Annotated in this window: 50 protein-coding genes (1 of these 50 running past the window's edge); 28 read left to right on the top strand and 22 right to left on the bottom strand. The window is 68.3% G+C overall.

What is annotated here, in order from left to right:
* Together xdhA and uraH are read right to left on the bottom strand one after the other, a co-directional pair.
* Positions 1-305: the beginning of a xanthine dehydrogenase small subunit gene (gene xdhA, locus ACJMK0_RS00250; protein WP_405234813.1), read on the bottom strand. It extends 1,192 nt beyond the left edge of the window; the window shows 305 of its 1,497 coding nt (coding positions 1-305); it begins with the start codon at positions 303-305; the stop codon falls past the left edge of the window.
* Positions 305-631, bottom strand: a complete 327-nt coding sequence (uraH, locus tag ACJMK0_RS00245; RefSeq protein WP_405234812.1) for a hydroxyisourate hydrolase — start codon at positions 629-631, stop codon at positions 305-307. The genes xdhA and uraH overlap by 1 nt, the downstream gene beginning before the upstream one ends.
* 204 nt (positions 632-835) lie before the next feature.
* Between uraH and ACJMK0_RS00240 the strand changes: the two genes are divergently transcribed.
* Both ACJMK0_RS00240 and ACJMK0_RS00235 read left to right on the top strand, forming a co-directional pair.
* A complete protein-coding gene (locus ACJMK0_RS00240; protein ID WP_405234811.1) occupies positions 836-1,819 on the top strand; it encodes an adenosine kinase in 984 nt (327 codons plus the stop codon).
* 8 nt (positions 1,820-1,827) lie between these two features.
* Positions 1,828-3,078 carry a cytochrome P450 gene (locus ACJMK0_RS00235; protein WP_405234810.1) on the top strand — a complete coding sequence of 417 codons (1,251 nt, stop codon included), beginning with the start codon at positions 1,828-1,830 and terminating at the stop codon, positions 3,076-3,078.
* A gap of 16 nt (positions 3,079-3,094) precedes the next feature.
* Here the strand turns inward: ACJMK0_RS00235 and ACJMK0_RS00230 are convergent, their stop codons facing one another.
* Positions 3,095-3,679: a tetratricopeptide repeat protein gene (locus ACJMK0_RS00230; protein WP_405234809.1), complete on the bottom strand. Its 585-nt coding sequence runs from the start codon at positions 3,677-3,679 to the stop codon at positions 3,095-3,097.
* 118 nt (positions 3,680-3,797) lie between these two features.
* On the opposite strand from ACJMK0_RS00230, the gene ACJMK0_RS00225 reads away from it, so the two are divergent.
* Genes ACJMK0_RS00225 through ACJMK0_RS00215 form a run of 3 tightly spaced genes read left to right on the top strand, consistent with a single transcriptional unit; the run spans position 3,798 to position 6,009 of the window.
* Positions 3,798-4,247: a hypothetical protein gene (locus tag ACJMK0_RS00225; RefSeq protein WP_405234808.1), complete on the top strand. Its 450-nt coding sequence runs from the start codon at positions 3,798-3,800 to the stop codon at positions 4,245-4,247.
* 45 nt (positions 4,248-4,292) lie between these two features.
* Positions 4,293-4,718: an MAPEG family protein gene (locus ACJMK0_RS00220; RefSeq protein ID WP_405234807.1), complete on the top strand. Its 426-nt coding sequence runs from the start codon at positions 4,293-4,295 to the stop codon at positions 4,716-4,718.
* A gap of 55 nt (positions 4,719-4,773) precedes the next feature.
* Positions 4,774-6,009 carry an FAD-dependent oxidoreductase gene (locus tag ACJMK0_RS00215; RefSeq protein ID WP_405234806.1) on the top strand — a complete coding sequence of 412 codons (1,236 nt, stop codon included), beginning with the start codon at positions 4,774-4,776 and terminating at the stop codon, positions 6,007-6,009.
* 195 nt (positions 6,010-6,204) lie between these two features.
* Here the strand turns inward: ACJMK0_RS00215 and ACJMK0_RS00210 are convergent, their stop codons facing one another.
* Complete coding sequence (locus ACJMK0_RS00210) at positions 6,205-6,399, bottom strand: type II toxin-antitoxin system VapB family antitoxin (protein ID WP_405234805.1); 195 nt, start codon at positions 6,397-6,399, stop codon at positions 6,205-6,207.
* 28 nt (positions 6,400-6,427) lie between these two features.
* Here ACJMK0_RS00210 and ACJMK0_RS00205 point away from each other — a divergent pair, with 28 nt between their 5' ends.
* Together ACJMK0_RS00205 and ACJMK0_RS00200 are read left to right on the top strand one after the other, a co-directional pair.
* On the top strand, positions 6,428-7,153 hold the full coding sequence (locus ACJMK0_RS00205) for a hypothetical protein (protein ID WP_405234804.1): 726 nt from the start codon (positions 6,428-6,430) through the stop codon (positions 7,151-7,153).
* 45 nt (positions 7,154-7,198) lie between these two features.
* On the top strand, positions 7,199-9,898 hold the full coding sequence (locus ACJMK0_RS00200; RefSeq protein ID WP_405234803.1) for a cation-transporting P-type ATPase: 2,700 nt from the start codon (positions 7,199-7,201) through the stop codon (positions 9,896-9,898).
* Between the two features lie 49 nt (positions 9,899-9,947).
* On the opposite strand, the gene ACJMK0_RS00195 is transcribed toward ACJMK0_RS00200, so the two are convergent.
* The 8 genes from ACJMK0_RS00195 to deoD are packed head-to-tail and all read right to left on the bottom strand — an operon-like array spanning position 9,948 to position 17,658.
* Positions 9,948-10,817 (bottom strand): HAD family hydrolase, encoded by an 870-nt coding sequence (locus ACJMK0_RS00195; RefSeq protein ID WP_405234802.1) that lies wholly within the window; start codon positions 10,815-10,817, stop codon positions 9,948-9,950.
* 21 nt (positions 10,818-10,838) lie between these two features.
* A complete protein-coding gene (locus ACJMK0_RS00190) occupies positions 10,839-11,459 on the bottom strand; it encodes a c-type cytochrome (RefSeq protein ID WP_405234801.1) in 621 nt (206 codons plus the stop codon).
* A 13-nt stretch (positions 11,460-11,472) separates the two neighbouring features.
* Positions 11,473-11,997 (bottom strand): RidA family protein, encoded by a 525-nt coding sequence (locus tag ACJMK0_RS00185; protein WP_405234800.1) that lies wholly within the window; start codon positions 11,995-11,997, stop codon positions 11,473-11,475.
* 32 nt (positions 11,998-12,029) lie between these two features.
* Positions 12,030-13,607 (bottom strand): flavin monoamine oxidase family protein, encoded by a 1,578-nt coding sequence (locus tag ACJMK0_RS00180; RefSeq protein ID WP_405234799.1) that lies wholly within the window; start codon positions 13,605-13,607, stop codon positions 12,030-12,032.
* 15 nt (positions 13,608-13,622) lie between these two features.
* A complete protein-coding gene (locus ACJMK0_RS00175; RefSeq protein ID WP_405234798.1) occupies positions 13,623-14,537 on the bottom strand; it encodes an aldehyde dehydrogenase family protein in 915 nt (304 codons plus the stop codon).
* A gap of 3 nt (positions 14,538-14,540) precedes the next feature.
* The gene (locus ACJMK0_RS00170) at positions 14,541-16,010 is read right to left on the bottom strand and encodes an aldehyde dehydrogenase family protein (protein WP_405234797.1); all 1,470 of its coding nucleotides are present in this window, start codon (positions 16,008-16,010) and stop codon (positions 14,541-14,543) included.
* A 2-nt stretch (positions 16,011-16,012) separates the two neighbouring features.
* On the bottom strand, positions 16,013-16,942 hold the full coding sequence (gene deoC / locus ACJMK0_RS00165; protein ID WP_405234796.1) for a deoxyribose-phosphate aldolase: 930 nt from the start codon (positions 16,940-16,942) through the stop codon (positions 16,013-16,015).
* Positions 16,939-17,658, bottom strand: a complete 720-nt coding sequence (deoD, locus tag ACJMK0_RS00160; RefSeq protein ID WP_405234795.1) for a purine-nucleoside phosphorylase — start codon at positions 17,656-17,658, stop codon at positions 16,939-16,941. The genes deoC and deoD overlap by 4 nt, the downstream gene beginning before the upstream one ends.
* Positions 17,659-17,771: 113 nt before the next feature.
* Here deoD and ACJMK0_RS00155 point away from each other — a divergent pair, with 113 nt between their 5' ends.
* The 4 genes from ACJMK0_RS00155 (at position 17,772) to ACJMK0_RS00140 (ending at position 22,628) form a co-directional block, all read left to right on the top strand.
* Positions 17,772-18,110 carry a cupin domain-containing protein gene (locus tag ACJMK0_RS00155; protein WP_405234794.1) on the top strand — a complete coding sequence of 113 codons (339 nt, stop codon included), beginning with the start codon at positions 17,772-17,774 and terminating at the stop codon, positions 18,108-18,110.
* A 138-nt stretch (positions 18,111-18,248) separates the two neighbouring features.
* Complete coding sequence (locus ACJMK0_RS00150; protein WP_405234793.1) at positions 18,249-20,492, top strand: TonB-dependent receptor; 2,244 nt, start codon at positions 18,249-18,251, stop codon at positions 20,490-20,492.
* Between the two features lie 101 nt (positions 20,493-20,593).
* Positions 20,594-21,544, top strand: a complete 951-nt coding sequence (locus ACJMK0_RS00145) for a hypothetical protein (protein ID WP_405234792.1) — start codon at positions 20,594-20,596, stop codon at positions 21,542-21,544.
* Positions 21,501-22,628, top strand: coding sequence for an endonuclease/exonuclease/phosphatase family protein (locus ACJMK0_RS00140; RefSeq protein ID WP_405234791.1), 1,128 nt, complete (start codon positions 21,501-21,503; stop codon positions 22,626-22,628). The genes ACJMK0_RS00145 and ACJMK0_RS00140 overlap by 44 nt, the downstream gene beginning before the upstream one ends.
* A 324-nt stretch (positions 22,629-22,952) precedes the next feature.
* Here the strand turns inward: ACJMK0_RS00140 and ppa are convergent, their stop codons facing one another.
* Positions 22,953-23,498, bottom strand: coding sequence for an inorganic diphosphatase (ppa, locus tag ACJMK0_RS00135; RefSeq protein WP_405234790.1), 546 nt, complete (start codon positions 23,496-23,498; stop codon positions 22,953-22,955).
* 210 nt (positions 23,499-23,708) lie between these two features.
* On the opposite strand from ppa, the gene ACJMK0_RS00130 reads away from it, so the two are divergent.
* From ACJMK0_RS00130 to ACJMK0_RS00120, 3 genes are all read left to right on the top strand, one after another.
* Entirely contained in the window at positions 23,709-25,343 is a 1,635-nt protein-coding gene (locus ACJMK0_RS00130; protein WP_405237850.1) for a SulP family inorganic anion transporter, read from the top strand.
* Between the two features lie 86 nt (positions 25,344-25,429).
* The gene (locus tag ACJMK0_RS00125; protein WP_405234789.1) at positions 25,430-26,290 is read left to right on the top strand and encodes a 5'-nucleotidase, lipoprotein e(P4) family; all 861 of its coding nucleotides are present in this window, start codon (positions 25,430-25,432) and stop codon (positions 26,288-26,290) included.
* 29 nt (positions 26,291-26,319) lie between these two features.
* Entirely contained in the window at positions 26,320-26,721 is a 402-nt protein-coding gene (locus tag ACJMK0_RS00120) for a cytidine deaminase (RefSeq protein ID WP_405234788.1), read from the top strand.
* Here ACJMK0_RS00120 and ACJMK0_RS00115 read toward each other — a convergent pair.
* The 3 genes from ACJMK0_RS00115 to add are packed head-to-tail and all read right to left on the bottom strand — an operon-like array spanning position 26,707 to position 30,334.
* Positions 26,707-27,933, bottom strand: a complete 1,227-nt coding sequence (locus ACJMK0_RS00115) for a NupC/NupG family nucleoside CNT transporter (RefSeq protein WP_405234787.1) — start codon at positions 27,931-27,933, stop codon at positions 26,707-26,709. The two genes, ACJMK0_RS00120 and ACJMK0_RS00115, sit on opposite strands and share 15 nt — an antisense overlap.
* A 28-nt stretch (positions 27,934-27,961) precedes the next feature.
* Positions 27,962-29,281 carry a thymidine phosphorylase gene (deoA, locus tag ACJMK0_RS00110; RefSeq protein WP_405234786.1) on the bottom strand — a complete coding sequence of 440 codons (1,320 nt, stop codon included), beginning with the start codon at positions 29,279-29,281 and terminating at the stop codon, positions 27,962-27,964.
* Positions 29,282-29,317: 36 nt separating this feature from the next.
* On the bottom strand, positions 29,318-30,334 hold the full coding sequence (gene add, locus ACJMK0_RS00105; protein ID WP_405234785.1) for an adenosine deaminase: 1,017 nt from the start codon (positions 30,332-30,334) through the stop codon (positions 29,318-29,320).
* A gap of 81 nt (positions 30,335-30,415) precedes the next feature.
* Here add and ACJMK0_RS00100 point away from each other — a divergent pair, with 81 nt between their 5' ends.
* A complete protein-coding gene (locus ACJMK0_RS00100; RefSeq protein WP_405234784.1) occupies positions 30,416-31,885 on the top strand; it encodes an amidohydrolase family protein in 1,470 nt (489 codons plus the stop codon).
* Between the two features lie 398 nt (positions 31,886-32,283).
* On the opposite strand, the gene ACJMK0_RS00095 is transcribed toward ACJMK0_RS00100, so the two are convergent.
* The 3 genes from ACJMK0_RS00095 to ACJMK0_RS00085 are packed head-to-tail and all read right to left on the bottom strand — an operon-like array spanning position 32,284 to position 35,380.
* Positions 32,284-33,501, bottom strand: coding sequence for a phosphopentomutase (locus ACJMK0_RS00095; RefSeq protein ID WP_405234783.1), 1,218 nt, complete (start codon positions 33,499-33,501; stop codon positions 32,284-32,286).
* A gap of 46 nt (positions 33,502-33,547) precedes the next feature.
* Positions 33,548-34,774, bottom strand: a complete 1,227-nt coding sequence (locus tag ACJMK0_RS00090) for a NupC/NupG family nucleoside CNT transporter (RefSeq protein ID WP_405234782.1) — start codon at positions 34,772-34,774, stop codon at positions 33,548-33,550.
* An 18-nt stretch (positions 34,775-34,792) separates the two neighbouring features.
* Entirely contained in the window at positions 34,793-35,380 is a 588-nt protein-coding gene (locus tag ACJMK0_RS00085; RefSeq protein WP_405234781.1) for a thymidine kinase, read from the bottom strand.
* Between the two features lie 183 nt (positions 35,381-35,563).
* Here ACJMK0_RS00085 and upp point away from each other — a divergent pair, with 183 nt between their 5' ends.
* From upp to ACJMK0_RS00045, 8 genes are all read left to right on the top strand, one after another.
* Positions 35,564-36,184 (top strand): uracil phosphoribosyltransferase, encoded by a 621-nt coding sequence (gene upp, locus ACJMK0_RS00080; RefSeq protein WP_405234780.1) that lies wholly within the window; start codon positions 35,564-35,566, stop codon positions 36,182-36,184.
* Positions 36,185-36,366: 182 nt separating this feature from the next.
* On the top strand, positions 36,367-37,305 hold the full coding sequence (locus tag ACJMK0_RS00075; protein WP_405234779.1) for a hypothetical protein: 939 nt from the start codon (positions 36,367-36,369) through the stop codon (positions 37,303-37,305).
* 81 nt (positions 37,306-37,386) lie between these two features.
* Positions 37,387-38,124 carry a response regulator gene (locus ACJMK0_RS00070; protein WP_405234778.1) on the top strand — a complete coding sequence of 246 codons (738 nt, stop codon included), beginning with the start codon at positions 37,387-37,389 and terminating at the stop codon, positions 38,122-38,124.
* Positions 38,125-38,268: 144 nt separating this feature from the next.
* Entirely contained in the window at positions 38,269-41,352 is a 3,084-nt protein-coding gene (locus ACJMK0_RS00065) for a PAS domain S-box protein (RefSeq protein WP_405234777.1), read from the top strand.
* A gap of 233 nt (positions 41,353-41,585) precedes the next feature.
* Entirely contained in the window at positions 41,586-43,070 is a 1,485-nt protein-coding gene (locus ACJMK0_RS00060) for a pyridoxal-phosphate dependent enzyme (RefSeq protein WP_405234776.1), read from the top strand.
* Between the two features lie 109 nt (positions 43,071-43,179).
* Positions 43,180-45,534 (top strand): 1-acyl-sn-glycerol-3-phosphate acyltransferase, encoded by a 2,355-nt coding sequence (locus ACJMK0_RS00055; RefSeq protein WP_405234775.1) that lies wholly within the window; start codon positions 43,180-43,182, stop codon positions 45,532-45,534.
* Between the two features lie 112 nt (positions 45,535-45,646).
* Positions 45,647-47,341, top strand: a complete 1,695-nt coding sequence (gene paaN / locus ACJMK0_RS00050; RefSeq protein ID WP_405234774.1) for a phenylacetic acid degradation protein PaaN — start codon at positions 45,647-45,649, stop codon at positions 47,339-47,341.
* Positions 47,331-48,230 carry an SDR family NAD(P)-dependent oxidoreductase gene (locus ACJMK0_RS00045; RefSeq protein ID WP_405234773.1) on the top strand — a complete coding sequence of 300 codons (900 nt, stop codon included), beginning with the start codon at positions 47,331-47,333 and terminating at the stop codon, positions 48,228-48,230. The genes paaN and ACJMK0_RS00045 overlap by 11 nt, the downstream gene beginning before the upstream one ends.
* A 42-nt stretch (positions 48,231-48,272) precedes the next feature.
* On the opposite strand, the gene ACJMK0_RS00040 is transcribed toward ACJMK0_RS00045, so the two are convergent.
* Positions 48,273-49,226, bottom strand: coding sequence for an NAD(P)H-dependent flavin oxidoreductase (locus ACJMK0_RS00040; RefSeq protein WP_405234772.1), 954 nt, complete (start codon positions 49,224-49,226; stop codon positions 48,273-48,275).
* Positions 49,227-49,368: 142 nt separating this feature from the next.
* On the opposite strand from ACJMK0_RS00040, the gene ACJMK0_RS00035 reads away from it, so the two are divergent.
* Positions 49,369-50,202 carry a DUF1295 domain-containing protein gene (locus ACJMK0_RS00035; RefSeq protein ID WP_405234771.1) on the top strand — a complete coding sequence of 278 codons (834 nt, stop codon included), beginning with the start codon at positions 49,369-49,371 and terminating at the stop codon, positions 50,200-50,202.
* Entirely contained in the window at positions 50,189-51,178 is a 990-nt protein-coding gene (locus ACJMK0_RS00030; RefSeq protein ID WP_405234770.1) for a winged helix-turn-helix transcriptional regulator, read from the top strand. The genes ACJMK0_RS00035 and ACJMK0_RS00030 overlap by 14 nt, the downstream gene beginning before the upstream one ends.
* Here ACJMK0_RS00030 and ACJMK0_RS00025 read toward each other — a convergent pair whose 3' ends face one another.
* A complete protein-coding gene (locus ACJMK0_RS00025; protein ID WP_405234769.1) occupies positions 51,179-52,393 on the bottom strand; it encodes an acetyl-CoA C-acyltransferase in 1,215 nt (404 codons plus the stop codon).
* 138 nt (positions 52,394-52,531) lie between these two features.
* Here ACJMK0_RS00025 and ACJMK0_RS00020 point away from each other — a divergent pair, with 138 nt between their 5' ends.
* Together ACJMK0_RS00020 and ACJMK0_RS00015 are read left to right on the top strand one after the other, a co-directional pair.
* Positions 52,532-53,143 carry a 2-hydroxychromene-2-carboxylate isomerase gene (locus ACJMK0_RS00020; RefSeq protein ID WP_405234768.1) on the top strand — a complete coding sequence of 204 codons (612 nt, stop codon included), beginning with the start codon at positions 52,532-52,534 and terminating at the stop codon, positions 53,141-53,143.
* Positions 53,140-54,372 (top strand): acetyl-CoA acetyltransferase, encoded by a 1,233-nt coding sequence (locus ACJMK0_RS00015; protein WP_405234767.1) that lies wholly within the window; start codon positions 53,140-53,142, stop codon positions 54,370-54,372. The genes ACJMK0_RS00020 and ACJMK0_RS00015 overlap by 4 nt, the downstream gene beginning before the upstream one ends.
* Positions 54,373-54,440: 68 nt before the next feature.
* Here ACJMK0_RS00015 and ACJMK0_RS00010 read toward each other — a convergent pair whose 3' ends face one another.
* Positions 54,441-55,427 (bottom strand): SDR family NAD(P)-dependent oxidoreductase, encoded by a 987-nt coding sequence (locus ACJMK0_RS00010; RefSeq protein WP_405234766.1) that lies wholly within the window; start codon positions 55,425-55,427, stop codon positions 54,441-54,443.
* 148 nt (positions 55,428-55,575) lie between these two features.
* Here ACJMK0_RS00010 and ACJMK0_RS00005 point away from each other — a divergent pair.
* Positions 55,576-56,666, top strand: a 1,091-nt coding sequence (locus ACJMK0_RS00005) for an AMP-binding protein (protein WP_405234765.1), incomplete at its 3' end; no start/stop codon positions are given.

The following is a 56,666-nucleotide window of genomic DNA, read 5'->3' as shown; positions in this document are numbered from 1 at the left end:
CCGGTCTGCGGACTGCCCAGGCTCTCCACGGTGATGAGTTCCTGTCCGTCCAGGGTCGGCAGGAACTGAATGCAGGCATTGACGGAGCGGTAGCGCAGACGCTCGCCGTCGCCGTCGAGGTCCGCCAGCACCACGGTGCAGGCGCCGCAGTCGCCCTCGGCGCAGCCTTCCTTCGTGCCGGTGCGCCCGGCGTCCTCACGCAGCCACTGCAGCACCGTGCGGGTCGGGTCCACGTCGCGCAGCTCCACCGTCTCCCCGTCCAGGAGGAAACGCACGGCATCACGAGTCGGCTCGGGCGCGGCCATCAGCTGCCCCGGTAGGTGGAATAGCTCCAGGGGCTGACCAGGAGGGGTACGTGATAGTGCTGGTCGGCGTCGATGCGGAAACGCACCGGCACCACGTCGAGGAAGCCCTCATCCGGGAAGCAGTCGCGCACGTGGAAGAGGATCTCCCACTGGCCGGTGGCGAACGCGTCCGGGTCGAGCAGAGGATGGTCGGTGCGGCCGTCCCGGTTGGTCTCGGTGGCGTGTACGCGCTCGCGTCCGCCGTCCAGGCGGTACAGCTCCACGCGGACGCCGGCGGCCGGTCGGCCGCGGGCGGTATCCAGCACGTGGGTGGTCAGTCGGCCCATGGTTTCTCTCCCTGACGGACAGGATTCCCATATCCGTCCATGTCCGTCGGAAGGGCCATTATCCGGCCCGCGCGACGGCCGTCGCAAGCGCGGCGCGCGCCGCCTGGCTTTATATGGCGACGCCGAGTGGCTACTATCGCAACCCCGGCGGTGCCCCGGCCTCGCCACTGACGGGGCGACCCGCATATCCAGCAAGGAGACCAGATGAGTTCTGCCGTACAGTTGCTCGGCATCAGCAATGCCATCGTCGACATCCTGAGCCACGTCGATTACGGGTTCCTCGAGCGCGTGGACGCCGCGCCCGGCAGCATGACCCTGATCGACGAGAGCCGCGCCGACGAGGTGTACGGCATGATGGGACCCGCCACGGAGAAGTCCGGCGGTTCCGTCGCCAACACCGTGGCCGTCTTCGCCGGGCTGGGGGGCAAGGCCGCCTACGTCGGCCGGGTGGCCGACGACCAGTTCGGACGGGTATTCCAGCACGACATGAACTCGCTCGGCATCGACATGCGCGTGCCGCCGTCGCCCGCAGAGAAGTCCACGGCCCGCTGCTACGTGCTGATCACGCCGGACGGCCAGCGCACGATGCAGACCTATCTCGGCGCCTGCACCGAGCTCGGTCTCGGCGACGTGAACGAGGAGACCATCGGCGAACCCGGTATCGTGCTGCTGGAGGGCTACATCTTCGACCTGCCCGAGGGGCCGGACGTGGCGCGGCTCGCCATCGAGACCGTGCGCCGGCGCGGCGGCAAGGTCGCCCTGTCGCTGTCCGACGCACTCTGCGTGGAGCGTCATCGGGCAGCGTTCCGCGAACTCGTCGAGGAGCAGATCGATCTCGTCTTCGCCGACGAGGAGGAGATCTACCAGTTGTTCGCCACCGACTCGATCGAGGGCGTGATGTCCGAGGCCTCCATGCTCCAGGGCCTGTTCGTCGTCACCCGCTCGGAGAAGGGCTCGGTGGTGATCAATGGCGACGAGTTCATCCAACAGGCCGCCTTCCCCGTGGATAAGGTGGTGGACACCACCGGCGCCGGCGACACCTACACCGCCGCCTTCCTCGCTGCGCTGGTCAAGGGCGAGCCCCTGGACCGCTGTGCCCGTATCGCCTCCTGGTGCGGTGCGCGGGTGATCCAGCAGGTGGGCGCCCGCTACCAGGGCGACATCCTGGAAGGCTACCCGGAGAGCTGAGCGGCAGCATGCGCCGAACCGGTGTGAGCGGCGCGACGGACGCGGAGGCGAGCGCGGCGTTCAGGCCCTACGAACAGGGCTTCGCCCGGAATCCCTATCCGGTCTACGCCCGGTTGCGCCGCGAGTCGCCCGTATTCCACTCCGCCGAGTTCGGCATGACCTTCTTCACGCGCTACGCGGACGTGGAGCGCCTGCTGCAGGATCCCCGGCTGGGCCGCACGATGCGCCACCGGATGTCGCCGGCCGAGCGGGCGGCGGACGACGAGCCCTGGCAGCACCTGCCTAACTACGCCCGCTACGTGCGGGTGAACGTGCTGGAGACGGAGGGCGAGGAGCACACGCGGCTGCGCCGTGTGCTGATGCGGGTGATGAACCCGAACCGGATCCGGCGCCTTAAAGCACGCATCGAGGCCCTGGCGCGCGAGCGGGTGGCAACGCTGGCACCGCGCGGCCGCATGGAATTCGTCTCCGAGCTCGCGACGCCGCTGCCGGTGCACCTCATCGCCGAGCTGCTCGGCTGGCCCGGGGACGAGCGGGAGCGTCTGCGGCCCTGGTCCGCGGCGATCGTGCGGCTGTACGAGAAGGATGCCACCGAGGCGGACGAACAGGCGGCGGAGACGGCCGTGGCGGAGTTCGCCGCGCGCATCGGCGAACTGGTGGAGGAGCGGCTGGCACATCCCGACGACGGCGTCATCGGCGAGCTGGCCGCGCTGGCCCGCGACGAGGGGTTGCTGGACCGGGACGAACTCGTCGCGAGCTGCATGCTGCTGCTGAACGCCGGCCACGAGGCCACCGTGAATGCGGCGGGCAACGGTCTGCTGGCGCTGCTGCGTCACCCGGAGGCCTGCGCGAAGCTGCGCGCCGACCCGGCGCTGGTGGATACGGCCGTGGACGAGATGCTGCGCTACGACGCGCCGCTGCATCTCTTCCACCGCTACGTGCTGGAGGACATGGAGTACGCGGGGCGGCGCTTCCGGCCCGGGGATACGCTGGGCCTGCTGTACGGCTCGGCGAACCGGGACCCGGAGGCGTTCGCCGAGCCGGACCGCTTCGACATTGCCCGCAGCCCCAATCGCCACTTCGCCTTCGGCGCCGGCGCCCATTTCTGCGTGGGCGCCCCGCTGGCCCGGCTGGAACTCCGCGCGCTGTTCACCGCGCTGCTGGAAGGCCTGCCGGAGCTGCACCTGGCCGAGGAACCGGAATACCACACCGGCCTCGTCTTCCGCGGCCTGAAACGGTTGAAGATACGCTGGGCGTGAAGGCCCTCCTACCGTTCTATTGGGGCAGCGCGTCCAGCATCTGCTGCGCCGATTCCTTCACGCTCATATTGCCGCCCGTCTCGGTCGCCTTCGTCAGCGCGGCGCGCGCCTCTTCCACGTTGCCGAGCTGGCTCGAGACGAAGCCCAGCGTCAGCCAGATGCGCTGATGATCCGGATTCGCCTCGGCGCCCTCGCGCAGGTGACGGAGGGCCTCCTCGTGCCGCCCGAGGTAGTGCAGGGTGAGGCCGAGGTTGTTGCGGGCCTCCGCGTTGTCGGGGTCCAGTTCCATCAGGCGCGCATACAGTTCCGCCGCGCGGCCGTATTGTTTCTCCCGGAAGAGCATGTCGGCCTGTCGTCCCATCTCCGCGGGGTTGTCCGTGGGCATCGTCATCGCCGAGCTGAGCGCTATGTCGTTCGCGGAGATGCCGCCCGGCTGGGGCGCCGGGCGCTGACGGACGGCGGCCGGGTTCGTCGCGACACCGGCGGCGGGGGTCGCCGTCGCATCGTCCGCATAATAGGCGCGCGTCGCGCCGAAGACCGCCAGGCCGAAAGCAATCTGGAAGACCGCCATGCCCGCCCAGAATTTCCCGTTCGTTTCCATGTGCATTCCCGTCGATCGAACCAGCGGCGAGGATATCCGGACGGCGGCGGCACGCAAAGCCCCGGAAAACCACACCGGTCGTGGTAGGGTTGGTCCGCTGTCAATCAAGGAGAGATCGATGAGGATACCGACCCTGTTGCTGGCCATGCTGCTGCCCGTGGCCGTGGTGGCGCAGCCGGAACCCTGGATGCGCAGCGAGACGCCCGGCGAGCTGTCCATCGCGGCGGGCGCGGAGTCCGACTGCCCGGTGACTCCGGAAGACGTGAAGATCCACATGGAGAGCGTGCTGAAGCAGGCGGGCATCGAAGCGGTGCCATTCAGCGGCAAGCCGTCGGCATTGTTCCTGGCGGGCACCGTCGAATGCGAGAAGCACGGCGACGGGGTGTGGGTATTCCGGGCGGCGGTCGAGTTCGATTCGCCGGATCGGGAACTCAGCGACTGGATCGGCGGCAAGGCCTATGTCCAGCTCGGCATCGGCGGGCGCGGCGCCATCATCAGGGCGCTGATGGCGGACATGGAAGAGGCCATCGAGGACTACAAGGCCAGTAACCGGGATTACGATTTCTGAGCCGGCCGGCACCGGTTCGTCACAGACCCGGATGGGAGCAATCAGATGGAGCCAGCCACCTCGCTCGTTACCGCGTGTTGCGCGCTCGCACTGCTGACTTTCCTCGTGGGCGTCAGGATGCTGTACGTGCGCATCGGCGAGATGCGCAGGCGCGGCATCGGGCCGCAGGACGTCGCACTGTCGGGCCAGCGTGCCGAGAGACTCGAGGATACGCGGGCGTCCGACAACTACAATCACCTGTTCGAACTGCCGGTATTGTTCTACGCGCTGGCCGCCCTCGCCGTCGCCACCGGACACGTCCCCGGCTGGCTGGCCTGGGCCGCGTGGGTTTTCGTGGCGTTGCGGGTGGTGCACAGCCTGATCCAGTGCACCTACAACCGGGTCATGCACCGGTTTGCCGTCTTCCTGGCCGGCTACGGGTTGCTGCTCGTCATGTGGCTCGGGTTCGGCGGCTCGTATCTCGTCGGATGAGCGTCGCGCAGGCTGGTGCAACAGGGTCGCAACGGAGCCGACCGGAGAGACAAAGATGAACATCGGACGCCGCCAGTTACTGAAACTCCTCGCCGCGCTCGGCGTCTCCACGACGATGACGGCCGGGAGGTCCGCCGCGGCCACAGGCGAGCGGGCGAAGTTCGACGTCGTGGTAGTCGGCGCCGGCGTGTTCGGCATCTGGAGCGCCTGGCAGCTGCACCGGGCCGGTCGGCGCGTCGCCGTCATCGATGCCGTGGCACCGGCTCACAGCCGGGCCTCCTCTGGCGGCGAGAGCCGGGTCATACGGGCCGGCTACGGCGACCAGGAGATCTACTCGGAATGGGCCTGGCGCTCGCTCGGCGACTGGCAGGCGCTCTCGGCGCGTAGCGGGCTGCCTGTGTTCCATCCCATGGGCGTGCTGTGGCTGCACGAGGAGCGCGACGCGCTGGTGCGCGCGAGCGCCGACGTCCTGTCGCGCCTCGGCATCCCCCACGAGTTCCTCCCGGCCGCCGATCTTCGCAGCCGCTATCCGGTGCTCAGGGCGGACGACGGTGAGGCCGGTTTCCTCGAACCCCGGGCCGGAGCGCTGATGGCCCGCCGGGCCGTGCAGTTCATGGCGGCGGAGCTCATCGCCAACGATGTGCCGTTCTTCGGTGCCCGGGTGAACGCGATACGTGCCGATCAGGCGATCGGCGGCTCACTGCCCGCCGTCACTACCCACGCCGGCGGGACCATTGCCGCCGAGCAGTTCGTCTTTGCGTGCGGACCCTGGCTCGACCAGGTCTGTCCGGAGGCGATGGCCGGGCGGCTGTTCGTCACCCGGCAGGAGGTGTTCTATTTCGCCGTCCCGGCCGGCGCTACCGGGGCACTGCCGGTGTGGGCGGACCTGCCGTTCTACGGCTTTCCCGACCTCGAGGGCCGCGGCTTCAAGGTGGCCGATGACACCCATGGCGGGCCGATGGACCCCGACAGCGGCGACCGGCGTGCCAGTGAGGAGGGCGAACTGAGAGCGCGGGCGTTTCTGGCCCGGCGGTTCCCGGCTCTCGCGGAGGCCCCGCTCAGCGAGAGCCGGGTGTGTCAGTACGAGAACAGCTCCGACGGCCACCTGGTGATCGACCGGCATCCGGGTCTCGACAACGTCTGGGTCGTCGGCGGCGGCTCGGGTCACGGCTTCAAGCACGGGCCTGCAGTGGGCGCGCACGTGGCGGAACTGGTGGCGGGTAAGGCGAGTCCGAGTGCACCTTTCCTGCTCGGCGAGAAGGGGAGCCGCCAGCAGCGTGCGGTGCAGTGACGAGAATCGGGATTCGATTCCGCTCTGATGCGTGGGACCGGGCAGGGCCGAGTTCAGGGGTCAGGTGTACGAAAGGGGCGTCGCCAGCTTGAGATAGCGCACGAAGGGCAGGAAATCCCGGTCGCTGAAGAGCAGCGGCACACGATTCTTTATGCAGAAGGTCGCGCCAAAATCCTTGCAGGACTTCCGCCAGGATCATCTCGTCGTTCTCTGGTCAGGCAGATCGCCTTCCCAGCGCAGTTTGCCTCTGAACTTCCGTATCCTTTCCTGCTTCTTGAGGCGAACCAGTGTCTCCAGTCCCAATTCCACCGCTTCTTTCTTGGTCTTCGCGCCACTTGCCTTCAGCGCTTCTTCCATCAATTCATCGTCTATTACAATATTCGTCCGCACGGCGTTACCTCGCTAAACTTCTATACACATGATAAATAGAAATGATCCACATAATAATGACCTGACCACGACACTGGAGACCATCCGCGACAAGCGCGGCTACCTGCTGGCCCATCACGGGCTGATGGCGCTCGCCGGCAACGGCTTGCTGGAGGCCTACGACGCGCTGTACACCCGCCTGACGCTGACGCCCGGCTATCTCAGCCGCCATGAGCACGAGTTCGTGTGGATGGCGGTGCTGATGAGCCTGGACGAGCCCCTCGGCACCCACCACATCCCGCGTTATCTGGAGGCAGGCGGCAGCCGAGAGGAGTTCGACGGTATCCTCGCGATCACCGCGCTGGCCAAGGGCGTCTCCTGCTATCAGTTCGTCGAGGAGAACTGGCTCGATCATCTGCCCGACGTGTCGCCCCAGGCGGCGTATCGCGCGGCGTTCGAGCGCGCGGCCGGCGACATCCCGCTGTCTCGCGCACACCTGGCCGCCGCCGCCGTTCACACGTGTTTGGCCAATTTCCGAGCGCTGGCCTGGCAGATCCGCTCCGCGTATGCCGCCGGCACCCCGGAGCAGGGCCTGGCGGAGGCGCTGTCGCTGGCGATGTTCCCGGGCAGCGTGCCCTATTTCGCGAGGGCCGCCGAAGTTTGGCGGCGGCTGATCGCCGACGGCGAAGTGGAAGCTTCCGGTGCGTTCCGCGCGTGGGCGGAACTCGCCGGACAGGGCGGTTACGACGAGGCGTCCGGGTTGAGCGGCCACTAGCATTTTTGTGCGGCCGGGCTGCACCGGCTTTGTATACTGACGTCAATGGAGCCGCCGGGAAAGATCACGCTACGGGATTGGCATGCGCTGCCGCCCGATGTCGTGCTGGAGGCGCTGGGCACCCGCGCTGAGGGTCTCTCCACGGCTGAAGCGGCCGCGAGACTCGACAGATTCGGACCGAACCGGCTGCCGCGCACCGCGAAACGGGGCCCAATGCTCCGGTTACTCGTGCAATTCCACAACCTGTTGATCTACGTGCTGCTCGGGGCAGCAGGACTTGCAGTGCTGCTCGGTCATCCGATCGACGCAGGGGTGATTCTCACCGTCGTCCTGCTGAACGCCGTGATCGGGTTTGTCCAGGAAGGTCGTGCCGAGAGCGCGCTTGAAGCGATGCAGAGCATGATCGATCCGAAGGCATCGGTGCTTCGGGACGGGCACAGGGCGACAGTGCCGGCCGATTCGATCGTCCCCGGAGATATCGTGCTGATCGAAGCCGGCGATCGCGTACCGGCCGACCTTCGGCTGCTGCGCTGCCGGAACCTGCGCATGGAGGAGGCGATCCTGACCGGCGAATCGATCGCGGTCGAGAAGGACGCGGCTTCAGTCGCAGCCGATGCGGAGCTCGGGGATCGCACGTCGATGGCTTACTCCGGGACGTTGGTGGCGGCGGGCCAGGGCTTCGGCGTGGTGACGGGTACCGGTGCAGAGACTGAGCTCGGCCGAATCAGCGCCCTGATCGGCGCGGTAGAAAGCCTGAAGACGCCACTCATCCGGCAGATGGATCGTTTTGCGGCACAGCTGACGGTCGTGATCCTCGGGCTCTCTGTCCTGACGTTTCTGTTTGCACTGTTGGTTCGGGCTTACGCCCCCGCCGATGCATTCATGACCGTCGTCGGCCTGGCGGTCGCCGCGATCCCGGAGGGATTGCCCGCGATCATGACGATCACTCTCGCGATCGGGGTGCAGCGCATGGCGGCACGCAACGCGATCATCCGTCGTCTGCCGGCCGTGGAAACGCTCGGATCGGTTTCGGTGATCTGCTCGGACAAGACCGGCACGCTGACGCGCAATGAGATGATGGTGCAGGCCATTGCGACCGCCGAGGCGGAGTTCGGGATATCCGGTGTCGGTTACGACCCCCGCGGCACGATTGCATGCAATGGTGAGGACATCGACCCGACTGACGATGCTCAGCTGCTCGAACTGATCCGGGCGGCCTTGCTGTGCAATGATGCGGAGTTGCGACAAGTGGGCGGAGTCTGGCGTGTCGACGGCGACCCGATGGAGGGGGCTCTTGTGGCGCTCGCACTGAAGGCCGGCCTCGATGCGTCGCTCATCCGCAAGCAGTTGCCTCGCGCGGATGAAGTCCCATTCGATTCGGCACATCGCTTCATGGCGACGCTGCACCACAGCCACGACAACAACGCCTTCATACTGATGAAGGGCGCGCCTGAGCGACTGCTCGAGATGTGCAGCCGGCAGCGCCGGCGTACCGGCGACGAGCCCATCGATGCCGAGGCGTGGCGCAATCACGCCGAGCGGCTGGCGTCGAAAGGTCAGCGCGTACTGTCGTTCGCCTGGAAGCCCACCCCTTTCGGCCAGCAGACGCTGACGTTCGCCGACGTCGAGCGCGATGCCGTCATGCTTGGGCTCATCGGCTTCATCGACCCGCCTCGTGGCGAGGCGATCGACGCGGTCCTCGACTGTCGCTCGGCAGGGATCCGCGTCGTGATGATCACCGGCGATCACCCGGCCACCGCATGCGAGATCGCCCGCCAGCTGTGCATCGACGAGGCTCCGCAGACGCTGTCCGGCAGCGACATCGAGCAACTCGATGAAGCCGGATTACGCGCCGCAGCCGCCCGGACGGCCGTCTTTGCCCGAACGACGCCCGAACACAAACTCCGGCTCGTCGCCGCGCTTCAGGCTGAGGGCCTGATCGTCGCGATGACCGGTGACGGCGTGAACGATGCCCCGGCCCTGAAGCGGGCCGATGTCGGCATCGCGATGGGCGAAAAAGGCACCGAGGCGACCAAGGAGGCGGCCGAGATGGTGCTCGCCGACGATAACTTCGCGTCGATCGTCGCGGCCGTCCGCGAGGGCCGCACGGTCTACGATAACCTGATGAAAGTCATCGCGTGGACGCTGCCGACCAACGGTGGGGAAATGCTGACGATCCTCGCGGCAATCGGGTTCGGGCTCGCACTGCCGATTACTCCGGTGCAGATTCTGTGGGTCAATATGGTCACGGCCGTTACGCTCGGTTTAACGCTCGCCTTCGAGCCCACCGAGCGCGGCACGATGCACCGCCCACCGCGCCCGGCCAGCACGCCGATTCTCGATGGACGACTGGTGTGGCGCATCGTATTCGTCTCGCTGCTCTTCGTTGCCGGCACTTTCGGTATCTTCTTCTGGAGCGAGTCGCGCGGGCTGCCGATCGAGACGGGGCGTACGATGGTTGTGAATGCGCTCGTCGTCATGGAGATTTTTTACCTTTTCAGCGTCCGTTACGCACACGGCACTTCGCTGACGCTGACCGGCGCACTGGGAAACAGGATCGTGTGGACCGGTGTCGGCGTCGTCATCCTTGCGCAGTTCCTGTTCACTTATCTGCCATTCATGCAGCACGTCTTCGGGACCCGCGATCTTGCCCTGACGGACGGACTCGTCATCGTCGCGGTCGGTATCGCGATGCTGATCGTTGTCGAAATCGAAAAGCGCGCCACGCGCCAGTTTACGGTCTAAGGCGATGCCGCGACGGTAGCTGAACGCGCTGAACTCGCAGGCCAGGCGATTACGACGAGGCGTCCGTCTTGACAGGGTAGGGCGGTTCGGCGTCCCAGGGATGACCGACGTGGAGGCATTCCTCCACCAGCCAGCGGAATTCCCGGAAGCTGTCCACGATCGCGTCGGGCTGATGGGGGTGAGCTTCGGTGCCCGGGAAGATCTTCGCGATCCACTCGTGCTCCCAGCCCGTCCCGTTGAAGAACACCGACGTGATGCCCGCGCGTTTCGCGGCGACGACGTCGGTGGTGCTGTCGCCCAGATACCAGCAGTGCGGGCCGGGCTCCGCGTCGAGCTCGTCCAGGGCCTTCAGCACGGGCTCCGGGTTCGGCTTGCGGCGGTAGGTGTCGCCGCCGCAGATGGTGACGTCGAAAAGCTCCAGCCACGCGCCGCCGTCCACCAGCGCGAACTCGTGCTCGAAGAACTCCCGGTCCCGGTTGGTGAGGATGCCCAGGTGCACGTCCAGCTCGACCATCTCGGTGAGTAACTCGAGTTCGCCGCCCTCGAAAGGATGCACCTCGCCGTAGTGGTGGCGGTAGGCCTCGTTGAAGGCTTCGTGGGCGGTGTGCTTCGCGTCCTCGTCGGCGCCGAACAGCACCTCGAAGATGTCGGTGCGCGAGATCCGCCGCTCCGCCTTGATCTTCGGATGCAGCCGGCGGTGTTCGCGCACGTAGTCGACCAGGCGCGCGTCTTCCGGCGTCTTGCAGAGATCGTGCGGGATCAGCTTCTCCATGAGCCCCAGCTCGGGCAGCCGGGGCAGCACGTCGTCCACCGCTTGATACATCGCGTCCAGCGTGTCGACCAGCGTGGCGTGCCAGTCGAACAGCACCACACGGGGGGCGGGCAGGGCGCGGGCGGCTTCGTCGAGTTCGCGCAACATCGGGACCGTCTCCGGTTTTCGTCAGTCGAGGCTCGCGACGTAGGCGACGACGTCACGGATCGCCCGCTCGTCGCCCAGACCGCCGACGCTGGCCGCCATCTGACGGCCGGCGGCATCGTCCGCATGATAGCCGCGGCGGCCGGCGCGGAAGTTCTCGAGCTGGCGGACGAGGTACCAGTCGCTCTGGCGGGCCAGTGCGGGCGCACCGAGTTCCGCGTCGCCGCGGGCGTCCGGGCCATGGCAGGCCGCGCAGGGCGCGTAGAGCGAGCGGCCGCGGACGGGGTCGCCCTGCACCGTAGCCTCCGGCCGGGGCATATCGAGCCCGCCGAACCAGGCGGCCGCCGCGGAGACGTCTGCCGGAGTCAGCGACCGCACCATCGCCTGCATCTCCCAGCCGACGAAGTCGTCGTCGTGGGTGCCGCGCCAGCCGTTGAGGAAGGCCTGCAGCTGTCTGCTGACGTACCAGGCTTCCATGCCGGCGATGCGGGGCGCGTTGACCCGGGGGTTGCCGCGGCCCTCGACGCCGTGACAGGTGATGCAGAGCGCAAGGCTCGCCGGCGGCGCCTCGGGAGCCGAGGACTGCTCCGCACGCGACACCAGCGCCAGGCAGGCGGCGAACAGCAGCAGTGCGAGCCGGCTCAACGGGGCGCTCTCGCTAAGGCCGCACGAAGACGGCTTCCACCTCGACCAGCATGCCCGGCGCCACGAGCCCGGCCACCTCGACGGCGGATCGGGCCGGCAGGTTCATCTGCTCCGCCTCGGCGCCGAAGTAGCGGGTGTAGGCGCGCATGAAGCCCTGGAAGTCCATGCCGTCCTCACCCGGCGGCTCGACCAGGAAGACCGTCATCTTCACGATGTCGCCGAAACCGAGGCCGAGATCGTCCAGCGATTCCTCCATGCGGGCGAACACGCTCAGCGCCTGGGCTTCGGTATCGCCCCAGTATTCCGGGCTGTTGCGTTCGGCATCGGGGTTGGCGGGGCGCGGCACCATGCCGCTGTGCCACACCAGGGTGGCGTCCGCGGAGACTTCCACGGCGCGGGCGATGGGGAAGGTGGAGTTGTCGGGCAGCGGGTGCTGGATGCGGTCGCCGGCCTGGGCCAGGCCGGCCGCGAGCAGCATGACGGCGGCGACGACCTTATTTGTGACGATTCTCGTGCCAATTGTCGTGACTGGTCTCATGGGGGTCTCTCCTGTGAAGAATCGGCCGGCCGTCACGCCGGTGCCGCGGTCTGCAATTCTGCCTGAACCCGCGCATCGATATCGGCGATCGCGAAATGCGCGGACCGGATGGCGCCCTCCTGCCAGCCCGGGTGGTAGCTGATCTGGTCGCCGATCATGTAGTGGCGCTCCACCGGCGACTGCAGGCGGCGGAAGTGACTGCCGTCGTCGTCGTCCTCGAACATGCCGGCACAGCCCATCATGTGGTTCATGCGGTTCCAGGGCACGCTGACGCCGTTCTCGATGTAGCGGGCGTAGTCCGGGTGGATCCGGGAGCCCTGGCGGACGGCCTCGGCGATGCGCTCCTCGCTGGTCAGGCGGGCCAGACGCTCCGCGGCACCCGGCATGAAGGTGTAGGCGCCCAGCAGTATGCCCTTGCGACCGTGGATGCCGTGGGGCGGGTACCAGATCTGGGTGATGTCCTGGTGGGTCCAGGAGATGCCGCCGTAGATGCGGTCGCGCTCCCAGAACCGCTCGCTCGCCTGCAGGCCGATCTTCATCAGCTCGCCGCGCTTGATGTGCGAGAGCGATTCCACGTATTCGCGGGGGAAGTTGTGCCTGAGGCCGGTCAGGAGATGGGCCGGGATGCTGTTCAGGCAGTAGTCGGCCTGCAGCGTCATCGGCTCGCCCTTCCTGGTATAGCCGATGTCGATGCCGTCGTGGCGCAGTCCGACGCTGTGCACGACGGAGTCGAGCTGCACGAGATGGCCCACCTCGCCGAGGAACGCCTTGACCACGTGATCCATGCCGCCGGTGCCCGTGAGCATGGTGGAGGCCTGATCGGCGATTTCCGGGAAGTGCATGAAATCCTCCCAGAAGCGCCCGTTCAGTATCTCGGAGAGGTCGAACGGCTCGTTCAGCTCGGTCTCCGCGATCCAGCCGCCGCTCCGGCGCCCGGCCCGCTCGGAACCGGCGTAGAGATGGCTCTCGTCGAGGTCGCCGTACATTCTGGCGAAGGCGAGTAGCCGCTCCGTGTCGCGCGCGTCGAACGGCTGCTCCAGCGTATCCGCCGAGAGCGACTTCGCCAGCAGTTCGGACATGAAGCCGCGGGCGTCGGCGATGTACTGGCGCTGGCGCACCGGCCGGCCGCCGAACATGTTGTCGTCCTGGAAGTAGGCGTTGCGGTTGTCGTTGATCCAGACTTCGAGCTGCACGCCCAGCTCGCGGCAATAGCCCATCAGCGCGGTGTGGTCCGGGGGGATGCGTGCCGGGCCGGCATTCAGGTACAGCCCGGGCTCGTCGTCGAATTCGCAGACCTGGCGATTGCCGAGTTCGTCGACGACGTCACCGGAGCGCAGCGTGAGATTGCGTCCGCCGGAGCGGAAGGAGGCTTCGAGTACGGTCACGTCGTAGCCGGCACGGTCCAGTTCCAGTGCCGCGGTGAGGCCGCCGATGCCGGCGCCGAGGATGACGACGCGCCGGCGGGCGCCGCCGAGCGGCCTCAGCCTCGCGAGTGGCGTCTGCGCCGGGGCAGCCATGAGCTCCATCGCCGAGGCCACGCGATACATCGCCGCGGAGCCGCCGGCCGCACCGACCATCTCCAGGAATCTGCGGCGTGTGAAATGGGCCATCAGGAGCTTGCTATCTCAGCCCCCGATCGGGTGCCAGGTCGTCTTCACTTCCTGGGTGTCGCGGATGTGGTAGGGGCTCTGCGCGCCCGGGCGGCGCCAGTCGCTGCCCGTGCGGTCGATCACCCGCTTGAGGTTGTCCGCCGCGGCAACCTGGATGTCCTTCGCCGCCTCGCCATCGGCCTCGCAGAAGACCACGGCGTTCACGTCCATGTGGGAGGCGAACTGGCCGGCGAGTTCTTCGCGGAAGCCGGTCAGCAGGTTCACCACGCCGCCGGGGACGTCGGAGGAATGCAGCACCTCGGCGAAGCTGATGGCGGTCAGCGGACGGGTGGCGGAGGCCAGTACGACGCAGGTGTTGCCGCCCACGATGGCCGGTGCGACGTTCGAGATCAGTCCGAGCAGCCCGCTCTCTTCCGGCGCGATGATCGCCACCACGCCGGTGGGCTCCAGCGCCGAGAAGTTGAAATGGGATGAGGCCACCGGGTTCACGGCGCTGAAGATCTGCTGGTACTTGTCGGACCAGCCGGCGTAATGGATCAGCCGGTCGACCGCGGCGTCCACCTCGCTCTCCGCCCGGCGGCGGTTGACACCCTGCAGCGCGAGCTCGGCCACGAACTGCGCGCGGCGTCCCTCCAGCATCTCGCCGATGCGGTACAGCACCTGGCCCCGATTGTAGGCGCTGGCGCCGGACCAGCCGGCGAAGGCGCTGCGGGCAGCCACCACGGCCTCGCGGAAGTCCTTGCGGCTCGAGCGGCAGACGTTGGCGATCACCGTCTCGCCGTCGGGCTTGAGCGGGTAGTAGCGCCCGGATTCGGTGCGCGGGAACTTGCCGCCGACGTAGATCTTGTAGGTCTTGGCGACCGGGAGCCGGCCGCCGGCCCGCCTGTCCGCATCCTTCGCCTTGCGCTGGCGCTTCGTGGTGTCGTTCATGGTTCAGTCCAGTGCCAGGTAGGCGTCCAGCCCGTGCAGTCCGCCCTCGCGGCCGACGCCGCTCTCCTTGTAGCCGCCGAAGGGCGAGGTGGGGTCGAACTTGTTGAAGGTATTGGCCCAGATCACGCCGGCGCGCACGCCGCCGGTCATGCGGAATATCTTGGCGCCCTTGTCCGTCCAGACGCCGCCGGAGAGCCCGTAGGGCGTGTTGTTGGCCTTCTCCAGGCCCTCCTGCATGCGCCGGAAGGTCTGCACGGCGAGCACGGGGCCGAAGATCTCCTCCTGCACCACCCGGTTCGACTGGGAGACGCCGGTGAGCAGCGTCGGCCGGCACCAGTAGCCCTTGCGGGGCAGCCGGCAGGATGACTGATGGATCTCGGCCCCCTCCGCCTTGCCCACCTTCAGGTAGTTCCGGATGGTCTCGAGCTGCGCTGCGGAGTTGATGGCGCCCACGTCGGTATTCTTGTCCAGCGGATCGCCGACGATCAGCGTCTCCATGCGCTCCTTCAGCTTGTCGATCACCTCGTCGGCGACGGACTCCTGCACCAGCAGCCGGGAGCCCGCGCAGCAGACGTGGCCCTGGTTGAAAAAGATGCCGTTGACGATGCCTTCCACCGCCTGGTCGATGGCGGCGTCCTCGAAGATGACGTTGGCCGCCTTGCCGCCGAGCTCCAGCGTGTACTTCTTCTTCGTGCCGGCCAGCGAGCGCATGATGATGCGGCCCACTTCGGTGGAGCCTGTGAAGGCGATCTTGTCGACGTCCGGGTGTTCGACGATGGCGGCGCCCGTCCTGCCGGCGCCGGTGACGATGTTCACCACGCCGGGCGGCAGGCCCGCGTCGCGCACCACCTCGGCGAACTTCAGTGCGGTGAGCGGCGTGGTCTCTGCCGGCTTCAGCACCACCGTGTTGCCGCAGGCGAGCGCCGGGGCGATCTTCCACGCCAGCATCAGCAGCGGGAAATTCCACGGGATGATCTGGCCGGCCACGCCGAGCGGGCGCGCCTTGCGGCCCGGGAAGGCGTACTCCAGCTTGTCCGCCCAGCCGGCGTAGTAGAAGAAATGGGCGGCGGCCAGCGGGATGTCGATGTCCCGGGACTCGCGGATGGGCTTGCCGCCGTCCAGCGACTCGATCACGGCGAACTCCCGGGCCCGCTCCTGCAGGATGCGGGCGATGCGGTAGATGTACTTGCCGCGCTCGGCGGGGGCGAGCTTCGACCAGGCGCCCTCGTACGCGCGGCGTGCGGCGGCCACCGCCCGGTCCACGTCGGCCTCGCGGGCTTCCGCCACGCGGGACAGCACCTGCTCGCTGGCCGGGTTGATCGAGTCGAAGTAACGCCGCTTCGCGGGCGAGACGAATTTGCCGTCGATGAACAGGCCGTAGCGCTCGTCGACGGTGACGTGGTCCGTGCTCTCCGGGGCGGGGTCGTACTGCCAGCCGGTGTCGAAGGCGAGGGGGCTCGTTTCTCTGTTCACGGTCAGTCCTTCGAGAAGTAGTCGGCGGATTGATAGACGCCGGTCCGTTGCTTGACGAGCTGCATCAGCACGTCGTTCGCGAGGCTGCTCGCGCCGAAGCGGAACCACTCCTTCGTGAGCCACGCCTCGCCGAGGGTCTCGCGCAGCATCACCAGGTAATGCACCGCGAGCTTGGCCTTCGAGATGCCGCCCGCGGGCTTCATGCCGACCATGCGGCCGGTCTCGCGGTGGTAGTCGCGGATCGCCTGCAGCATGGTGAGGGTGACCTCCATGGTGGCGGCCGGCTGGATCTTGCCGGTGGAGGTCTTGATGAAGTCCGCGCCCGCATGCATGGCCAGCACGCTCGCCTGGCGCACCCGGTCGAGGGTGCCCAGCTCGCCGGTCTCGAGGATCACCTTCAGGTGAGCCGGACCGCAGGCCTCCTTCACCGCGGCGATCTCGTCGAACACCCGCCGGTAATCGCCGGCCAGGAAGGCACCGCGGGAGATCACCATGTCGATCTCGTCGGCGCCCTGATCCACGGCCATACGGGTCTCGGCGAGACGGATATCCATGAACGACATGCCGCTGGGGAATGCCGTGGCCACGGCGGCGACGGCGATGTCCGTGCCGGCGAGTGCTTGCTTCGCCACGCCGATCATCGTCGGGTAGACGCAGACGGCGGCGACGTGGGGCAGGTCGGGCAGGGTGTCGTGCAGGTGGATCGCCTTCTGGCACAGCTGGCGCACCTTGCCCGGCGTGTCCTGGCCCTCGAGCGTGGTCAGGTCGATCATCGAGAGCGCGAGTTTCAGGGCCTCCACCTTGGAGGCCGTCTTGATGCTGCGGGTGCGGAAGCGGGCCGCCCGCTCGGCCACGCCGACCTCGTCCACGCGGGTTACACGCGACAGATCGGGCAGCGCCGGTCCGGCCGCTTCGGCAGCGCGCCGGCTCATTGGGCCTGGACCGAGACGGCGGTATCCAGCGCGATGCGGATCATCTCGTCGAAGGTGGTCTGGCGCTCGTCGGCGGTGAGGGCGTCGCCCGAGCGGATGTCGTCGCTGACGGTGCAGATGGCCAGCGCCTCCACGTCGTGTTCGGCGGCCAGTGCATACATGCCGGCGGCCTCCATCTCGACGCCGTAGACGTTATAGCGCTCCATCACGTCGAACATCTCCGGCTCGGGGGTGTAGAACAGATCGGCGGAGAACAGGTTGCCCACGTGATGACGGACGCCGTACCGGCGGGCCGTCGCCACCGCGCGTTCCAGCAGCGCATAGCTTGCGATGGCCGCATAGTCGTAGCCGCCGAAACGCATGCGGTTCACGCCGGAGTCGGTGCAGGCGCCCATGCCGATCACCACGTCCCGCAGCCGGACCTCAGGGTGCACCGAGCCGCAGCTGCCCACCCGGATCAGCCGCTTCGCACCATACTCGGTGATGAGCTCGCTCGTGTAGATGGACGCGGACGGGATGCCCATGCCGTGCGCCATGACGGATACGGGCCGTCCCTCGTAGCTGCCGGTGTAGCCCCACATGTTGCGCACGTCGGTGACCCGGTTGACGCCGTCCAGGTAGGTCTCGGCGATGTACTGCGCCCGCAGCGGGTCGCCGGGCATGAGGATGGTCTCGGCGAAATCGCCCGGCCGGGCGTTGATGTGTTTGGCTGCCATGGATTCCTGAACGGAGGCCTGTCGCTGGTGATCGATATGGGGCGAGCCGGTATTCTAGCGCAGGCGGTCGGCCCTTGTTGATCGCACGCCCGCCCCCTCCGGAGAGTACCGCAATGCCCGAAGAAGTCTGGACCGAGGAACGCTGCTTCATCACAGAACTCCTTAACGACGCGGACGTGCCGGACGTCTCCCTGGCGCGGTGCCGCGTCGAGCCGGGCGTCACCACCCAGCTGCATCGTCTCGCCGTCCGCGAGTGGTACGTGGTTGAGCAGGGCCGCGGACTGATGGAGGTCGGCAATTTCGAGCCCCGTCCCATCGGCCCCGGGGATGTCGTGGAGATCCCGGCCGACACCGCCCAGCGCGTGACCAACACCGGGGCCGGCGACCTGGTATTCCAGTGCGTCTGCCTGCCGCGCTTCACGCCGGATTGCTACGAATCGCTGGAGTCGTAGGCGCCGGCCGCCGCCAGTGGCGGGAATCTGTCAGATTTTCGCAACATAACCGAAACTAAGGCTCCGTAAGCCTACCGTTCGGCGTCACAAATACGTAAGATTCGCCGTACCTACCCCCGCCCCTCCAAGGAGAAAAAGATGCGTGGCAGAAAACCGACAACCCTCGATGGCGCACGGCCGACTCGCCGGCTCTGCGCGCTGGCGCTCGCGAGCCTGATGGCGCTGCCCGCGCTGCCGGGTACGGCGCTGGCCCAGGACGACAGCGTCCTCGAGGAGATCGTGGTCACGGCGCAGCGCCGTGAAGAAAATCTGCAGGAGGTGCCGATCTCGGTTTCCACCCTGTCCGGCGCGCGGTTCGAGAACCTGTTCGACGCCGGCGAGGACATCCGCGCTCTGGCGACGCGGGTGCCCAGCCTGTACGCCGAGTCGTCCAACGGCCGGCTGGCACCGCGCTTCTACCTCCGCGGCCTCGGCAACACCGACTTCGACCTGGCGGCCTCCCAGTCCGTCTCCATCATCATGGACGAGGTGGTGCAGGAGAACGTGATCCTGAAGAGCTTCCCGCTGTTCGACGTCGAGCGCGTGGAAGTCCTGCGCGGGCCGCAGGGCACACTGTTCGGCCGCAACACGCCGGCCGGCATCATCAAGTTCGATACCCGCAAGCCCACCGACGAGGCCGAGGGTCGCGTCGACCTGTCCTACGGCCGCTACGGCTCCACCGTGGTGGATGCCGCCGTCGGCGGTCCGCTGGCGGACAATCTGTCGGTGCGCGCGTCCATGCTGTACATGAACCGCGACGACTGGATTTCGAACGCCTTCACCGAGCAAGACGACGTGATGGGCGGCTTCGAGGATCTCGCCTACCGGCTGCAGGCCCTGTGGCAGATCACGGACAACCTGAGCGCGCTCGCCAACGTGCACGGCCGCACGATGGACGGCACGGCCTCGGTGTTCCGCGCCAATATCCTGGGCCCGGGCAGCAACGACCTGAACGTCAATTTCGACCGCAACACCGTGTTCTTCGACGAGGGCAACAACAACCCGCAGGAAGCCGACGCGCTCGGCGGCTCGCTGAAGCTCGAGTGGGACGTGAGCGACACGATGACCGTGACCTCCATCACCGCCCACGAGACGGTGGAGAACCGCAGCCTGGGTGACATCGACGGCGGTTTCGGTGCCGCCTTCCTGCCGTTCCAGGGTCCCTGTCCTCCGGGCAGCGATCCGGCCACGGACGTGTGCATCCCGTTCCCGTCCCAGACCCAGGACGGCATCGATAACCTGGATCAGTTCACCCAGGAGATCCGGGTGGCCGCGGATGCGAGCGACCGGCTGTTCTGGCAGGCCGGCTTCTTCTACTTCGATTCGGAGTTCGCCGTCACGACCTTCCCGTTCTTCGTGCCGCCCACCACGGTCGCCCACGAGAACACCTCCTGGGCCGTGTTCGGGCACGTCAGCTACGACATCAGCGACGTCTGGAACATCACCGGCGGCGTGCGCTATACGGACGACGAGAAGGACCTGTTCTCGGCCGGCGTGACGCCGGTGAACGTCTCCGACGAGCAGGTGAGCTGGGACGTGAGCCTGAGCTACGCGTTGAGCAGCGACGTGAATCTGTACGGCCGGTTGGCCAGCGGCTTCCGCGCTCCCACCATCCAGGGCCGCGACATCGCCTTCGGTGCGCCGCCGTCTTCTGCCGACTCGGAGACCATCACCTCCATCGAGGGCGGCTTCAAGTCCACGCTGCTGGGCGACCGTCTGCGCCTGAATGCCGCGATCTACTACTACGAGATCGAGGACCAGCAGTTCTCGGCCATCGGCGGCGCCGGCAACCTCATCCAGCTGGTCAACGCCGACACCGGCACCGGCACCGGCATCGACGTGGATGCGGAGTGGCTCGCCACGGACAACCTTAGCTTCACCGCCGGCTTCAGCTGGAACGATACCGAGATCGACGACTCCGAGCTGCGGGTCGCGCCCTGCGGCTCCGGTCTGTGCACCGTGCTCGACCCGCTGGACGGCAACGGCAACGCCATCGTCGACGGCAACTCGTTCCCGCAGGCGCCGGAGACCATGCTGAACTTCACGGCCCGCTACACGATGCCGGTGGGCGACGATGCCGAGTTCTTCGCCTACACCGACTGGGCCTACCAGGGCGACACGAACTTCTTCCTGTACGAGTCCGCCGAGTTCTCCTCCGAGGACACCTTCGAGGGCGGCGTGAAGTTCGGTTACGGCAAGATCGATGGCTCCTGGGAGGTGGCGATCTTCGGCCGCAACATCACGGACGAGGAGAATGTGAAGGGCGGCATCGACTTCAACAACCTGACCGGCTTCGTGAACGAGCCGAGAATCTGGGGCGTGTCCTTCAGCGCCAATTTCTAGCGCCGACACCGTGCCGCCGCTCCGGCGGCGGCCGTCCCGAACTGCGAAGCCCGGCGCGAGCGCCGGGCTTCTTCTTTTCCGGCGGCCGGATTCCTGCGACTATGCCGCGCATGTTCCCCGCCGCCCGCCTCGTCACCTCCGGCCTCGTGCTCGCCGCGCTCGTCGCGGCCTGTACGCGCGAGACGCCGCCCGCGGCACCATCCGGCGCAGGCTACGTGCGCGCGGCCGTGGCCGGCACCCTGCAGTCGCCGGCCATCGTGGAGGCCAGCGGCCTCGCCCATTCCCGCCGCCGGCCGGACCTGCTGTGGGTCATCAACGACGGCGGGGAAGAGCCCTTGCTGCATGCGGTGACGCCGGACGGAGAGGCGCTGGGGGCCGTGCGCGTCGCCGGTGCCGAGAACCGGGACTGGGAAGACCTGGCCGCCTTCAGCCACGAGGGCTCGTCCTGGCTGCTCGTCGCCGACATCGGCGATAACGGCGGCATCCGGGATCACCTGACACTGTACGTCGTACCGGAACCGGATCCGGACGACCGCGAGGTGGCGACCGCCTGGACCGTCCGCTATACCTATCCCGACGGGCCCCACGACGCCGAGGCGGTGGCCGTGGACGGCGAGGCGGGACGGATCTACGTGCTGACCAAGCGGACCGAGCCCGCGGAGCTGCACACGCTGCCCCTGCGCCCGCCGGCATCGGCGGGCGTGCTGACCTCCACTCTCGTGACCGGCGTCGACAGCCTGCCGGGCCGGGAGGAGGCAGCGGGCCTGCTGGCCGCCGCCGTGCCCTATCACTGGCAGCCCACCGGCATGGACATCGCCGCCGACGGCAGTGCCGTCGTCATACTCACGTACGCCGACGTCTATTATTATCCGCGGCCGACGGCCGGGACGTGGGCCGATGCGCTGGCGCGCGAGCCGCTACCGCTGGGCATGCCGCTGGTCCCGATCGCCGAGGCCGTCGCCTTCGACGGACGCGGCCGCTCCCTGTTCATCACCGCGGAAGGAAGACATGCACCGCTGCTCAGATTCGACCCCGAACCGCAAGCCGACTGATTTCGGCATCCTGGCCCTCGCGGGCCTCGCGCTGCTGCTGTTGCAGGCCTGCGCCCGGCCCGCCGGCGAGGCGGACGCACCGGCCTCCGCGCCCGACTCCGCGCCACCGGCGGAGACCGTGACGCTGATGACCTTCAACGTCGAGAACCTGTTCGACGCCGAGGACGATCCGGGCAAGAACGACCGCACCTATCTGCCCATCGAGGCGAAGCGCAATCAGGGGCATCGGGCGGCCTGCGCGAAGATCGACAATCCCTACTGGCGCGAGCAGTGCCTCGACTGGGACTGGGACGAGACCGTGGTGGAGCGCAAGCTCGCCGCGGTGGCCGCCGCCATCCTGCAGGTGGACGACGGCAGGGGGCCGGATATCGTGGCGTTGCAGGAGGTGGAGAACATCCGCATCCTGGAGCGGCTGCGCACCGACTATCTGGAGGAGGCCGGTTATCGACCGGCCATCCTGATCGAGGGCGCGGACGATCGCGGCATCGACGTGGCCTTCCTGAGCCGGCTGGAGGCGGTCGGCGAGCCCGAGCTGCATGCGATCCCGTTCAGCGGTTTCCCGGAAGAGCGCATCGCCGATACCCGGGGCATCCTGGAAGCCACCTTCCGCCTGCCGGACGGCACGCTGCTGACCGGCTACTCGGCGCATTTCCCGGCGCCCTACCACCCCCACGAGATGCGCATCCAGGCGTATCGCTTCCTGACGGAACTGCGCGAGTCCCTGCCGCCCGGCCGCCCCGCGTTCGCTGCGGGGGACTTCAACACGCCCGCCGACGAGGACCGGGAGCAGGGCATGCTGGAGCGTTTCGTGCGACCCACCTGGGACGTGGCCCACGAGGCCGGCTGCCCCGGCTTCTGCCCGGGCACTCATTACTACTCCCGCGGGGAAAGCTGGTCTTTCCTGGACATGATCCTGTGGTCCGGCGGCGACGCCGGCTGGGCGCTGGTGCCCGACTCCGCACGGCTGGCGAACCGCACCCCGGCGCAGATGACGCGGGAAGGCCATCCGCGCCGATTCCGCATGCCGGAAGCGGAGGGCGTGAGCGACCACCTGCCGCTGGTAGTCGACATCGCGAAGCGCTGACGCCGTGTAGGAGGGCCTTCAGGCCCGATGTCGTTCTATCTGCGTTGGCCCATCATCGGGTGGGTAAGGGTCGCGGGGACGCTCAGTCGGACGTCCTGTCCTCCTTCGCTTCGGCCAGGCCTCCTTCCCGCCGTCCTGGCTCCAGTCGGCCCGGACGACCCCGCAACCCTTACCCACCCGCTGACGGACCCGTAGCCGATAGGCTCGGCACCAGTCAGCAGGCGCCACTGATCGGCAGATCCTCCCGGCCACCGCATGACGGCCATAATAGAAGGAATTGGGGCTGAAGCTCCTCCCACAGACGGGTCGGGCCTGAAGGCCCTCCTACGTGGTTGGGGGTGCGGGTTTCTTGGCGGCGTCGATGGCTTCCATGACCGTGCGGCGCGCGGACTCTGCGTTCTCCCAGCCGACCACCTTCACCCACTTGTCTTTTTCCAGCGCCTTGTACTCCTCGAAGAAGTGGCTAATGCGCTCGACCAGGATGCTCGGCAGGTCCGTGTACTCGTCCACCTCGTCGTAGAAGCGGGTCAGCCGCCGGGAGGGCACGGCCAGGATCTTCTCGTCCATGCCGGATTCGTCTTCCATCATCAGCACGCCCACCGGACGCGCGCCGAGGACGCAGCCGGGGATCAGCGGCCGGTTGCCCACGCACATGACGTCCACCGGGTCGCCGTCGTCGGACAGCGTGTGCGGAATGAACCCGTAGTTGCACGGGTAGTGCATGGCCGTGTAGAGGAAACGGTCGACGAAGAGGGCGGAGCTCGCCTTCTCCATCTCGTACTTGATGGGATCGCTGCCCCGCGGGACCTCGATGATGACGTTCACTTCGTGCGGCGGATCGACGCCGATGGGGATGTTGTCGATGTTCATGGCGATCTGACTCGCGAAGGTATATCGTGACCCGGGCACTCTAACGGACGCGCCGCCCGCCGGGTAGCCATCGGAGTGTAACTTGCCGGACAGCTCGATTTGACGCACGACCGTGACGGAGACCGGGATGGGGACGGTGATCATCGTTCACCGGCGTCCGGCGCGGGTGACGGTTCGCTGCTGAAGCTGTTCCTGCCCGCCGCGGGACCGATCCGGTCGGCCTTCGCCAGGCCCGGACAACTGCGCAACGACCTCTTCGGCGGTCTGACCGCCGCCGTCGTCGCGCTGCCGCTCGCCCTTGCCTTCGGTGTCGCGTCGGGCGCGGGGCCGATGGCCGGGCTCTACGGGGCGATCGCCACGGGCTTCTTCGCGGCACTCTTCGGCGGCGTCGGCGCCCAGATTTCCGGCCCGACAGGGCCGATGACCGTGGTGATGGCGGCGGTCGTCGCCAGTCATTCCCAGAATCTCGCCGAAGCCTTCACGATCGTCATGCTGGGCGGGATCATCCAGATGCTGTTCGGCATGCTGCGTGTCGGCCGTTACGTCGAGCACACGCCTTACTCGGTCATCTCCGGATTCATGACCGGTATCGGCGTCATCATCCTGATCATTCAGATTCCGCCGTTTCTCGGCATGCCCGCCTCGACGGAAGGCGTTGCCGGCACGTTGCGATCGCTCGCGGACTTGGGACTGTGGTCCGCCGATCTAGCCGCGCTGATCATTGCGCTGGCCTCGCTGTCGCTCCTCGTGCTCTGGCCGGCCCGCCTGGGCGCCTTGCTGCCGGCGCCTCTGGGGGTACTGGTCCTCGGCACGCTGGCAGCCGTCATCTTCGCGTCCGGCGTCCCGCGCATCGGGGAGATTCCGTCGGGCCTGCCGTCGCTCGTCCTGCCGACCGTGTCGGGCGAGGCGCTTCCCGAGGTCATCCAGGCCGCTTTCGTCCTCGCGCTGCTCGGTTCCATCGATACGCTGCTCACGGCGCTGGTAGCCGATTCCCTCGGCCGGACCCGGCACGACCCGGACAAGGAACTGGTCGGCCAGGGCATCGGTAACCTGGCCGCGGGACTGATCGGCGGGCTCCCCGGTGCCGGTGCCACGATGCGCACCGTCGTCAACCTGCGCGCGGGCGGTCGCACGCCGATCTCCGGCATGCTGCACGGCGTCGTACTGCTGGCATTCGCGCTGGGGCTCGGACCCCTCGTCGCGAAAGTGCCGCATGCCGTGCTTGCCGCCATCCTGATGAAAGTGGGATGGGACATTATCGACTGGGGTTATCTGCGCCGGCTCCGCCGGGCGCCGCGCGACAAGTTCCTGGTGATGCTGATCACCTTCATGCTGACGGTGTTCGTGGACCTGATCACGGCGGTCGCCGTCGGCATCATCATCGCGAGCTTCGTCACCTCCAGGCGGCTGGCGGCGGAGCAGATCAAGGGCCTGAGGCGCTCGGCCGATGCGGACGAGCTGGATCACCTGAGCGATGCCGAGAAGAGCCTGCTGCGGGAGGCCGACGGCGATGTCCTGGTGACGATCCTGACGGGCACGTTCTCCTACGCATCCGCCCGCGAACTGAGCCGGCGCGCGGGCCTGGTATCCGGTAATGCCCGCGTTGCCGTCTACGACTTCTCCCAGGCCGGCTATATCGATACCAGTGCCGCACTGGCCATCGAGGAGATGATCGAGCTGTCCCGTTCCGGCGGCCAGACGGTGCTGGTCAGCGGTCTGACCGGCGAGGCGATGCGGACGCTGGATGGCCTCCGCGCGCTGGAACGGGTGCCGGAGGCGCAGCGATTCGAGCATCGGCAGGACGCCATCGCCGCAGCGGTGTCCCTCTGCCGGGGTTCCGACTGAACCGTCGGCTGCCGCCGGCGCCGGTGTCGGTCCGGGAGCGACCGAGGCATAATCGTCCCTCACACAATCCCGAGGACAGCGCCGATATGATTTCCACGAGCCGCCCGTCACGCTTTGCCCTGCGCCGCCTGCACGTTGTACTCCTCGCCGCCGCGTTCGGCGTCACGACCGGCTGCGTCTCCGTGGAAGTGGAGGAGAAGAGCGAGCCGGCCGCGGAGATCGAGCGGCCCGAGCTGGCGGTGCGGTGGGTGACCGAGAGCGCGGAGTACCACGCGCTGAGCCGCCAGGTTTACCGGACGGCGGGCGCCACGCTCGACGCCGTGATCGCCGACGAGGACTGGTCGGCGCTGCCGTCGCATCCGGCGGATGCGTCTCTGCCGCCCGCCATCATCCTGGACGTGGACGAGACCGTGCTGGACAACTCCCCGTTCCAGATCCTGCTGGGCGACAAGCCGTTCAACCGCCAGGACTGGGACCAGTGGGTGGCCCGGGCGCAGGCGGACGCCGTGCCGGGCGTGGTGGCGTTCCTCGAGCAGGCCCGGCAGGCCGGCGTGGCGGTGTTCCTCGTCACCAACCGGGACTGCATGCGGCGGCCGGGCTCCGACGACCGTTGTCCGCAGGAGGACGATACCCTCGACAACCTGCGCCGGGTCGGGCTGCAGTTCGACGCGGAACACCTCATGCTGAGCAACGAGCGGCCGGAATGGACCGACGAGAAGAAGGTCCGCCGGGACTACGTGGCCCGGGGTCACCGGGTCATCATGCTGTTCGGCGACGATCTCGGCGACTTCCTCGACTGCGTCCGCTCCCGGGTGATCGCGCCCTGCGAACGCCCGGCCACGGCCGCCGAGCGCCTGCGCATGGTGCGCGCACACGACGGGTACTGGGGCCGGGGCTGGTTCGTCCTGCCGAACCCCATGTACGGCTCGTGGGCCTCGGCGCGCTAGTCGGTCGCGCCGACAGCGGAGGCCCGCCGATGACGGAATGGTCTGCACTGATGGACGGCGCGCTGGCCGTGCGCGAGCACGCCCACGCACCGTATTCCGGCTATCGGGTGGGTGCGGCCGTGATGGACGAGGCGGGCCGGATACACGCAGGCTGCAACGTGGAGAACGCGGCGTACCCGGAGGGCCTGTGCGCGGAGGCGGGCGCCATCGCCGCCATGGTCGCCGCGGGCGGGCGCCGCATCCGGGCCATTGCGGTGGCCGGCGGCCACGACACCCCCGGCGCCTGCACGCCCTGCGGCGGCTGCCGCCAGAAGATCCGGGAGTTCGCCGATGCCGCCACCCGCATCGTGCTGCTGGACGGCGCCGGCGCCACGGTGAGCTACGGCATCGACGACCTGCTGCCGTACTCCTTCCTGCTACAGACCGATTAGCACGCTCGCGAGCGCCGCGCTCATCAGGTTCGACAGCGAGCCCGCGGCCACGGCCCTGAGGCCGAAGCGGGCGATCAGGTCCCGCTTCTCCGGCACCAGGCTGCCGAGGCCGCCCAGCAGGATGGCGATGGACGAGAGATTGGCGAAGCCGCACAGCGAGAAGGTGATCACGGCCTGAGCGCGCGGGCTGAGGCCTTCCACCAGCTCCCGGTAGTGCAGGAAGGCGACGAACTCGTTCAGGATCAGCTTCTCGCCGAACAGCGCGCCGGCCACCCGGGCCTCTTCCCAGGGCACGCTCAGCAGGAACATCAGCGGCCCGAAGACCCAGCCGAGCATGTCCTGCAGCGTCAGCGCCTCGACGCCGGCGAGGCCGCCGAGCCAGCCGACGAAGCCGTTGAACATGGCGATCAGGGCCACGAAGGCGAGCAGCATGGCGGCGATGTTCACCGCCAGCTTCAGGCCGTCCTGGGCGCCGACGGCGGCGGCCATGATCACGTTCTCGTAATGGCTGGTGCCGGCCTCCACCTTCGGTGTCTCGCCGGGTTCCTCCCGCTCACCGGGCTCGTCCGGGATGATGAGCTTCGCCATCAGCAGGCCGCCGGGGGCGGCCATGAAGCTGGCCGCGAGCAGGTATTCGAGCTTCGCTCCCATGGAGGCGTAGGCGAACAGCACGGTACCGGCGACGGAGGCCAGCCCCGAGACCATGATGGCGAAGAACTGGGGCTCGGTCAGGCCGCGCAGATACGGCCGCACGACCAGCGGCGCCTCGGTCTGGCCGACGAAGATGTTGGCCGCGGCGTTGAGCGACTCCACCGACTGGGTGCCGATGATGCGCCGGAGTGCGCCGCCCACCAGCCGCACGACCCACTGCATGACGCCGACGTGATAGAGCACGGCCATCAGAGAGGCGAAGAAGATGATGATGGGCAGCACGTTGATGGCGAACGAGAGATTCTCGTAGTCGGTGGCGAGCTTGCCGAAGACCATGTCGATGCCGGCGCCGGAATAGCCGATGACCGTCCACACCCCGTTCGACAGCGACTGGATCAGCTGCTTGCCGAAAGGCAGGTACAGCACGAAGGCGGCCACGCCCGCCTGCAGTGCGAAGGCGGCGCCGACCACGCGCAGGTTGATCGCCCGCCGGTTGGTCGATAGCAGCACGGCGATGCCGAGGATAACGGCCATGCCGACGAAGCTGATCCAGATGCCCATCCGGTTCTCCTGTGTGTCGCCCGGGGATTCAGCCGGCGGGCAGCCGGCCGCGGATCACCGGCTGCGGCGCCGGCTCTGTGTCTTCTACGGTGCACGCGGCGCGCAGGTTGGCAACCGCGCGGTCGGCGTCTTCCTCGCTGGCGGCGTGGACTAATGCCAGCGGCGTCTCGTCCGGTCCCACCCACGTGCCCGTCGGCGCCACCGCCGCGAAGCCCACGGACAGATCCAGGGTGTCTTCCACCCGCCGGCGTCCGCCTCCCAGTTCGATGATGGCGTTGCCCACGGCCCGGGCGTCGACGGCGGCGAGATAGCCGTCCTGTTCGGCGCGGATCTCGCGCACGACCGGCGCGGCGGGCAGATAGTGTTCGCTGCGTTCGAGGAAGTCGGAAGGCCCGCCGAGGGCGGCCACCATGCCGGCGAACTTCTCGGCGGCATGGCCCGTGGTGACCGCCTCGTCGGCCATGGCGAGCGCCGCGTCCCGGTCGCCTGCCAGGCCGGTCAGGTGCAGCATCTCGGCGGACAGCGCGAGCACGACCTCGTCCAGGCGCGCCTCGCGCTCGCCGCCGGTGAGATAGGCCACGGACTCGGCCATCTCCAGGGCGTTGCCGGCGGTCAGGCCCAGGGTCTCGTTCATGTCCGTGATGAGCGCCCGTGTGGGCAGCCCCGCGCGCTCCGCCGTCGCGATGATGCTCTCGGCGAGCGCGTGCGCATCGTCCAGGTTTGCCATGAAGGCGCCGGTGCCCCACTTCACGTCCATCACCAGGCCCTGGTTCCCGGCCGCGATTTTCTTCGACAGGATCGAGGCGGTGATCAGCGGTATGGATTCCACCGTCGCGGTGATGTCGCGGATGGCGTAGAAGCGCCGGTCCGCCGGCGCCAGGTCCGCCGTCTGGCCGATGATGGCGCAGCCGACGTCGGCGACGACCTTGCGGAAGCGACCGAGGTCCGGCGTCGACTCGTAGCCCGGGATGCTGTCGATCTTGTCCAGCGTGCCGCCGCTGTGGCCGAGGCCGCGGCCGGAGATCATCGGCACGTAACCGCCGCAGGCGGCAACGATGGGGGCCAGCAGGAAGCTCACCTTGTCGCCGACACCGCCGGTGGAGTGCTTGTCTGCCACCGGGCCGCCGAGGGCCTCCGCATCCCATTCCAGCATGGTGCCGGAGGCGGCCATGCGGCTGGTGAGCTCCGCTGCCTCGTCGAACTCCATGCCGCGCAGGAAGACGGCCATGGCCAGCGCGGAGACCTGCTCGGCGGGGATGCTGCCGTCGGCGAGACCGGCGACGAAGAACGCGATCTCCTCGGCGGAGAGGCTGCCGCCGTCGCGTTTCCTGCGGATGACGTTGGTCATTAACATGATCAATCGGGATCGGGCCTGAAGGCCCTCCTACATGGCCTCCAACGGACGTGGCCAGACGCGGGCTTTTTCGGCTTCCGGGATGAAGCTCTTCGCCGCGGCCAGGTCGTTCAGGCGCTCGAACTCCGCGCGGGTGTAGTCCTGCTCTTCTGCCAGGATGCGGTATTCGTGGCAGAGGTCGATGCCGAACAAGCCCGGGTCGTCGGAGTTGATGGACACCGGCACCCCGGCCTCCATCAGCCGGCGGATGGGGTGTTCGGCGGTGGAGGGCACGGCGCTGGTGAGCCAGTTGCTGGTGGGGCAGACCTCCAGCAGCACGTCGCGCTCGATGACGAACTCCATCACGGCCGGCTCGCGGATGATGTGGATGCCGTGGCCGATGCGCTCGGCGCCCAGCACCTCGATGGCGTCGCGGACCTGCTGTGCGGCGTCCGGCGTGGGCTCCTCGCCGGCATGCGTGGTGAAGTGCAGGCCGGCAGCGCGGGCCTTCTCCACCAGCGGCAGGAAGCGCGCCTGGTTGCCGTCGTCGTGATCGGCCATGTCGAGTCCCACGAAGGTGTCGCGACACTCGACGATGAAGTCCGCCGTGTACGCCGCCCGCTCCTCGCTCAGTGTCTTCTGGATGATGCCGATGAGGCCGGTGGCCACCGGCAGGTCCCGGGCGCGCTCGAGGCCGGCGACAATCGCCCGGTGGATGCGCTCGAAATCGAGATGCGGGTGGGCGGCGGCGATGAAGTCCGGCGAGTAGCGCAGCTCGAAGATGCGGATGCCCTGGTCGGCGGCGTACTCCACCGCCTCACAGGCGAGCCGCTCGATGACCTCCTCGTTGGCCCACACCGACTGGATGTTGGCGAACGCGCGCAGCGCCGTCTCGAGGTCCTGCAGCGGTTCGGTGAGGAGCCATTCCCGGCGGAAGGTCGCCTCGTCGGCGGGCACGTCGCGGCCGAGTGCCGTGGCCACCTCGCGCAGGGTGCCGGGACGCACGCAGGCCTCCAGGTGGCAGTGCAGTTCCGCCTTCGGCAGGGCGGCGATCTCTTCCGGACTCATCCCGGCGGCCGCCTGTTATCATTTCGCGCACGCCGTGCGGCACCCCTGCACGCACCGTCCATGCACGACCCGGTAGAAACCATGACGAAACCCGATCGATACCCCGACATCCGACGCTCCCTCGCATTGTTGTTGCTGGCGGCGCTGGCCGCCGCCGGTTGCAGCCCGGAAGCGCCGGCAGAGCGTAGCACATCGGCCGACGAGGATCGGACCCCGGTGGACCTGATCGTGGCCGGCGACTACGTCGTGGCCATGGACGACGACTGGACGCTCATCGAGGACGGCGCCGTCGTCGTCGACGACGGGCGCATCGTCGCCGTGGACACCGCCGAGGCGGTGGACGCGGCCTACGCGGCCGCCGAGCGCATCGCCGGCGACAACCGGGTGGTGATGCCCGGGCTCATCAACGGCCACACCCACGCGGCCATGAGCCTGCTGCGGGGCATCGCCGACGACTACGCTTTGATGGACTGGCTGAACAACTACATCTTCCCCGCCGAGGTCGCCTTCGTCGATGCCGAGTTCGTGCGCATCGGCACCGAGCTCGCCTGCTGGGAGATGATCCGCGGCGGCACCACCATGTTCGTCGACATGTACTACTACCCGGACACCATCGCGGAGGTGGTCGAGTCCTGCGGGCTGCGGGCCATGGTGACCACCGCCGTGCTCGACCAGAGGACGCCGGATGCGGAGGGCGCGGGCGACGCGCTGGCGAAAGGGATCGAGTACATCAAGCGCTGGCAGGGACGCTCCGAGCGCATCATCCCGGCGTTCGGTCCCCACTCGAACTACACCCTGAAGCCGGAGCATCTCGCGGCGGTCCGCGACGCGGCCCAGCAACTCGGCGTGCCGATGAGCATCCACCTGTCCGAGTCGCCGTTCGAGGTGGAGATGACCCGCGAGAACTACGGCACCACTACCATCACCATGCTGGAGGAGATGGACTTCTTCGCCGTGAAGACCATCGGCGCCCACGTCGTGTGGCCGCAGCCGGAGGAGATCCCGGTGCTGGTTGAGCGCAGAGTCGGCGCCATCCACAACCCGACCTCCAACATGAAGACCGCCGCCGGCGTGTCGCCGGTGACGGAGATGCTCGCCGCCGGCGTGCTGATGGGCCTCGGCACCGACGGCGCCGCCAGCAACAACGACCTGGACATGTGGGAGGAGATGCGTCTCGCGGCCTTCCTGCAGAAGGTGGAGGAGATGGACCCGCAGGCGCTGCCTGCCGAAGCGGTGCTGCGCATGGCCACCTCCGGCGGCGCGGAGGCCATCGGCCTGGGCGAGGAGATCGGCAGCCTGGAGCCGGGCAAGCGCGCCGACATCATCCAGGTCTCCTTCGACGACGTGCACTTCGTGCCCACCTACGACGTCACCTCCCACCTGGTCTACGTGGCCGACGAGCAGGACGTGGTCACCACCATCGTCGAAGGGAAAGTGCTGATGCGCGACGGCGAGATCCTGACCATCGACACGGAGCGCGTGGCCAGGGAGGCGGACGCGCTGGCGGCGAAGATCACCGCCGGCCTGGCGGAGCGCCAGCAAAACCGGTAGGAGGGCCTTCAGGCCCGATTTCTTCCGCCCCGATCCGCTTCTTCTATCGGCGCTGGCCCGCCATCGACTGGGGCGGGCTCCGGGGGACGCTCAGTCGGACGTCCTGTCCTCCTTCGCTTCGGCCGGGCCTCCTTCCCGCCGTCCTGGCTCCAGTCGGTCCGGACGACCCCCGCAGTCCGCCCCAGCCGCTGACGGGCCCGTAGCCGACAGGAATGGCACGAGTCAGCAGGCCCCGCTGACTGGCAGCCCCTTCACGCCACTGGGAGCCCGGCCGTCATGCGGGGGTATCCATCGCCGCGACCTTTTGTCGGGAGCAAGATGGATACCCCCGCAGGGCGGCCAAAAAAGAAGGTGAGCCGGGTGGAAAGAAGTCGGGCCTGAAGGCCCTCCTACGTGGGTTACGGCAGGAAGCTCTCGCCGTAGTCCATCGGCTCCAGCTCGAGGTAAGCTGCCAGCGTCTGGCCGATGTCGGCGAACGTGGCGCGCTCGCCGATCGACCCCGCCGGCAGACCGGCCCCGGTCGCCAGTACCGGGATGTGCTCGCGGGTGTGGTCCGAGCCGGGCCAGGTGGGGTCGCAGCCGTGATCGGCGCAGAGGAGCACCAGGTCGTCAGTGTCCAGGGCCTCCAGCAGCTCCGGCAGCCGGGCATCGAAGGCCTCCAGCGCGGCGGCGTAGCCGAGGGCGTTGCGACGGTGGCCGTAGACCATGTCGAAATCCACGAAGTTGGTGAAGACGATGCTGCGCTCGGGCGCCGTGGCAACCGCCTCCAGTGTGGCGTCGAACAGCGCGTCGTTGCCGCTGGCCTTCACCTTCCGGGTGATGCCCTGGTGGGCGAAGATGTCGGCGATCTTGCCGACGCTCACCACCTCGCCGCCGGCGTCCACGAGCTTGTCCAGCACCGTGGGCGCGTGGGGCGGCGTCGTGTAGTCGCGCCGGTTGCCGGTGCGCTGAAAGGTCTCCGGGTTGTCGCCGACGAAGGGCCGGGCGATGACCCGGCCGATGCGGTACTCGTCCACCAGTTCCCGTGCGATCTCCGAGAGTTCCAGCAGGCGCTCGAGCCCGAAGGACTCCTCGTGGGCTGCGATCTGGAAAACGCTGTCGGCCGAGGTGTAGACGATGGGCTTGCCGGTGTCCATGTGCTCCTCGCCGAGCCGCGCGATGATCTCCGTGCCGGAGGCGTGGCAGTTGCCCAGCACGCCGGGCAGGTCGCCGCGCCGGATCAGGGCGTCCAGCAGCTCCGGCGGAAAGGTGTTCTCCCGCGCAGTGAAATAGCCCCAGTCGAACAGCACGGGGACGCCGGCGATCTCCCAGTGGCCGCTGGGCGTGTCCTTGCCGCTGGAGAGTTCCTTCGCGTAACCCCAGGCGCCATCAGTCGAGGCCGGCAGCTCGCAGCCGGCCGGCACGGCGCCGGTGCTCGCCTCGGCCGCATGCATCAGTCCCAGCCGGGCGAGGTTCGGCAGGGCCAGCGGCCCGCTGCGCTCGCCGGCTTCGGCCGCCGCCACGCACGCCCGTGCGATGCTGCCCAGCGTGTCCGCGCCGGTGTCGCCGTAGCGCTCCGCGTCGTCGGTGGCGCCGATGCCGAAGGAGTCCAGTACCAGGATGATTGCGCGTCTCATGATTCTTCCGTGGCGATGCCTCGATGCCCTGGTGCCCCGATAGCCCTCAGGCACCCAGTGAGTAGAACAGCCCGGCCAGCACCGCGCTCATCATGTTGGCCAGCGTCGCGGTCAGCACGGCCTTCAGGCCGAAGCGCGCGATGTCGTGCTGCCGGGCGGGGACAATACTGCCGAGCCCGCCGAGCAGGATAGCGATGGAGGTCAGGTTCGCAAAGCCGCACAGCGCGAAGGTGACCACCGTCTGCGCGTGGGTGGAGAGCTCGTCCTTGATCTGCACGAAGTTCGCGTAGGCATAGAACTCGTTGATGACGAGCTTCTGGCCGATCAGGCTGCCCGCCGCCGGCGCCTCGGTCCAGGGGATGCCGAGCAGGAACGCGAGCGGGGCGAACAGCCAGCCGAGGATCTGCTGCAGGGTCAGGCCCTCGTAGCCGGCCAGCCCCGCGACGCCCCCGATCAGCCCGTTCAGCAGCGCGATCATCGCCACGAAGGCGAGCAGCATGGCGCCGACGTTCAGCGCCAGCTTCAGGCCGAGCAACGCGCCGTTGCCGATGGCCTCGAAGACGTTGACCGGCTTCTCGTCCTCCTCCACCGGGCCCACCGCGATCTCCGCCTCCCGCGCGTGGGCCTCGGGCATGACGATCTTGGCCATGGCGAGGCCGCCCGGCGCCGCCATGAAGCTCGCCGTGATCAGGTAGTTCAGATCCACCCCCATGGAGGCGTAGGCGGCCATGACGGCGCCGGCGATGGTGGCGCAGCCGCCGGTCATCACGGCGAACAGCTCCGAGCGCGTCATGCCCGCGAGATAGGGTTTCACCACCAGCGGCGCCTCCGTGTGGCCCACGAAGATGTTGGAGACCGCCGACATGGACTCCGTCCGCGTGGTGCCGAGCAGGCGCTGCAGCCAGCCGCCGAGCACGGATACCACACGCTGCATGATGCCCAGGTAATACAGCAGCGACATCAGCGCCGAGAAAAACACGATGACGGGCAGTACGTTGACTGCGATGGTGAAGCCGAGGCTCTCGGTGGTGCGGGTGCCGAAGACGAACTCGATACCCTCGTTGCCGTAATTGATAACGTTCTGCACGCCGCGGACCAGCCCGGCGAGTGCGCCGCGGCCAGGCGGGAAGTAGATCACCAGCGCGGCGATGGCCACCTGCAGGCCCAGCGCGATGCCGACGGTGCGCAGCCTGATGCGCCGCCGGTCCTCCGACATCAGGACGGCGAGCACGAGCAGGGTGGCGATGCCGGCGAGGGCGGTGAGGAGCTGCATGGCGGGAGCGGCGCCGGCTCAGTCGCCGCCGGCGTAGAAGCGTTCCTTGAAGTGCCGGCGGCACATCGAGACGTAGCGGTCGTTGCCGCCGATCTCCACCTGGGAGCCCACGGTGACCGCGCGACCCTCGCCGTCCAGGCGGATGACCATCGTGGCCTTGCTGCCGCAATGGCAGATGGCCTTGATCTCCTTCAGGTTGTCGGCCCACGCCAGCAGATACTTGCTGCCCTCGAACGGCTCGCCCTGGAAGTCCGTCCTGAGCCCGTAGGCGAGCACCGGGATGCCCAGCCGGTCCGTGACCTCGCTCAGCTCGAAGACCTGCTGCCGGGTGAGGAACTGGGCCTCGTCGATCAGCACGCAGTGCAGGGGCCGCTCGCCGTGTTCGCGCTCGACCGTGGCGAACAGGTCGTCGTCCGTGCGGAAGGTGAGGGCGTCGGTCTCGAGGCCGATGCGCGAGGTGACGCGGCCCACCCCGTAGCGGTCGTCGAGTTCCGGCGCCAGCACGAGCGTGTGCATGCCCCGCTCCCGATAGTTGTAGCTGGACTGCAGCAGCGAGGTCGATTTGCCGGCGTTCATCGACGAATAATAGAAATAGAGCTTGGCCATGTCAGCGGGGCTTGCGGTGAGAGGCCGCCAGTTTACCGGCATATCCGGTCAGCCAGAAATCGCCCGCCGGAAATCGATGTGCGCCGCTGCCGGGTGGCGGCCGGCGGAGGCGGTATAATCCCCGCCGACCCCGAAGCACCTTTCCGAGCGGCCATTCCGCGCAACCAACGACGAGGCCTGCCCATGTACGTCGAAGTGGATCATCCCTGCATCCAGCACAAGCTCGCCCTGATCCGGAACAAGGACACCGGGCACAAGAAGTTCCGCGAACTCACCAACGAGATCACGATGTTCCTCTGTTACGAGGCGCTGAAGCAGGTGCAGGTCGAGGAGGTCGAAGTGGAGACGCCCGTGGCCCCGGCCGCCTGCAAGCGCATCGCCAACGATATCGTGGTGGTGCCGGTGCTGCGGGCGGGCGTCGGCATGCTGGAGGGCATCCTGGACCTGGTGCCCATCGCCAAGGTGGGCTTCGTGGGCATGCAGCGCGACGAGGAGACGGCGACGCCGGTGGAGTACTACCAGAAGCTGCCCACCTTCCACAAAGACGCGCTGTACATCGTGGTGGACCCCATGCTGGCCACCGGCGGCTCCACCATCGCCACGCTGGATCTGCTGAAGGCGGGCGGCGTGGAGAAGATCATCGTGATCTGCATGGTCACCTGCCCGGAGGGGATTGCGGCTGTCGGGAAGACCCATCCGGACGTGCAGATCTACACGGCCGCGGTCGACGATCACCTGAACGAGAAGAAATACATCGTCCCCGGCCTGGGCGATGCGGGCGACCGGCTGTACGGTACGATCTGACCGGTCCGCCGTCCCGCCGCGACCGCGTACGACGCGGGCAGCGGGTACAACGGGTACAAATCGGCAACAATCCGGCGCAATCGCGAAATAGTCCCGATACCTCGACTCCCTAATGTGCCGTCCATGGGCGGCCGCCGTCCTGGCGCCCGCCACGGACAGACGACAAGCAAGGGAGACGGGAAATGCAGATCGCAGAACAGAATTACGTGACCGATACGGGCCGCTACGCGCGGTGCGTGGATATCTCCAGGCGGGTGCGCTGGGACATCGACGACGACGTCATCCGCGGACGGAGCTTCGATTACTCGCAGAAGTTCCTGCCGGACGGCCTCTCGCTGGTGGACCGCATGGAGAGCCTGAGCGGCAACGAGAAGCGGCTGATCAGCCAGATCCAGGGCCGTTCCTACGCCAACATCTTCGGCCTGGTCGAGCGCTTCATCAACGCCAAGATCCTCGAGGTGAGCCGCGACCACTGGCTCGGCGACCAGACCGCCCTCGAGGCCCTGATCCGCTTCAGCGACGAGGAGCTGAAGCACCAGGAGCTGTTCCGCCGCATCGAGGGCATGGTGGCCGACGGCATGCCCGAGGGCTACCGCTTCCTGCCGGACCCGAACGACGTGGCGGCGGCCGTGCTCTCCAAGAGCACCTGGGCGGTACTCGGGCTCACCTGCCACATCGAGCTCTTCACCCAGGCCCACTACCGGCAGAGCATCCGGCCGGATGCGGAGCTCTCGGAGCTGTACAAGGACGTGTTCCTGTACCACTGGAAGGAAGAGTCCCAGCACGCGGTACTGGACGAGCTGGAGTGGGCCCGCGAGGACGCGAAGCTCTCCGACGCCGAGCGCGACCGGGCGGTGGACGACCTGATCGAGCTGGTGGGCGCCGTGGACGGCATCCTGCAGCTCCAGTCCGCGGCCGACACGGCCTATTTCGTGTCGATCTGCGGGCGGCAGGTCGGCGAGACCGAGTACGGCAACCTGGAAGAAGCGATGCTCGCGGCCTATCGCTGGCAGTACATCGTCTCCGGGGTCCAGGAGCCGCGTTTCCAGACGGTGCTGGGTAATCTGGTCAGCGACGAGCAGATGGCGCGGATCACGGAGGCGCTCGCTCCGCTCATGTGAGCGGCGGCGCCAGCTAACCGGCCGGCACGGGCGGTGCTATCATCGCCCGTGTTGGCTGTTTGTCTTGCCGGGGGGACGGGCATGGAACGGTCGCATCGAATCATGGTCGTCGACGACGATCCCGACGTACGCGGGATGCTGCAGGACTTCCTCGAGCTGCATCATTTCGAGGTCAGGATGGCGCGGTCTGCGGACGAGGCTCGGGAGCTGCTCGCGGGCTTCGCGCCGGATCTCATCCTGCTGGATATCGGGCTGCCCGGCGAAGACGGCCTCAGCCTGGCCCGCTATGTCCGCGAGCATCACGATGTGGCGATCATCATCGTCTCCGGGGCGGACGATACCCTGGACCGGATCATCGGGCTCGAGGTGGGCGCCGACGACTACCTCACCAAACCCTTCGATACACGCGAGCTCCTGGCCCGCGTGAAGAGCGTGCTGCGCCGTTACCGGCGTAGTGCCGACACGGCCGCCGCGGCCGGCGAGTCCGCCGGGCGGGCCGCCGCCGCGGGAGAACTCATACCGGTGGGCCGCTACCGGCTCGACTGCACGGCGGAGGTGCTGCTGGACGAGGCCGGCGAGGAAGTGGCGCTGACGCGCATGGAGTACGAACTCCTGCACGTGCTGGCGGAACGCCCGAATCGCCCGCTGTCCCGTGACCGGATACTGAATCTGACCCAGAACCGGGACTGGGACCCCTACGACCGCAGCGTCGACATCCGCGTGGCGCGCCTGCGCCAGAAGGTGGAGGAAGACCCGGCCAATCCGCGGCTGATACGCACCGTGCGAGGCGTGGGCTACAAGTTCGTGCCGGCCTCCTGACAGGGGCGCGTGGCCGAGGCGTGCCGCGATTGTTTCGGTTCCGTATCAATTGTTCGCGCTTTGTAGGCGCGGGTTCGCGGGGCCCCCGGCGCCGCTAGACTCGGGGATCCGTCCCGCGCCGGACAGATCGACCGCAGATCGACCATGGAAATCGACCGCCATTTCGCCAACCGTCCCGCTGCCTTCCCCGAGGAGGTCGCCGTGCTGTGGCTCGAAGACGGGCGCATCGTCTCGTCGAGCGGGCCCGTGGCGGCCTTCCTGGGCCGGGACGAGTCTCCGCAAGGCGAGGCCCTCACCGCCGTCATGGCGTCCGGGGTGGTGCCGGCGGCGGCCATCGAGGCCGCCATGGCCGAGGCCGCCGCCGGCCGCTCCCACAGCCTGATCTGGCGGCGGCTGGACGTGCCGCGGCCCTGGCTCGTCGTCCTGGAGCGGGAGGGGCGGCAGCTGCGGGTGTCCTTCCGGCCCTTCCGCCTCAGCCAGATACTGGACAACACGACCACGCTGGTGTTCGTGAAAGACCCCGAAGGGCGCTACGTCCTCGTCAACCGGGAGTTCCTCGAGCGCATCGGCCGCGCGGAGCACGAGGTGATCGGCCGCACGGACTTCGAGCTGATCGACCCGCAGATGGCGGCGGGCTACCGGCGGGTGGACCGTGAGGTGCTGGAGACCTGCCGCGAGATCGAGACCGAGGAGCACGCACGCAAGGGCGAGCGGCGCACGACGTACCTCGTGCGCAAGTTCGCGCTCTGCGACGAGGGCGGCCGGGCCTATGCGCTGTGCGGCATGGCCACCGACATCTCGCGCCGCAAGCTCACGGAGAACGCCCTGAAGAACGTCGCGCTGGGCGTCTCCGGCGCCGTCGGCAGCGACGTGTTCCGGGCCATCGTCGAGAAGCTGGGCGAGACCCTGTCCGTGGATTTCGCTTTCATCGCGCAGCTGGACGAGGATGGCCGCCGGCTCGACGTGCTGGCCGCCTGGAACCGGGGCGAGCTGACGGCGCCGATGAGCTACGACGTGGCCGACACGCCCTGCCGGTTCGTGCTCGGCGAAGGCTTCCAGTACTACTCGGGCGACGCCCAGCAGTGTTTCCCGGCGGACGGCATGTTCCGCACCTTCGGCTTCCACAGCTACACCGGCGTGCCGCTGAAGGACTCGGCGGGCGAGCCGCTTGGCGTGCTGTCCGTGGCCCACAGCCAGCGGCTGCCGGAACCGGAATTCCTGGAGTCCATCCTGCAGATCTTCGCCGTGCGGGCCGCCGCGGAACTCGAGCACCAGCGCGCTCTCGACCGCCAGCAGCAAATGGAGGAGAGCTACCGGACGATGTTCGAGACCGCCGAGGATGGCATCTACATCCACGATATCGATACCGGTTACGTCGTGGACGTGAACCCGACCGTCTACCGCAGCTACGGCTACAGCCGCGAGGAATTGCTCTCGAAGCGCTTCAGCGATCTCGGCTCGGGCGAGTACCCGCACAACTTCGCCGGCGTCGCGAAGCACATCGAGCGGGCCAGGCAGGGCGAGGTGCAGCGCTACGAATGGCACCGGCGCAATCGCGACGGCAGTCTGCACTGGGACCAGATCGTCATGAAGCGGGTGCGCCTCGGCGGCGTGGACCGGCTGATCTCCTACTCCCGGGACATCACGGACCTGAAGCGCCGCGAGGAGGCGCTGAGCCAGAGCGAGGACCGGCTGCGCGCCACCGTCGAAGCCGCGCTGGACAGCATCATCACCATGGACGCGGACGGGCGCATCCTCGGCTTCAACCCGGCCGCCGAGGACTGCTTCGGTATCCACGAGGAGGAGGCGGTGGGCCGCAAGCTCTCCGAGCTGATCATCCCGGAGCGCTATCGCCGCGCCCACGAGCGCGGCATGGCCCGCTACCTGCGCGAAGGCAGCGGCCCGTACCTCGGACGGCGCATCGAGACCTGGGCCCTGCGCTCCGACGGCAGCGAGTTCCCCATCGAGCTGGCCATCGGGGTCGCCCGCGGCGCCGAGGGAGAGATATTCATCGGCTATCTCCGCGACATCACCCAGCGTCACGAGGCGGAGGCGCAGCGCAAACGCCTGGAGGGGCAGCTCCGCCAGGCGCAGAAGATGGAGGCCCTGGGCCACCTGACCGGCGGCGTGGCCCACGATTTCAACAACATCCTGACCGGCATCATGGGTTATCTGTCCATGGGCGCCGACCGGGCGGCGGATCTCGGCGACGACACCATGGTCCGGTATCTCGAGCGCGCGAACCGGTCCGCGGAGAAGGCGCGGGTGCTGATCCAGCAGATGCTGACGTTCAGCCGCGGGCAGAAGAGCCGGCCGCGCGCGCTCGCGCTGGAATCGGTGGTGGCGGAGGCGCTGGACCTGATGCGTTCCACCATACCCAGCACGGTGCATTTCAGGCCGCTGCTGCCGGGAGGGACGGCGCTGGTGCGCATGGATCCGGTGCAGATCGAGCAGATCATCATGAATCTCTGCATCAACGCCCGGGACGCCATGGACGGCGCCGGCGAGATCACCGTCGCGGTGGAGAACGCCGGCCTGCGGGACGCGGTCTGCTCCTCCTGCCGCCATCCCGTCGACGGCGATTACGTGGAGCTGTCGGTGGCCGACGAGGGGCCGGGCATCGGCGATGATCTGCTCGACCGGCTGTTCGAGCCCTTCTTCTCCACCAAGGAGACCGGCCGCGGCACCGGCATGGGTCTCGCGATGGTGCACGGCATCGTCCACGAGCACGGCGGCCACATCCTCGTGGACAGGGCGCCGGGAGGCGGTGCCTGCCTGCGTATCCTGCTGCCGGCTCTGCACGGCATGGTGCCGGACGAGGACGCCCCGGCACCGGGCATCGAGCGGGATGCGCCCAGGCTCGGCGGCCACGTGCTGCTGGTGGAGGATCAGGACAGCGTGCGCGAGTTCATGATCGACCGGCTCGAGAGCTGGGGGCTGCAGGTCACGGCCTATCGGGATCCGCTGGCCGCGCTGCGCGCCATCGAGGACGGCTGCGGGGCGCATTTCGGGCTGTTCGACCAGTCGATGGCGTCGATGACCGGCCTCGACCTGGCCGAGCGGGTGCGCCTCTCCGATCATCCCTTCCCGGTAGCGATCTATACCGGTTATGCCGAGGACCTGCACGAAGCCCGGCTGCGCGCCGCGGGCGTGGTCGAGGTGCTGCGCAAGCCCATCGACCAGCAACGGGTCTTCGAGCTGCTGCGCGAGCACATCGCCGCGGACTGATACGAAGCGGCAACAAAACGCCGTCGTCCCGAAATCCTGCCGATACGTCGGCCGCCTAGTCTGGCTCCATGGTTCACCACGACAGGGGACGAGACCATGGACGACAAGACAAGCAGACACGACGAACTGGATACGCCGACCACCATCCTGGGGCTGATCCTGGGCTGCGGCATCCTGGCCATGAACATCTGGGCGTTCATGCAGGTGTATTGAGACACCGGGAGGCGATGGGCATGAAGAAGCGTTACGAGAGCATCCTCGGCACCATCGGCGACACTCCGGTCGTGAAACTCGGCCGGATGTCGCCCCCGGGCGTCGAGATCTGGGTCAAGCTGGAGGCCTTCAACCCGCTGGGTTCGGTAAAGGACCGCATGGCGCTCGCCGTCATCGAGGACGCCGAGCGCCGCGGTGCGCTGCGGCCCGGCCAGACCGTGGTGGAGGCCACCAGCGGCAACACCGGCATCGCGCTCGCCATGGTGTGTGCCCGCAAGGGTTATCCGCTGGTGGTCGTGATGGCGGAGAACTTCAGCGTGGAGCGGCGTCGCCTGATGCGCTTCCTGGGAGCCGAGGTGGTTTTGACACCCGCCTCGGGCAAGGGCTCCGGCATGCTGGCGAAGGCCCGGGAGCTCGCCGACGCCCACGGCTGGTTCCTGTGCCGGCAGTTCGAGAACGAGGCGAACGCCGCCGCCCACAGCGAGACCACCGCCCGGGAGATCCTCAGGGATTTCGCCGGCGAGCGGCTCGACTACTGGGTCACCGGCTGCGGTACCGGCGGCACGCTGGCGGGCGTCTCGCGGGTGCTGGCCGAGGAGCGCCCGGAGACCCGCATCGTCGTCTGCGAGCCCGACAATGCGCCGGTGCTCGGCAGCGGCCTCAGGCAGAGCCGCAACGACGACGGCTCCCCCGCGGAGAGCCATCCCCGCTTCCGGCCCCACCTGGTACAGGGCTGGTCGCCGGACTTCATCCCGCGGCTGACCGAGACCGCGATGGACGCGGGCCTGGTGGAGCGCGTCGTGCCGGTGGCCGGCGACGACGCACTGCGCTGCGCCCGGGATCTCGCGCGCCTCGAAGGCATCCTGGCAGGCACCTCCGGCGGAGCCACCCTGGCCGGCGCGCTGACCGTGGCGGAGACTGCGCCTGCCGGGAGCGTGATCCTCTGCATGCTGCCGGACACCGGCGAGCGTTACATGTCCACGCCGCTGTTCGACCCGGTGGCGGTCGAGATGAACGAGGCGGAGCAGGCGATCTCGCGGTCGACCCCGTCCTTCCGGTTCGACCGGCCCGCGGCGCCCGCGCCGCAGCCGGCGGAGGAACCGCCGGTCGACGACGAGGCGGCGGCCTTCGTGGAGCGCGTCATCGCGGACGAGCCCGTGCTGATGTTCGCGCTGGAGTGGTGCGAGTTCTGCTGGTCGCTGCGCAAGTTCTTCGAACACTGCGGGATCCCGTATCGCAGCATCGATCTCGATGCCGTCGAATGGCAGGAGGACGACCGCGGCGGCCGGATCCGGGCCGCGCTGAACGCGCGGACCGGCATGCAGACCATCCCCCAGGTGTTCGTCGGCGGCGAGTTCGTCGGCGGTTGCAGCGAGACCTTCGATGCGTACGGCAGCGGCGAACTGCAGGCCGCGCTGGAGAGGGCAGGCGTGGACTGGGCCACCGGCACCGAGGCGGATCCGCACAGCTTCCTGCCGCGCTGGCTGCACTCCCGGGCCTCCTGATCGGGCCCGTCACAGGAATCGGCATCCATGCCATACTGAGTGGCGGGCATCGCGGCGCCAGGCCGGGTACGATCTGATGCCCACGGAGATGCGCGGGGGGCGATCAGGCGTGAACAGGCAGTCACTGCAGGAAACGGCACTGGAGTCGGGAGCGGCGGATTCACCGTGGCCCGACGAGACGCACGGCAGTGTGGTGTTCCTGCTCGATGCTCCCGACCGGTTCGAACACGGCCTGCTCAGGGACTGGATCGAGTCCACCCGCCCGGCGGCCGAGAAGAATGACTATCGCCTGCTCGACCTCCCCCAGGACAGCGAGGGTCTCGCCGGCCTGGATCGCATGGAACCGGATACGTGGCTGCAGCCCGTGCGCATCGTGTGGCTGCCCGCAGAGCGGGACGAGGGCGGCAGCCTGCTGCGGGACTTCTTCTTCGCGTGGACCGAGCGGCCGACGCTGTTCAGCCGCCGCAGGATCGCCCGGGGCCAGCCGGACCGCATGCGTTTCATCGCCGGTCAGGGGGCGCCGCTGGAGGACCTCAGGCAGCGCTATCGCGACCAGCACGGCAGCGACGCGCCCACCGTAGGGCTGTCGGATTTCGTCCGCCGCCAGGCACTGATCACGCTGGAGCGGGCGGAGCGGGTCGCCCGCGGTACGCGCTACAAGGTGGCCAGACTGCTGCCGAAGGACGTGTTCGCCAACCGGGAATTCCGCGAACAGCTGGCCAACCTGGCGCAGCAGCGCGACGAGAGCGTGCAGAAGGTGACCGACAAGGCGGGCGATTACCTGGAGGAGATGGCCGCCCGGCAGACGCCGTTCTCTCTGGACCTCGCCATGGCCATCTACCGGGCGGCCGCGCGCAGCAATCACGACCCGGAGATCGACGTGGACGAGGAGCAGCTGCGCCATGTCGCAGAGCTGCTCGGCAGCCGGCCGGTCGCCTTTCTGATCAGCCACAAGTCCATGCTGGACACGATCGCGCTGTCGATCGTGCTGTTCGATGCCAACCTGCCGCTGCCGCTGACCTTCGGCGGCATCAATCTGAACACGCCGGGGCTGGGGGCGCTCGGCCGGCGCGCCGGCATCATCTTCCTGCGCCGCTCGTTCCAGGACAACGAGATCTACAAGGCGACCTTCCGCCGTTACATCGACTATCTGATCGACAAGCGCTTCTCGCTGCTGTGGGCGCTGGAGGGCACGCGCTCGCGCACGGGCAAGCTGCTGCCGCCGCGCTACGGCCTGTTCAACTACGTGGTGGAGTCCATCCTGCGCACCCAGCTGCTCGACGTGGCGTTCGTGCCGGTGTCGGTGACCTACGACCAGATCACGGAAGTGGAGGACTACGCCACCGAGCAGCGCGGCCACGCCAAGAAACCGGAGGGGGCGACCTGGATCGTGCGCTTCCTGCGCTCCTCGGCGCCCCACGGCCGCATCTTCCTGCGCTTCGGCGAGGAGCTGGCGCTGACCGACCTGGCGCCCCGGGACAGGCTCGAGGCGGGGCCGGACGAGGCGGAGAAACAGTCGCTGGTGCAGAATCTCGCGCTGCAGGTCGCCTTCCGCATGAATGCGGCGACGCCCATCACCGCCACCGCCATCGTCACGCTGATCCTGCTCGCCGCCGGCAACCGGGCGCTGAGCCTGAAGGAGATCGGCTTCCTCACCCGGGTCGGCATGAGTCTGGTGCGGCGTCGCAATCTCGAGATCGCGGGCGACCCGGACTTCCGCCAGCCGGAGACGCTGCCGGCGACGCTCGAGCAGCTGCGCTCCACCGGCATCGTGACCTTCTTCGACGAGGGCACGGAGCGGCTCTACGCCATCACGCCGGACCAGCACCTGAAGGCCGCCTATTACCGCAACACGGCCATCCACCATTTCGTGCTGGACGCGCTGGTGGAAGTGGCGCTGTACCGCGCCGCCGGCGCGCCGGAGCGCGAGCGGGAGGCGGCCGTGTTCACGCTGCTGGAGGAGCTGCGCGAGCTGTTCCTGTTCGACTTCTACTTCCCGCGCCGCCAGGACTATACGGCGGCGGTGCAGGCGGTACTGGAGGAGCGTTTCCCGAGCTGGCGCGACGCGCTTGCGGGCGGCGAGGACGAGGTCGTGCGGGTGCTGCGGCAGAGCCGGCTGCTGCTGGCCCACGCCGTGCTGCGCTCCTTCGCCGACGCCTACCGGGTGGTGGCCCGGGCGCTCGCCGAGGCGGGCGCCGAGGCCGTGGAGGACCGGGCCGGCTTCGTGTCCGGCTGCCTGAAACTCGGCCGGCAGATGCGCCTGCAGGGCCGGCTGTTCTCCGAGGAGTCCGTCTCGAAGTCCCTGTACGAGACGGCGCTGAAGCTGGCGGCGCATCGCGATCTGCTGCAGGGCGGCGGCGGCGCCGCCGACGGTCGGCAGGCCCTGCTGACCGAGCTGCGCGAGGTGCGGCGCGCGCTGGACGGTATTCTGGCCATTACGCTGAACGGGTCCGGGGAGAATTGAGGAGGGATTAAGGGAATCGGGCCTGAAGGCCCTCCTACGGTGCTATGGCTTGCACAACGGGACTGTCAATCCCTAGAATCGTTCCACCCTCCACGGAGCCCGGGACGGAACCATGAGCAGCCTGTTCAAGAAACATCGCGAGACGCTCGAGAAGGCAGTGGATGCCTGCGAGAAGCGTTATGCCTGGACGGCGTACCCGGAGTCGCCCAGCAGCAAGATTCACGGCAAGGAGATTCCCGCCGCCGGACTCGCGGCCTACGAGTCGATGCTGGGGCGGCCGTTCGACATCGAGCTGCCCGGCGCCGTCGGCGAGTTGGGCGAGGAGGTCTCGCCGCTCACCGGCGAGGCGCTCGGCATCACCTACCCGAAGCTCGACCCGGACCGGGCGTTCGCCGCGGTCAGGGAAGCCCAGCACGCGTGGCGGCGGGTGCCCACCGAGGAGCGCGTGGGCGTCTGTCTGGAGATGCTGGACCGGCTGGGCAGCGCCGAGTCGCTGTTCGTCAACGCCCACGCCACCGTCCACACGGCAGGCCAGAGCTTCATCATGGCCTTCGCCGGCTGCGGCGCGAACGCGCTGGACCGGGGCCTGGAGGCGCTGGCCTACGCCTGGAAGGCCATGAGCGACGTGCCCAGCGAGGCGACCTGGCAGCGCCGGTTCGGCGCCGGACCCGAGACCGAACTCGAGAAGCGCTACCGCATCATGCCCCGCGGCATCGGCGTGGTGATTACCTGCGCCACGTTTCCCCAGTGGAACGGCTACCCGGCCATCATGGCGGATCTTGCCACGGGCAACGGCGTCATCGTGAAGCCGCACCCGAAGACCACGCTGCCGGTGGCGATCTTCGTGCGCACCATGCGCGAGGTGCTGGCGGAGGCGGGCCACAACCCCGATCTGATCCTGATGGCGGCCGATACCGAGGCGGAGCCGAACACCCTGGAGCTGATCCGCCATCCGGACTGCGCCATCATCGATTTCACCGGCGGCCCCCGCTTCGGCGGCTGGATCGAGCAGCACTGCGCCGACAAGCTCGTCTTCACGGAGACCGCCGGCTGCAACTCCGTGGTGGTGGAATCCACCGACGACTTCGACGGCATGCGCCGCGCCATCGCCCATTCGCTGTGCCAGGCGTCGGCCCAGATGTGCACCAGCGTGCAGAACATCTTCGTGCCCCGCGGCGGCATCGAGGCCGGAGGGCGTCATCTCTCCTTCGACGAGGTGGCCGCCGGCATCGTGGATGCCGTGGAGGAGTTCCTCGCCAACCCGAAGCAGGCAGGCAACCTGTGCGGTGCGCTGGTGGACCCCCGCATTCTCGAGAGCATCGACCGCATCCGCGACGGCGTGCGGGACCGGGGGCGCATCCTGCGCGACTCCGGGCCCTACGAGCATCCCGACTACCCGGATGCGCGCACCGCCACGCCGCTGATCGTGCAGGTGGACACCGACGCCGGCGACCTGTTCGGCGAGGAGCACTTCGGGCCGATCTCCTTCGTCATCGCCGCCGACGATGCCGACGCCGGGCTGGCCCGGGCGACCGACGACGTGCGCGCCCACGGCGCGATCACGTCCCACGTCTATTCCACGAACGAGGCCTTCCTGGCCCGCGCGGAGGATGCCTACCACGACGCCGGCGCCTCGCTCTCGTGCAACCTGATCGGCATGCCCATCAACTTCGCCGCCGCCTACAGCGACTTCCACGTCACCGGCCTGAACCCGGCGGGCAACGCCTGTCTCGCCGACCTCGATTTCGTGACCCGGCGCTTCCGCTGGGTGCAGACCCGCTGGCCGCGCGCCTCCGATGCCGCCTGAGGCCGCGTCGTTCGAGGGCCGGGTGGTCGTCATCACCGGCGCCGGCAAGGGGCTCGGCCGCGCCTATGCCCGCTACCTGGCCGCGCAGGGCGCGCGGGTGGTGGTGAACAACCGCAGCCACGCCGGCGAGGAGCAGGCCTCGGCCGATCGGGTGGTGGACGAGATCCGTGCCGCCGGCGGCGAGGCCGTGGCGGACTACTCCGAGATCACCGAGGCCGGCGCCGGCGAGCGGCTGCTGGAACTGGCGCTCGATACCTGGGGCAGACTCGACGCCCACATCGCCAACGCGGGCGTCTCCGAGGGCCGGAGCTTCCACAAACAGAGCATCGACGAGTTCCGGCACAATTTCGAGGTGAACCTGTTCGGCACGGTGAACGTGCTGCACCCGCTGTTCCGGCATCTCTACGATCAGCGCGGCGGTGCCGTGCTGCTCAGCACCTCGGTGGCGGGACTCTACGGCGAGCACGGCCTGCCGGCGTATTCATCGTCGAAGGCGGCGCTGCTGGGCCTCACGTACGCGCTGGCCCACGAGGGCGCCGGGCGGGACGTGCGGGTGAATGCCATCGCGCCCTATGCCGCGACGCAGATGACCGAGGCCCATCTGCCCGAGGCGCTGCGCGAGCGCATGGCGCCGGACTACGTGGCGCCGGTGGCCGCCTGGCTCATCGGCGACCAGTGCGCCATGAACGGCGAGATCGTCATTTCGGGAGCCGGCAAGATCGCCCGCGCTCGGATGCAGGAGACCGAAGGCCGCTGGATGGAGAGCGCCGATGCGGCTGCGGCCGGCGCCGTACTGGAGGAACTGGCCGCGCTGCCCTTCGACGCCCATGCGCCGGCGGCGGTGGAGCATTTCCGCCGCTTCGTCGCCGGCGCGCCCGGGACCGGCTGATCGGGCAGGCTGCCGACCGGACCGCGGGCCGGCTGACCGGCCTCAGGGGACCCGCCTGGCGGCCTCGTATTCCCCGGCAATAGCGTCGACGATGTCGGCGAGCGGCTCCACCTTGTGGATCGTGCCCACGCCCTGGCCGGCCGACCAGACGTCCTTCCAGGCCTTCTTCTCGGACAGGTTCATGCCCGTGCCGGCCTCGAGATTGTCCGGGTCCAGGCCGGCCGCCTCGATGCTCTGGCGCATGTAATAGGCGTGGGCGCCGGTGAAGAAGTCGGTGAGCACCAGGTCCGGGAACACGGAGTCGACCACCATCTGCTTGTATTCGTCGGAGGCGATGCTCTCCTCGGCGGCGATGAAGCGGGTGCCCATGTAGCCGAGATCCGCGCCGAGCACCTCCGCCGCACGCACGGCCCGGCCGTCGCCGATGGCGCCCGCCAGTATGAGTATGCCGTCGAAGAACTCCCGCACGGCCGGGACGAAGGCGAAGCCCGCCATGTGCCCCGTGTGCCCGCCGGCGCCGGCGGCGACCAGGGCCAGGCCGTCGACGCCCACCGCGGCCGCCTTGCGCGCGTACTCGACGCTGTTCACGTCGGCGATGACCAGCCCGCCCCAGCCGTGCACGGCATCCACGACATCCTTGGGGCTACCGAGCGCCGTGATGACGATGGGCGGACGGTACTTCTCGAGGATGGCCAGCTCCTGGTCCAGGCGATCGTAGGTGCGGTGCACGACCAGGTTCATGGCCCAGGCATCCGTGGCGCCGGCGACCTGATCGCGGCGGAAGCCGGCCAGCTGCTCGCTGATGGTCGAGACCCACTCCTCGAACACGTCGATGGTGCGGGCATTCGGTGCCGGGAACGAGCCGAGTACTCCCGAGCGGGCGGCGGCCACCACCATCTCCGGACCGGAAACGAGGAACATGGGCGCGACGACGACCGGCAGGCGCAGGCCGGCACGGATTTCGTCGAAGCGCTGTCGTGCGCTGGCGTGTGTCATCCCCCCACCCCAAGGTTGTTTTCCGTATATCTGAGGTTGGCCGTCAATTGGCCGTCACGGATTGGCAATCAGTGACTTTCACGAATAGACTAACACAGGTTTTTCCAAATGGCGCAACCCCAGAAGCGCCGGGGGAGGGATTATGGAGCTGCTCTGGCAGGATACGGGTCTGGTCTTGCTGGTCAACCTGGGCGTCACCATGGGGGCCGTGCTCGTGCTCTGGCTGATCAGCATCCCGCTGCGGGACGTCAGCATCATCGACATGGCTTTCGCGGTGATCCTGCTGAGCGTGGCCGGGGTGACCTACGCGATGACGGACGGCGCCGAGCCGCGCAAGAACCTCATCCTGGCGCTGGTGGCGCTGTGGGCCGTGCGCATCACCGTCCATCTGGTGCGGCGCAACTGGGGCCACGGCGAGGACCCGCGCTACACGAAGCTGCGCAGCTGGGTGAACGACGACCGCGCCTTCGTCTGGCTGAGCCTCCGGCAGGTGTTCCTGCTGCAGGGCATCGTGCTCTGGCTGGTCTCGCTGCCGATCCAGGTGGGGCAGATCTACGCCGAACCGGCGAGTCTCGGCATCGCGGCGTTCGCCGGCGCCGCCCTGTGGCTGGTGGGCTTCGTGTTCGAGACGGTGGCCGATCATCAACTGGCCCGCTTCCGGGCCGATCCGGCCAACAAGGGCAAGGTGCTCGATACCGGGCTGTGGCGCTACTCCCGGCACCCGAATTACTTCGGCGAACTCTGCGTCTGGTGGGGCCTGTTCCTCATCGCCTGCGACAATCCGTGGGGTTTGCTGACCATAATCGGTCCGATCGGCTACACTTACCTCATCGTGAACGTCACAGGACAGCGTACGCTGGACAAGAAGATGGCGCGGGAGAAACCGGGGTACAGGGACTACATGGAGAAGACCAGCGGGATGATCCCCCTGCCGCCGCGACGCTCGACGAACGGCGGGGGCGATGACAGCGAATAACCGGAGCGGCAAAGCCGAGCAGGATCTCATCCTCAGCAGCCAGGTGGCCCAGGCCCTGGCCGTGATCGGTGACCGCTGGGCGATGCTGGTGATCCGGGACGTGTTCCTGGGCTTCCGCCGCTTCGAGGACCTGCGCCACCGCAGCGGTGCCGCGCGTGGCACCCTGGCGTCCCGCCTGAAGCGCCTGGTGGAGAACGGGATTCTGTACCGCAATCCGTACCAGATGTCCCCGCCGCGCTACGAGTACCGGCTGACCGACAAGGGCCTCGACCTCTACCCCGTCATCCTGTCGGTCTGGAACTGGGATACGCGCTGGGGCTTCGGGGGCGAGTCGCACCCCGAACTGGTGCACAAGCACTGCGGACACGCCATGCAGGCCGAGTTCCGCTGCAGCGCCTGTGCCGAGCCCATCACCATGTACAGCGTGCGCTTCGTGCCCGGCGCGCCGGACAGCAAGGGCGCCGCGGTGCCGGCGCGGTTTCAGCGCCGCTCCAAGAAGGACAGCAAGTCCAGCCAGGCGGCCGATCAGCGCTTCTTCCACACGCTGGACGTCATCGGCGACCGCTGGACCGGTCTGGTGACCGCCGCGGCGTACTTCGGCCTGCGCCGCTACGACGACATCGCGAAGGGCATCGGCATCGCCACCAACATCCTCTCGGACCGGCTGAAGCTGCTGGTCCACCACGGCATCATGGAGCGCAAGGCGTATCAGAAGCGGCCGGTGCGCTACGAGTACCGGCTCACCGAGAAAGGGATGGATCTCTACCTGGTGGCGCTGACCATGCACGAATGGGCCAATCGCTGGATCGTCACCCCGGACCGCCGTCCTCTGGAGCTGATTCACCGGCCCTGCGGCGCGCCGCTGGTCAGCGCCATGGTGTGCAGTGAATGCGGCGAGGCGCTGAAACCGGAAGACGTCTACTTCGACCGCGATGCCTACCGCCCGCGCCGGGCCACCGCCCGCGCCAGCCGCTGATCAGGACGCGGCGACGCGCTCCAGGATGAGCCCGGTGCCGATACCGGCGGCGCCGGAGACGGCCACCAGGCCCACCCCCAGGTCCTGACGTTCCAGCTCGTCCAGCACGGTGCCGACCAGGCTCGCGCCCGTCGCGCCCATCGCATGACCCAGCGCGATGGCGCCGCCGTTGGGGTTGATGCGCTCCGCGTCCCAGGGCATGTCGCGCACGAACTTCACCGACACCGCGCCGAAGGCCTCGTTGAACTCCACCAGGTCCACGTCGCCGTGATCCATGCCGGCTCTGGCGAGCACCGCGGCCACCACGTCGATGCCGCCGGTCAGTGCGAGGAGCTCGCTGGAGGAGACGTTGGCCATGGCCCTGATGCGCGCGCGGGGCTTCAGGCCAGCGGCCTCGCCCGCGGCGCGGCTGCCGAGCGCCACCAGCGAGGCGCCGTCCACCACGGCCGGTGAATTGCCGGCGTGGTGCAGGTAGCGGAGCTCCGCCAGCTCCGGGAACGCCGCCTTGAAGGCCGCCGCATAGCCCTTCTCGCCGAATTCGGTGAACAGCGGTTCGAAGGTCGCGAGCTTCTCCGTGGTCACGCCCGGCCGTACGCATTCGTCCTGTTCCACCACGGCCCCGCTGCCGGGATCCGTCACGGCCACCAGCGACTTCGCGAAACGGCCCTCGCTCTGCGCCCGGGTCGCGCGCTGCTGGCTCGTCACCGCATAGGCGTCGCATTCCTCCCGGCTGATGCCGTCCAGGCTGCCCACCAGGTCCGCGGCGAGCCCCATGGGGACGAATCGCGTCTTCTGCGCCACCGCCGGATCGGAATAGAACGTGGCCTTGTCCGAGAGCATCGGCACCCGGGACATGCACTCCACGCCGCCGGCCAGCACCAGTTCGTCCATGCCGGTGGCGATCTTCATCGCCGCGAAGTTGCAGGCGTCGAGCCCGGACGAGCAGTAGCGGTTCACGGTGATGCCCGGCACCGAGGCGGGCAGGCCTGCATACAGGGCCGCCACCTTGGCGATGTTGCCGCCCTGTTCGCCCACCTGGGTCACGCAGCCGAGGATGATGTCGTCGATGCGCCCGGCATCGAGCCCGGTGCGCTCGAGCAGCGCCCCGATCAGCGTCTTCTGCAGGTCCAGCGGTGTGAGCCCGTTCAGGCCGCCGCCCTCGCGGCCCTTGCCACGGGGCGTGCGCACGGCATCATAGATGAAGACGTCGGTCATGTCGGTCGCTCCAGGTGAGTGGGTCGGCGGCGGGCGGTCGGATCGGCTGCGTGTGCATCGATTGCGATCGCCCCACCGGCATTATATAGTCGCCCCGAGTCTAGTTATGAAAGCCATTGGTTTCAACGAGGTCGTCCGATGAAGAGAGCGATCGATTTCTACTTCGACTTCTCCTCTTCCTACAGCTACATCGGCCAGCACCGGCTGCGCGCGCTGGCGGAGGAGTTCGGCGTCAGGATCGACTGGCAGCCGATCGCGCTGGGCGCGATCTTCAAGTCCCGCGGCCACGCGCCGCCGCAGCCGGATTCCCTGAAGGGCCGCTACGTCTGGCACGACGTGGAGCGCTCGGCGGCGGAGTGGGGCCTGTCCTACCACTGGCCCGACCCGTTCCCCTTCAACAGCATCCTGGCGGCCCGCGCGTACTGGTTCCTGAAAGAGATCGACGAGGAAGACGCCGTGGCCTGGATCGGCGCGGTCTTCGACGCGAGCTACGGCCAGGGCCGGGACTGCTCCGATCCGACGGTGCTCGCCGAGGTGGCGAAAGGGCTGGACCTGGATGCCGAAGAGGTGCTGCAGGGCATCGCCCGGGACGAGGTCAAGCAGAAGCTGAAGACCGTCACCGACGAGGCGATGGAGCGGGGCGTGTTCGGCGCGCCCACCTTCTTCCTGGACGGCGAGATGTACTGGGGCGCCGACCGCATCGACCAGATATGGCGGACGCTCGAGCGCGAGCGGCAGGGGGAACGATGAGCGAGAGAGTGTACGTGCTGGGCGGCTACCAGACCGATTTCGCCGCCAACTGGGCCCGCAACGGGGACGAGCTGTTCGACGCCTTCGCGCACACCGTGCGCACCGGCGTCGACACCGTGGGCATCGAGCCCGAGGAGATCGAGGTGGCCCACGTCGGCAACTTCGCCGCCGAGCTCTTCTGCAAGCAGGGCCATCTCGGCGGCTTCTTCGCCGCGCTGCACCCGGCTTTCTCCGGCAAGCCCGCCTCCCGGCACGAGGCGGCCTGCGCCTCGGGCAGCATCGCAATCCTGTCCGCCGCCGCGGACATCGAGGCAGGCCGCTACAACCTAGCCGCCGTGATCGGCATCGAGCAGATGCGCAACGTGCCGGGCCAGACCGCCGCGGATCTCATCGGCGGCCCGGCCATGTGGAGCGGCCACGAGTGCACGGACGTGGAATTCCCCTGGCCCCATCTCTTCAGCGAGCTGGCGGACGAGTACGACCGCCGCTACGGCCTGAAGCACGAACACCTGGCCGGCATCGCGAAGAACAACTTCGACAACGCCCGGCGCAATCCGAACGCCCAGACCCGGCGCTGGGAATTCACCGACGCGAGCTTCGCCGAGGACGACGAGGCCAACCCGGTCATCGATGGGCGCATGCGCAAGCAGGACTGCGGCCAGATCACCGACGGCGCCGCCATCGTCTTCCTCGCCGGCGCGGAGAAGGCGGCCGAATACGCGAAGCGCCACGGCATGAGCCTGGACGACCTGCCCTGGATACGGGGCTGGGGCCATCGCACCGCGCCGATCACCTATCAGCAGAAGATCGAGGAGAGCAGGGACGCACCGTACATCTTCCCCCACGTCCGCGGCGCCATCACCGACGCCTTCGGCCGGGCCGGCATCGAGGGCGTGGATCAGCTCGACGGCATCGAGACCCACGACTGCTTCACCAGCACCGAGTACATGGCCATCGACCATTTCGGCATCACGGCGCCGGGCCAGAGCTGGCAGGCGGTGGAGAACGGCGACATCGCCCTCGGCGGCCGCATCCCCGTGAACGCGAGCGGCGGCCTGATCGGCCTGGGCCATCCGGTGGGCGCCACCGGCGTGCGCATGATGCTGGACAGCTACAAGCAGGTCACCGGTCAGGCCGGCGACTACCAGATCGAAGGCGCGAAGACCGTGGCCACGCTCAATATCGGCGGCAGCGCCACCACCACGGTCAGCTTCGTCGTCGGGCGCTGAGCGGCGGCGAAAGCCGCGGGCGGCGCCGATCCTCGTCAGGTCCCGTCAGGCCCCGCCGAGCCGGCGGGTCAGGCCGAGGCCGCAGGGACTTCGGTGCCGCCCTGATCCAGTTCCTGCCGGAGAAAGTCCACGAGTTCCTCCTCGCTGCACAGCGGCGTGCGCGTGTGCTCGAAGATATGGGTCTCGCGCGGTTTGCGGTCGAACCAGATCACTTCCTCGTCGCCGATCTCCGGCCGCTCGGCGGCCAGCCACAGCGCGGTGTCGCCGCCCTGCAGCGGCGTGCGCAGCAGGACGTTCTGGATCTTCCAGAAGGTCGGCAGGGAGAATCTGACCCCCGGCGTCTTCGACCAGCCCGGATGGGTGACGTAGACGCGCAGTCCCCGGTCGCCGTATCTGCGGTTCCAGTAGTTGGTCAGCGCCACCTGGGCACGCTTGTGGAAGCCGTAGGCGATCTTGCCGCTGTAGCGCTTCGGATCCAGGGTATTCAGGCCCTTGATCGAGCGCGGCACGTTGTACATGCCGCCGGAGGACATGTTCACGATGGTGGCCTGGTCCGCGAACAGGCCGGCCTCCATCAGACCTTCGGTCAGCTGGAAGTGGCTGAGCAGGTTGGTGACGAAGCTCTTCTCCCGTCCTTCGGCAGTGACCTCGTGCTCGTTCAGCAGGACGCCCACGTTGTTCATGAGCACGTCGATCCGGCGTCCATCGGCGACGAGCCTGCCGAGCAGTTCGTCGGTCTCCGCCTGCAGCGACATGTCCGCGACCAGCGGCGTGACCCGCCCGGCGGATTCGGCCGGCAGCGCATTCACCGCGGCCGTGAGCCGCTCGGCATTGCGGGCCACGGCCACCACGCTGGCACCCGCTGCGGAAGCCGTGCGCATGATGGCCTCGCCGATGCCGGCGTTCGCCCCGGTGACCACCCAGTGCTGGCCGGAGAAGTCCCACGGGCGAGAGGAGCCCCAGGGCAGCCCGCGGGCGTAATAGCCGATCTTGGTGTAGTTCGGGGTGAAGCGCCCGTAGAAATTGACGATCTTCAGCAATGTTGCCGCGTCCATCCGCTGCTCCAGTCACTTGCAATATAGAACTTAAAATACCCGGCGCGCGCCGCCGCCGTCAACTGGCGGTTGACGGCCGGGTGACTGCTGGCTAAGGTCGGGTTTCTTAATGCAAGTGACTGCCAGCGCCGTTGGGGGAGATGCGACGATGAGCGGCGACCGAGAAGAGATCCGACCGCCCTGGTTCGATCCGCGCATGCCGGACCGGGACGACTGCGTCCTGAAAGGCCTGCTGGACAGCCGGGCGGAGCGCTGTCCCGATCGCCGCGTCGCCCTGTTCGAGGACGGCACCGAGTGGACCTATGCGGAGTGCCGCCGCGAGGTCCGTGACACGGCCGCCGGGCTGCAGGCCCTCGGCGTCGGCCGCGGCGACCCGGTCATCGCCTGGCTGCCGAACGGCCGGGACATCGTCCGGGTGTGGTTTGCCGCCAATTACCTCGGCGCCATCTATGTGCCGCTGAACACGGCCTACCGCGGCGGCGTGCTGGAACATGCCGTCAACCTGACCGGCGCGCGGATCATGGTCACCCATCCCGACCTGGTGGGGCGTCTGGAAGGGCTGACGCTCGAGAGCCTCGAGCAGGTGGTGCTGTCCGGCGGCGAGGTGCCCGCGGAGCGGCCCGGTCTGCGCTTCCACGGCGCCGACGCGCTCAGGGGCGACGGCGAGGCTCTCGACGACTCCGCCGTGATCGAGCCCTGGGACATCCAGAGCGTCATCTATACCTCCGGCACCACCGGCCCGTCGAAGGGCGTGCTGTCGCCCTACCTGCAGCTCTATACGACGGCGGTCATCAACTACCGGATGGAGGACGGCGACGCCATCCTGGTGAACCTGCCGATGTTCCATGTCGGCGGCACCAGCCCCATCTACTGCGCGCTGGTGAACTCCGGCTCCTTCTATCTGGTGAGCGGCTTCAGCACCACCGAGTTCTGGGACCAGGTGCGGCGTGCGAACTGCGTGACCACGGCCGGGTTGATCGGCGCCATGGCACCGTTCATCGCCAAGTCGGAGCCGCGGCCGGACGATACCGGGAACCCGCTCCGCAACCTGACGATGTTCCCGATCAACGACGAGACCATCGCGCTCGGCAAGCGCTTCGGTTTCGACTACGTGACCGGCTTCAACATGACCGAGGTATCCACGCCGCTCATCAGTGACGTCAACTCCGAGGTCCAGTACGCCTGCGGCCGGCCCCGTACCGGCGTGGAATGCCGGCTGGTGGACGAGAACGACATCGA

This window comes from Lentisalinibacter orientalis, assembly GCF_040706535.1.
In the GTDB taxonomy this organism is placed as follows: domain Bacteria; phylum Pseudomonadota; class Gammaproteobacteria; order Steroidobacterales; family Woeseiaceae; genus Lentisalinibacter; species Lentisalinibacter orientalis.
Note: the sequence above shows the minus strand (reverse complement) of the source record. Positions and strands in the feature narration are given on the sequence as shown.

Bases quoted from the DNA above. Each gene is read 5' to 3' on its own strand.
- ACJMK0_RS00060 (WP_405234776.1), top strand. From the start codon at position 41,586: ATGAAGAAGCGTTACGAGAGCATCCTCGGCACCATCGGCGACACTCCG.
- ACJMK0_RS00195 (WP_405234802.1), bottom strand. From the start codon at position 10,817: ATGTTGCGCGAACTCGACGAAGCCGCCCGCGCCCTGCCCGCCCCCCGT.
- ACJMK0_RS00230 (WP_405234809.1), bottom strand. From the start codon at position 3,679: ATGGAAACGAACGGGAAATTCTGGGCGGGCATGGCGGTCTTCCAGATT.
- ACJMK0_RS00075 (WP_405234779.1), top strand. From the start codon at position 36,367: ATGCAGATCGCAGAACAGAATTACGTGACCGATACGGGCCGCTACGCG.
- deoA (WP_405234786.1), bottom strand. From the start codon at position 29,281: ATGACCAACGTCATCCGCAGGAAACGCGACGGCGGCAGCCTCTCCGCC.
- ACJMK0_RS00020 (WP_405234768.1), top strand. From the start codon at position 52,532: ATGAAGAGAGCGATCGATTTCTACTTCGACTTCTCCTCTTCCTACAGC.
- ACJMK0_RS00240 (WP_405234811.1), top strand. From the start codon at position 836: ATGAGTTCTGCCGTACAGTTGCTCGGCATCAGCAATGCCATCGTCGAC.
- ACJMK0_RS00065 (WP_405234777.1), top strand. From the start codon at position 38,269: ATGGAAATCGACCGCCATTTCGCCAACCGTCCCGCTGCCTTCCCCGAG.
- ACJMK0_RS00120 (WP_405234788.1), top strand. From the start codon at position 26,320: ATGACGGAATGGTCTGCACTGATGGACGGCGCGCTGGCCGTGCGCGAG.
- ACJMK0_RS00150 (WP_405234793.1), top strand. From the start codon at position 18,249: ATGCGTGGCAGAAAACCGACAACCCTCGATGGCGCACGGCCGACTCGC.
- ACJMK0_RS00185 (WP_405234800.1), bottom strand. From the start codon at position 11,997: ATGAGACCAGTCACGACAATTGGCACGAGAATCGTCACAAATAAGGTC.
- ACJMK0_RS00145 (WP_405234792.1), top strand. From the start codon at position 20,594: ATGCCGCGCATGTTCCCCGCCGCCCGCCTCGTCACCTCCGGCCTCGTG.
- ACJMK0_RS00035 (WP_405234771.1), top strand. From the start codon at position 49,369: ATGGAGCTGCTCTGGCAGGATACGGGTCTGGTCTTGCTGGTCAACCTG.
- uraH (WP_405234812.1), bottom strand. From the start codon at position 631: ATGGGCCGACTGACCACCCACGTGCTGGATACCGCCCGCGGCCGACCG.
- ACJMK0_RS00225 (WP_405234808.1), top strand. From the start codon at position 3,798: ATGAGGATACCGACCCTGTTGCTGGCCATGCTGCTGCCCGTGGCCGTG.
- ACJMK0_RS00095 (WP_405234783.1), bottom strand. From the start codon at position 33,501: ATGAGACGCGCAATCATCCTGGTACTGGACTCCTTCGGCATCGGCGCC.
- ACJMK0_RS00025 (WP_405234769.1), bottom strand. From the start codon at position 52,393: ATGACCGACGTCTTCATCTATGATGCCGTGCGCACGCCCCGTGGCAAG.
- ACJMK0_RS00090 (WP_405234782.1), bottom strand. From the start codon at position 34,774: ATGCAGCTCCTCACCGCCCTCGCCGGCATCGCCACCCTGCTCGTGCTC.
- ACJMK0_RS00040 (WP_405234772.1), bottom strand. From the start codon at position 49,226: ATGACACACGCCAGCGCACGACAGCGCTTCGACGAAATCCGTGCCGGC.
- ACJMK0_RS00100 (WP_405234784.1), top strand. From the start codon at position 30,416: ATGACGAAACCCGATCGATACCCCGACATCCGACGCTCCCTCGCATTG.
- paaN (WP_405234774.1), top strand. From the start codon at position 45,647: ATGAGCAGCCTGTTCAAGAAACATCGCGAGACGCTCGAGAAGGCAGTG.
- ACJMK0_RS00010 (WP_405234766.1), bottom strand. From the start codon at position 55,427: ATGGACGCGGCAACATTGCTGAAGATCGTCAATTTCTACGGGCGCTTC.
- upp (WP_405234780.1), top strand. From the start codon at position 35,564: ATGTACGTCGAAGTGGATCATCCCTGCATCCAGCACAAGCTCGCCCTG.
- ACJMK0_RS00125 (WP_405234789.1), top strand. From the start codon at position 25,430: ATGATTTCCACGAGCCGCCCGTCACGCTTTGCCCTGCGCCGCCTGCAC.
- deoC (WP_405234796.1), bottom strand. From the start codon at position 16,942: ATGAGCCGGCGCGCTGCCGAAGCGGCCGGACCGGCGCTGCCCGATCTG.
- ACJMK0_RS00205 (WP_405234804.1), top strand. From the start codon at position 6,428: ATGATAAATAGAAATGATCCACATAATAATGACCTGACCACGACACTG.
- ACJMK0_RS00070 (WP_405234778.1), top strand. From the start codon at position 37,387: ATGGAACGGTCGCATCGAATCATGGTCGTCGACGACGATCCCGACGTA.
- ppa (WP_405234790.1), bottom strand. From the start codon at position 23,498: ATGAACATCGACAACATCCCCATCGGCGTCGATCCGCCGCACGAAGTG.
- ACJMK0_RS00220 (WP_405234807.1), top strand. From the start codon at position 4,293: ATGGAGCCAGCCACCTCGCTCGTTACCGCGTGTTGCGCGCTCGCACTG.
- ACJMK0_RS00235 (WP_405234810.1), top strand. From the start codon at position 1,828: ATGCGCCGAACCGGTGTGAGCGGCGCGACGGACGCGGAGGCGAGCGCG.
- ACJMK0_RS00180 (WP_405234799.1), bottom strand. From the start codon at position 13,607: ATGGCCCATTTCACACGCCGCAGATTCCTGGAGATGGTCGGTGCGGCC.
- ACJMK0_RS00045 (WP_405234773.1), top strand. From the start codon at position 47,331: ATGCCGCCTGAGGCCGCGTCGTTCGAGGGCCGGGTGGTCGTCATCACC.
- ACJMK0_RS00115 (WP_405234787.1), bottom strand. From the start codon at position 27,933: ATGGGCATCTGGATCAGCTTCGTCGGCATGGCCGTTATCCTCGGCATC.
- add (WP_405234785.1), bottom strand. From the start codon at position 30,334: ATGAGTCCGGAAGAGATCGCCGCCCTGCCGAAGGCGGAACTGCACTGC.
- ACJMK0_RS00215 (WP_405234806.1), top strand. From the start codon at position 4,774: ATGAACATCGGACGCCGCCAGTTACTGAAACTCCTCGCCGCGCTCGGC.
- ACJMK0_RS00175 (WP_405234798.1), bottom strand. From the start codon at position 14,537: ATGAACGACACCACGAAGCGCCAGCGCAAGGCGAAGGATGCGGACAGG.
- ACJMK0_RS00015 (WP_405234767.1), top strand. From the start codon at position 53,140: ATGAGCGAGAGAGTGTACGTGCTGGGCGGCTACCAGACCGATTTCGCC.
- ACJMK0_RS00085 (WP_405234781.1), bottom strand. From the start codon at position 35,380: ATGGCCAAGCTCTATTTCTATTATTCGTCGATGAACGCCGGCAAATCG.
- ACJMK0_RS00140 (WP_405234791.1), top strand. From the start codon at position 21,501: ATGCACCGCTGCTCAGATTCGACCCCGAACCGCAAGCCGACTGATTTC.
- ACJMK0_RS00030 (WP_405234770.1), top strand. From the start codon at position 50,189: ATGACAGCGAATAACCGGAGCGGCAAAGCCGAGCAGGATCTCATCCTC.
- ACJMK0_RS00200 (WP_405234803.1), top strand. From the start codon at position 7,199: ATGGAGCCGCCGGGAAAGATCACGCTACGGGATTGGCATGCGCTGCCG.
- deoD (WP_405234795.1), bottom strand. From the start codon at position 17,658: ATGGCAGCCAAACACATCAACGCCCGGCCGGGCGATTTCGCCGAGACC.
- ACJMK0_RS00155 (WP_405234794.1), top strand. From the start codon at position 17,772: ATGCCCGAAGAAGTCTGGACCGAGGAACGCTGCTTCATCACAGAACTC.